Genomic DNA, 53,975 nt, shown 5'->3' on the forward strand with positions numbered 1-53,975 from the left:
GAAAGGTGAAACGTGAAACGTGAAATGTGAAATGTGAAATGTGAAATGTGAAAGGTGAAAGGTGAAAGGTGAAAGGTGGAACCCCATCCCCCTCCCGGCCTCCCCCTTGAAGGGGGAGGAGCGGGTCAGCGCCGAGAATGAAGATCTGTGATCGTCATTGCTGCGCCGCTCGACCCCTCCCCTTCAAGGGGAGGGCTGGGGTGGGGATGGGGTTCCACGTTTCACATTTCACGTTTCACATTTCACGTTTTACGCTTCACGTTTTACGCTTCACGTTTCACTGCCTTCCACCACCGCCTCATCGCTCAGGCTCTCCGGCCCCGCTACCCGGTTGCGCCCGCCGTGCTTGGCCTCGTACAGCGCGCGGTCGGCCTGGTGCAGCACTTCGCTGATCTGAGTACCGTTCTCGGGAAACGCCGCGATGCCGATCGATACCGTGAGCCGCAGCATCTTGCCGCGATGGCTGACCCGCAGTTGCTCCACCGTCTGGCGGAACTGCTCGGCGCGCAGCCGCGTGGCCGGCAGCGAGGCGCCGCCGAGCAGCACGGTGAACTCCTCGCCGCCGTAGCGGCAGGCGATGTCGCCCGAACGCAGGCTCGACTTGAGCTTGGCGGCGACCTCGCGCAGCACCTCGTCGCCGACCTCGTGGCCGTAGTTGTCGTTGATCGCCTTGAAATGATCGAGGTCCAGCATCATCAGCCCGACCGGCCGGTGCGAGCGGCGCGAGCGGCGCGCCGCCTCCTCGAGCGCCGCTTCCAGGTAGCGGCGGTTGTACAGCGTGGTCAGCGGATCGTGGGTCGCCTCGTTGAACAGCGCTTCGCGCGCCTTCAGGCTCACCAGCGCCAGCGCCGCGCGCTTGGCCACGCCGTCGAGGAAGGCCGGGTCGTGCAGGCCGCGGGTATTGCGCAGGTGCAACAGGCCCAGCGTCTCGCCGTTGCCGATCAGCGGCACGCAGACGTGGTCGCGATCGTCGCTGACGTGCTGGCAGCGCAGGTTGTGCTGCAGCGCGTCGGCCGGGTGCAGTTGGCCGCGCCGCAGCGCCCAGCACTGCATCGGCGAGAACACCCGCTCGACCTCGGGCATCTCGCCCCAGCCGTGCTCGATCGCGGCCATGCCGCCGTCCGCTTCGATCAGGTAGACCGCGCCGCTGCCGGCCTCGAGATAGCCGGCGGCGAAGTTGGACAGCACCTGCGACAGCTCCTGCACCGACACGCAGCTCTGCATCAGGTCGCCCATCTTGTTGAGCTGCTCCATCTCGTTGGAGCGTACCGCCTGCTGGCGCAGCGCTTCCTCGAGCTTGCGGTTGACGATCTGCAGCTCGTTCTGCATGCGCTGGCGGTCGCTGATCTCGCTCTGCAGCCGGGCATTGGTCTCGGCCAGCTCGGTGGTGCGCTCGGCCACCTTGGCCTCCAGCGTGCCCGACAACTCGCGCAGCTGCTCCTCGCTGGCCTTGAGCTCGGCCTCCTTCTCGCGCCGCGCGGCGATCTCCTCGGACAGCTTGAGATTGGCCTCGGCCAGTTGGCGCGGGCTCGGGATCGCCAGGATGGTCGGGATCAGCCGCCACAGCGCGATCGCGGTGATCAGCGAGATCGCCGCGGTGAAGGCGCGGGCCCAGGCATCGGGCCAATAGATCGGCTGCCAGATGCTGACGATGTCGAGGAAATGGGTGCTGCCGCAGGCGAAGATGAAGGCCGCGAACATCAGCATGATGCGGTTGAAGCGCAGGTCGCGGCGCTTGCGGGTGACGGTGTAGAGCGCCAGCGGGATGCTGAAGTAGGCCACCCCGATCACGGCGTTGCCGACCACGTTGAGCCACAGCAGCGGCGGCGACCAGGCCAGGCAGTAGCCGTGCGGGATCAGGCTCTGGCTGATCATGTGCTGGGTGAGCCAATCGAGCATGCCGATCTCCTCGCCGCCCGCCGACCCGCCCGGCTGCGACGCTGCGCTGTTGTTTACGACCGGCCCGTCGCCATCGGCGGCACGCGGCCCGGCTCCCTTGCTGCACGACTTATCGGCTCGCGCGGCGCAAGATTGACGGCGGCGTCGAATCGACCCCGTGCGCCCGCTGTCGTCCGGCCGCATGGGAATAGCGTGATTTACTGAATCTTATGGATGGCCGGGGCCATGACAAGTTCATGAACCGGCGCGCAGCATAGGTCCGAGCCGACGCTCGGCGCATCCTTCAAACGGAGGAAGGCCGCCCGTTACCGCCTCGGACCAGGCCGATCGACTGCGGGTCGGCCTGCCAGTCGGCGCGGGTCAGCGCATTGAGCACATGGTCGCGCCAGACCCCGTCGATCAGCAGGTAGTCGCGCGCCAGGCCTTCGCGCTCGAAGCCGAGCCGCGCCAGGAGGCGCGCGCTGCGCTGGTTGTCGGGCAGGTGGTTGGCGGCGACGCGGTGCAGGTTCCAGGCCTCGAAGGCCCAGCCGAGCCCGAGCGTCAGCGCGCGGCGCATGCGGCCGCGGCCCCATTGCGATTGCGCCAGCGCGTAGCCCAGCGTGGCGGCGTAGTGCGGGTAGCCGACCACGTTGGTGAAGTTGCAGGTGCCGATCACGCTGCGCTCGTCGGGCTCGAACACGAAGAAGCAGGCGCTGCGGCGCTCGGCGAACTGGCTGCGGTTCATCGCCACGCGCAGCTGCCAGAACGCCTCGGTATGGAAATCCTCGGGCCGGCGCGGCTCGAACGGCGCGAGCGCCGCGCGGTTGGCGCCGTAGAAGGCCAGGATGGCGGGGATGTCGGCCGGGGTGGCGAGCCGCAGCACCAGGCTGCCGTCGGTGAGGTGGGGCGTGGCGGGGGCGAGGGGCATGGAAGCGGGTCCGGAAAAACAACAGGACCGGCATGCCGGTCCTGCGGGATGGGGCGTGGCGACGGGCGCCGCGACCGTCAGCGATGCATGTTCAGCGGGCCGGGCTGCGAGGCGAACCAGGCGGCCAGGTTGGCGATGTCGGCGTTCGACAGCGGCTTGGCCATCGGGGCCATGATCGCGTTGTTGCGCGCGCCGGTCTTGTAGTCCTTCAGCGCCTGGGCCAGGTAGTCGGGATGCTGGCCGGCCAGGATCGGGTACTGCGGATTGGTGCTGTTGCCGCTGGCGGTGTGGCAGGCGGCGCAGATTTGCTCGGCCTTGGCGCGGCCGGCGGCGAGATCGGCTGCCTGGCCCGCGGCGGCGAGGCCCAGGATCAGCAGCGCGAGACGGAATGCTTGCATCGGGTTCCCCTTACTTCTTGGCAGCGTAGTAGGCGGCCAGGTCGGCGATGTCCTGGTCGGACAGCTGAGCGGCGATGCCGGTCATGGTCGGGTGCTTGCGCGTGCCGGTCTTGTAGCCTTTCAGCGCGCTCTCGATGTATTCGGCGTGCTGGCCGCCGATCTTGGGCACCTGGTAGACCGTGGGGAAGGCGGTGTGATAGCCCGGGATGCCATGGCAGCCCACGCACATCGAATTCTTGTTGGCGCCGGCCTGGGCATTGCCGGCGGCCATGACGCTTGCGGGTAGCGCCAGGATGGTTGCGAGGGCCAGCCCTCTGAGCTTGTTTTGCATTGTCACCTCCCATATTGGTATCGTGCACCGGCGCGGGGGATCGCCGGAATCGGGGGCATTGTAGCCATCGCCCCGTCACCGTGCCACCGTTGCACCCCGCCAGTCCTCGTCAATTGCCCCGGATCATGCGAGCAGACCTTCCCTTCGGCCTCAATATCAGCGCAGTCGAACGCGAGACCGGCCTGTCGAAGGAGCTGTTGCGCATCTGGGAGCGCCGTTACGGCTTCCCGCAGCCCGCGCGCGACGCGCAGGGCGACCGCGTCTATCCGCCCGAACAGGTCGACAAGCTCCGGCTGGTGCGCCGGCTGCTCGAGCGCGGCATGCGGCCGAGCAAGGTGGTGCGCGCCGAGACCGCCGAGCTGGCGCGCCTGCTCGAACACATGCACGAGGAAGTCAGACGCGGCGCGGCCTCGATCGGTTCGGACCAACTGCTCGAAAGCCTGGGCCAGGGCGACCTCGGCGCGCTGCAGCGCCATCTGCAGGGCGAGCTGGTGGTGCGCGGCCTGCGCGACTTCGTCGCCGAGTTCCTGCCGCAGGCCAATGTCGCGGTCGGCGAGGCCTGGTTCACCGGCGAGATCGGCGCCTGGCAGGAGCACGCCTACGTCGAGCAGGTCTCGCAGGTGCTGCGAGCCGCCATGCATGCGCTCAACCAGCCGCTGTCGCCGCCGCGCGTGCTGCTCACCACGCCGTCCGGCGAACAGCACGGCCTGGGCCTCTTGATGGTCGAGGCGATGCTGCGCATGGCGGCCTGCCAGACCTGGTCGCTCGGCGTCTCGCTGCCGATCGACGACATCGTCGAGGCCAGCGTCGAGCTCGGCTGCGACATCCTGGCGCTGTCGCTGTCCTCGTCCTTCCCGCTGCGCGAGGCCGGCGACATGGTCGCGCTGCTGCGCGGGCGGCTGCCGCGCGCCACCCAGCTGTGGCTCGGCGGCGCCGGTTCGACGGTGCTCAAGCGCTTGCCCGAAGGCGTGCTGCGAATGGATGCGCTGGCCGAGCTGGCGCCCGCGGTGGACGCATGGCGCGCCAGCCACAAGGCCTGAGAAGCGTCGGGGACAGTGCGGACTTCAGGGTTTCTTCAGGGCTCGACCGGCAACTCGCGCCGCTCGGCGTGTTCGCCGCGGCGGTCGGGCAGCGCGACCGCCACCGGCCGGCCGACCCGGCGGCGGGTCTTCCAGGCCGGCGCGATCAGCCGCATGCCGCGCACGCGCTTGACCGCCTCGAGGCAGTAGACGCCGCCGCCGACCGGCCACCAGCGGTCGCCGGCCCGTTCCATGAAGGCGCAGCGCTCGAGCCAGCCGGTGCTGGCGAACGGCGGCGCATAGCAGTGGACCCGGCCGCCGGCTGGCTCGAAGCCGAGCAGCGCCAGCCAGTCGCGCACCCGCGGCAGGCCGAGGAACTGGCCGGACCACGGCAGGCCGCGGCGGCGCTTGACCAGCCGGGCGGCGCCCCACAGGCTCCACGGATTGAAGCCGGCCAACATCAGCCGGCCCTCGGGCACCAGCACGCGCTCGGCCTCGCGCAGCACTTCGCGCGGGTCGGCATGGAAATCGAGCGTATGCGGCAGGACCAGCAGGTCGATGCTGGCGGCAGGGAAGGGCAGCTGGGCCGGGTCGCAGTTCAGCCGGCAGCCGTCGCCGAGGCCGGCGCTGAGCCGCGTCGGCATGCGGTTGGCGCGCAGCAGGTCCAGGCCCGGCAATTCGAGCTGCACGGCGTAATAACCGAACACATCGGCCACCGCCCGGTCGAAAAAGGCCTGCTCGCGCCGGGCCACGTACTGGCCGAGCGGGCTGGCGAACCAGTCGGCCAGGCAGGCCGGCGGCGCGGGGCAATCATCGGAGACAAGCATGCTGACCATCCTGCCCGTTCCCATCCTCGAGGACAACTACGTCTGGCTCGGCCACGTCGACGGCCGCGCCTTCGTGGTCGATCCCGGCGAAGCGGCGCCGGTGGCGGCCCGGCTGGCCGAGCTCGGACTGTCGCTCGACGCCGTCCTGCTGACCCATCACCACCGCGATCACACCGGCGGCGTGGCCGAGCTGGCTGCGCGCTGGCATTGCCCGGTGTTCGGTCCGGCCGGCCTCGCCGGCGTCACCCGGCCGCTGGCCGACGGCGACTGGCTGCAGCTCGGCGCGCTCGGCCTCGCCTTCGACGTGCTGGCGGTGCCCGGCCACACGCTCGACCATCTCGCCTACTACGGCCACGGCACGCTGTTCTGCGGCGATACGCTGTTCGCCTGCGGCTGCGGCCGGCTGTTCGAGGGCACGCCGGCCCAGATGCAGGCCTCGCTGGCGCGGCTGGCCGCGCTGCCGGGCGATACGCGGGTGTGCTGCACCCACGAATATACGCTGGCCAACGAGCGCTTCGCCCATGCGGTCGAGCCCGGCAACGCCGAGCTGGCGCAGCGGATGGCCGACGACCAGGCGCGCCGCGCGCGCGGCGAGCCGACCTTGCCGAGTTCGGTCGGACTGGAACGCGCGACCAATCCTTTCCTGCGCTGGGACGCGCCCGCGGTGCTCGCCGCGGCACGGGCGCACGGCGCCGAGACCGGCGAGCCGGTGGCGGTGTTCGCCGCGCTGCGGCGCTGGAAAGACGGCTTCCGCGGCTGAACGCCGGTCGCCGCACGGTACGGAACTTCAGCCCGAACGCACTGTCGGGGACGATCATTGCTAATTGATTCGTAAGGCAATTTTGGCAATTTCCGGTTGACCGGCCTGCCCTGCGCCGCTACCATCCGCCAAGTTTTCTGCCCACCAAGGCATGTCCACGTCTCGGGCATCCCGCGCGGCTTCCCTCCCGCGCCCGGATCCGGCCCACCCGCTGCGACATGCCTTTTTGCATTTTCAGAGCGCCCATGACCCACTTCGATTTCCGCTTCGCCCCGTTGTTCGCGCTGGTGGCCGCGCTGTTCGCGCCGCTCGCCCAGGCCGACGACGTGGCGATGCCGGCTGCGCTGACCGATCCGTCGATCAGCGTGCCGGCCCTCGAGCAGCCGCAGCCCGCGGCTGCCGATCCGCTGGCCTTCCCCTCCGCCACGCCCGCGCCGTCCGCCGATCTGTGGGCGCGGGTGCGGCAGGGCTTCAAGATGGAAGACCTCGACACCCCGGCGGTGCGCGCGCAGGAACGCTTCTACGCCAGCAAGCCCGAATACATGCAGCGCGTGGTCGAGCGCAGCCGGCGCTACCTGTACTTCATCGTCGGCGAGGTCGAGCGCCGCGGCATGCCGACCGAGATCGCGCTGCTGCCCATCGTCGAGAGCGCCTTCGTGCCCAAGGCCCAGTCGCACGCGATGGCGTCCGGCCTGTGGCAGTTCATCCCTTCGACCGGCAAGCGCTACGGCCTCGAGCGCACCTGGTGGTACGACGGCCGCCAGGACGTGATGGCGGCCACCTACGCCGCGCTCGACTACCTGCAGGACCTGTACAACCTGTTCGGCGACTGGCAGCTGGCGCTGGCCGCCTACAACTGGGGCGAGGGCGGCGTCGGCCGCGCGCTGGCCAAGACCCGCGCACGCGGGCTCGAGGACGACTTCGACAACATCCGCAAGCCGCGCGAGACCGAGAACTACGTGCCCAAACTGCTGGCGATCCGCAACATCATTGCCAACCCGGACGCGTTCGGCGTCAAGATCCCCGCGGTGCCCAACCAGCCTTACTTCCAGCCGATCTCGACCGGCCGGCACATGGACCTGCAGCTGATCGCCAAGCTGGCCGAGACCTCGGTCGACGAGCTCACGCTGCTCAACCCGGGCCTGATCCGGCCGGTGTTCGCCCACAAGGACGACCGTCGCCTGCTGCTGCCGGCCGACAAGGTCGACACCTTCGAGAGGAACCTGCAGGGCTACGACAAGCCGCTGCTGTCCTGGCAGCCCTATGTCACCAAGCGCGGCGAATCGCTGAGCGCGATCGCCGACCGCTTCGGCATCCAGCTGGCCGAATTGCGCGACGTCAACAAGCTCGGCGGCGCCGGCAGCGCTTCGGGCCAGACCATCCTGGTGCCGATCCGGCCCGACGTCGACGTGAGCGAGCGGCAGAACCTGGCCGCGCTGATCGCCGGCGCGGTGGCGCAGACCGTCGATCGCGCCCCGGTCGATCGCGTCGCGTCCGAGTCGCGCGAGGACACGGCACCCGGTGCCCGTTCGAGCCGCGCGGTCATGCGCTACAAGGTCAAGCGCGGCGACACGCTGTTCTCGATCGCCCGCCGCAACGGCATGACGCCGGCCGAGCTCAAGTACCTGAACGGCCTGCGCACCGACCATGTGGTGCTGGGCCAGACGCTGAAGCTCGGCGACGACCCGGCCGAGGCCCGTTCCGGCGGCAAGGCCGGCCGCCAGGCCGCGGCCAAGCCGGCCCGGCTCAAGCAGTACGTGGTGCGGCACGGCGATACGCTGGACGAGATCGCGCGCCGCTACGACGTCAGCGTGTCCGACATCAAGAAGTGGAACCGGCCGCTGTCCAAGGGCGTGCTCAAGGTCGGCTACAAGGTGGAGATCCGCCGCGACAGCTGATCGCGCCGTGCGTCCCGCCCAACGAAAAGCCCCGCTGCAGAGCGGGGCTTTTCGTTGGCGGCGGCTCAGCAGTCGGTCGCGGCGACGAAGCAGGCCAGCAGCCGCTCCAGCCCGATCTGGTCGGCCTCGCCGAAGCGGTTGGCGCTCGGGCTGTCGATGTCGAACACGCCGACCAGCCGGCCGTCCTTGAGCACCGGCAGCACGATCTCGGCGTTCGAGGCCGCGTCGCAGGCGATATGGCCGGGGAAGGCATGCACGTCGGCCACCACGATGGTCTCGCGCCGCGCCGCCGCGTTGCCGCAGACGCCGCGGCCGAACGGGATGCGCACGCAGGCCACCTTGCCCTGGAAGGGGCCGAGCACCAGTTCCTCGCCGCGGGCCAGGTAGAAGCCGGCCCAGTTGAGGTCGGCCAGCGTCTGGTAGACGAAGGCCGAGAATTGCGCCGCGTTGGCGATGAAGTCGCGCTCGCCTTCGAACAGGCTGGCCAGCTGGCGCTCGAGCGCCGGGTAGTCGGGCGTCAGGCTGCGGTCGTCGGTGTGGAACATGCATCTCTCCGGCTCGGTTGCGGTCCGGCCCAGATGGGGGCTGCACGGCGTATTTCAAGCCGTGCCGCGGAACGCGGCGGCGCCGGGCCGGTCCATGGCGCTGCTGAGAGGGAGCGGAGATGGCATACGAGGAAGGCAACAGGCGGCCGGCATGGGCCGCGGTGGCGATTTCGCTGGCGGCGCACGGCGTGCTGCTGCTGTGCTGGCGGCAGACCGTGCCGCCGGCCGTCCGCGCGCGGGCGCCGCAGCCGCTGCAGGTCTGGCTGCAGGCGGCCCGCATCGAGGCGCCTCCGCCGGCCGGCGCCGAACCGGCGCGGCGGACCGTGCCGCCACGCGAGGCGACGCGTGCGCCGTCCGCCGCACGCAACGCGGCACCCGCTGCCGCACGCAGCACGGCAGGCATCTCGGCGACCGAGCCGTCGCCGACCGATGTCGCCGATATCGCGCCGCCGCCAGCCGCCGCGGCCGAGGCTGGCCCCAGCTTGACCGAGCGCGCGCTGGCCGGCGCGATCGGCGCCGACCGCGGCCTGCGCGCCGAAGCCGAGGCGGCCCGCTTCCTGGTGCGCCGGCCGGCCCCGCATCCGAGCCTGGCCAAGCTGCCGGCGCCGCTGCGCACCGCGCTGGCCCAGCGTTTCGAGGACGAGCTGGGAGAACTGGTGGTGCTCGAGGTGAAGGAAAGTCAGGAGGGCGGAGACCGGGTGACCCGCATCGTCACCAACAAGGGCGTGTACTGCAAGAAGGTGCCGCTGGTGCGCTCGCCGGCCTTCCGCGGCATGCCGATCGTGCAGACCTCGGGCGACTGCGGGCCCTGATCGCGCCGAACCGCGGCGCCGCGGTACGGTCCATCCTGCATCGACGAGGTAAACGCATGCCCGCCATTCGCCGTCGTGCCGCGCAGGGGCTGCTGCTGTCCCTGGCGCTGCATGGCTTGCTGTTCTACTTCTTGCCGCCGCCGGCTGAAGCACCGCGTGGCCGGGCGCCGACCGAGCTGCAGGTGAGCCTGCGGCCGCCGGCGGCGATCGCGCCGGCCGTGTCGCCACCGTCACCGCCATCGCCGCCACCGCGGGCCGAATCGGCCCGCCGGCCGCAGCATGCCGCGCGGCCGGCGCTCGCTGCCACGCTGCGCTCGCCCGCCGCGACGGCGGCGGTGCCGGCGGCCGAGCCGGCTGCGCCTGCCGTCGCCACGCCCTCGCTCGACGTCGAGGCGCTGCGCGCCGAAGTCCGCCGGCAGGCACGGGCCGATGGCCGCGCCCGGGCCGAATCGCTGCCGTCCGCCTTGCGTGCCGATCGCCCCGAACGCGAGACCGCGCTCGGCCGTTCCATGGCCGAGGCGGCGCGGCCCGACTGCCGGACCGCCTACGCCGGCGCCGGCCTGCTGGCCGCGCTGCCGCTGCTCAAGGACGCGGCCACCGGCAGCGGCTGCAAGTGGTAGCCGCGGCCGGCACTTTCCTTGTCCGTCGAACCTGTCCCGCCCGGTGGTGCTGCCTTCCGTCGCGGCCGGCTACGGTGCGTACGGCGTGGTTTATATCGAATGAACAAGTCGATAGGCCATGCCGGGCAGGCGGCGTTCTCCCCCAAGCCGGCGCAGGCCGGGGCCGAGGAGGTGCGGCGGGCCGATCCAACCATCCGACGAGGCTTGCAGCATGCAACGACTCCCCATCGTCCTGTCGCTCTTCCTCGTCCTGCCCGGCCCGGCCGAGGCGGGCAACATCCTGATCTTCGAGAGCTACCACGAGGACATGGAGTGGGTGAAGACCAATATGGAAGGCACCCGGCGCGCGATCGGCGACAAGCACAAGATCGAGGTGATCTACCTCGACACCAAGCGCAGGCCCAAGGAGGCGTATCCGGCGATCTTCAAGGCGGCCTGGGACGAATACCTGAAGCGCAAGCCTGACCTGGTCATCACCGGCGACGACAATGCGATCAGGTTCCTCGGCCCCAAGCTGGCCGGCACGGCGACGCCGGTGGTGTTCCGCGGCGTCAACGCCAACGTGCGCGACTACTTTCCCGGCGGCCTGCCGAAGAACATCACCGGCGTGCTCGAACGCCACCTGCTGATCCCGCTGGGCCGCACCATCCGCACGCTGGTGCCGATGAAGAAGAACCGGATCCTGGTGCTGTTCGACGACAGCGAATCGTCCAAGGCGGTGATCGACACCGCGCTGCACGGCGACGAGCAGACCGACCTGGGCGGGGTGACGCTGGAGGCGCGCAGCATCGCCGACTACCAGGATTGGCAGGCGGCGGTGAACGGCGCCGCGGCCAACTACGACGCGATCATCCTCGACACCTGGCACACGGTGAAGGACAAGGCCAGCGGCAAGGTGATCGATACCACCGAGGTGCTCGAGTGGACCGGCCAGAACGCGCCGGTGCCGCTGTTCTCGATCAACGATTTCGCCGTCGGCCCCAAGCGGGCCATCGCCTCCTTCGTACTGGCCGGCGCCAGCCACGGCGCCGCCGCTGCGCGGATGGCGCTGCTGATCCTCGACCAGGGCCGGTCGCCGGCCAAGCTGCGCATCGAGGCCGACCAGAGCGGCGCGTGGTACTTCAACGAGGCCGGGCTGCAGAAATGGGGGATCAGGCTGCCGGACAATATGCGCAAGGAAGGGAAGTTTCAGTAGCCCTGCCTGCGGGAAGGGTGAAGAGGGAAGGGTGAAGGGTGCGGCAGTTCAGATTCGAACGCTGCGGTGCTTGGTGATGGACGCTGTTCGATGCTCCGCCCGGCCCGTCCAATCTGCACGATCCGCTCTTCATTTTGCCATTCGCGGCTAAAGCCGCTCCTGCGGTGATCCCGGGTACGGTCAGGTAAACGCAAGGAAGCTATTTAAGTCACGCAAACAGCTTGCGCCCCCATTCGGTTTGCCCCGGCAGTTCTCGATTTCACTGACGAGCGTCAGCGAGGCCCCCTCGCGGCGGCGAGGGCGGGGGGAGTCGGGGTGAATCAGGGAAGAGCCGCAGGTTCAGCCGGCACGGACCGTAAACGCACGGCTTTGCCGGGCGAAGCACTGCAGCTTGTTCACTCACAAGCCGCGGCGCGGATTCAAAGGCTCTTGAAGTAATCGACCAGCTCGAGAATCTGCGCGACCTGGTCGGTCATCATCGCCGCGGTCGCGGCCAGTTCCTCGGCGGCCGCCGCGTTGGCCTGCATCGCATCGTTGATCTGGTGGATGCCGCCATGGACCTGCTCGATGCCGTGCGCCTGGTCGGTCGAGGCCAGGTGGATCGCGCCGACCCGCTCGGCGGTCTCGCGGATGCGCGGCAGCATGTCCTCGAACATCGCGCCGGTCTCCTTGGCGTGCACCACGCTCTGCTGCGCCAGCTCGCTGATCTCGCGCGCGGCCGCCTGGCTGCGCTCGGCCAGCCGGCGCACTTCCTGCGCCACCACCGCGAAGCCCTTGCCGTGCTGGCCGGCGCGGGCCGCCTCGATGGCGGCGTTGAGCGCCAGCATATTGGTCTGGTAGGCGATGTCGTCGACCACGCCGATCTTCTCGGCGATCGCGATCATCGCCTGCACCGTGGTGTCGACCGAGGCGCCGCCGCGCTCGGCCTGGGTCACGTTGAAGCCGGCGATCTCCTTGGCGCTGCGCGCGTCCTGCAGGTTCTGGCCGACCGCGGCGTTGACGGTCGCCATCGAGGCCAGCGCCTCCTCGACGCTGGCGGCCTGGCTGGCCGAGGCCATCGCCAGCCCGGTCGAGGCGCCCTTGATCTGCGCCGCGGCCGAGCTCAGCGCCTCGGTCGAGCGCACCACCTTGCCCAGCAGCGTCGACAGGTGGGCGACCATGCCGTGCAGCGCCTGCGCCAGCTGGCCCAGCTCGTCCTCGCCGCGCCGCAGCCGCGGCACCGTCAGGTCGCCGTGGGCGATCCGCTGCAGCACCTGGCGCACCTCGTCGAGCGGCCGTGTCACCAGCCGGCGCAGCGCCAGCACCTGGGCCAGCACGATCAGGCCGTCGACGACCACGATCTGGGCCAAGAGGCGCAGCAGGTTGGCGCGTAGCTTGGCCTCGATCGAATCGGTGCTGACCGCCAGCGTCACCTTGCCGACCTGCTGGTCCTGGCCCTGGTCGCGCAGGGTCAGCGCGATCTCGCGGCGCTGGTCGGAGGCCGGCAGCTGCATGCCGTCGACCGGCTTGCCCTGGCGGTCGCGCACCAGGCCCACCACCGGGCGCTGGCCGCTGGTGACGGTGAGTCCCAGCAGCCAGGGATGGCCCATCTCGGCCAGCACGGTCTGCTGCGCCTGCTGCACGTCGAGGTTCCATACCGCGCTGGGCAGCGAGACGGCCAGCCGGCGCAGCGTCTGGTCAACTTCGCGTTCCTGGGTGCCGATCAGCTCGGCCCGCATGAGGGTGTAGTTGAAGGCGCCGAAGCCGCCCAGGCTGGCCGAGACGATGGCCAGGAACAGCAGGTTCAGCTTGAAGTCGATGCGGTGGAAATTGAGCACACGGAGCCCCATGCCCCCGCGGCCGGGCGGCGGCCGATGCTCCGTGCCGGTCGCCGTTCCCGCCACGGGCGGACGTTCTGTTGCTGGGAATGTCTGGCCGTTTCGTCTCGTTCGCCATCCGCTTGCTTTGACTTCCGCGCGGTTTGGTCCTGCCCGGCCCTGACTATAGGCAAGCGCGGGTGTCCGCGCGCGGGCCGCGTGCGCCGATCGGCGCGGGAATAGTGGCGTCCGCTCAGGCTGCCAGCGCTTTGCGCTCGAGCCGGAAATAGCCGATCAGCGCCAGCAGCTGCTCGGCCTGCTGGCTCAGCTCCTCGGCGGTGGCGGCCAGTTCCTCGGCGGTCGCGGCGTTGCGCTGGGTCACCTGGTTCAGCTCGTTCACCACGATGTTCACCTGCGCCACGCCCTCGGCCTGCTCGCTCGAGTGCGAGGTGATGCGGCGCACCAGCGCCGAGGTCTGCTCGATGTGGGGAATGGTCGACTGCACCAGCTCGCCGGCGCGGCGCGCCTGCTGCACGCTGCCGGCCGCCACTTCCATGATCTCGTGGGCGGCGTTCTGGCAGCGTTCGGCCAGGGTGCGGATCTCGCTCGCCACCACCGCGAAGCCCTTGCCCTGGTGGCCGGCGCGGGCCGCCTCGATGGCGGCGTTGAGCGCCAGCATATTGGTGCGGTGGGCGATGTCGTCGATCACGCCGATGCGCTCGGCGATGCCCTGCATGGCGCTCACCGTGTGCGCCATCGCGGCGCCGCCCTGGCGCGCCTCCTGCGCCGCGGTGGCGGCGACTTCGTCGGTGTGGTGCGCATCCTGGTTGTTGTGGTGGATCGAGGCGCTGAACGATTCGATCGAGGCGGCCGTCTCCTCGAGGTTGGCCGCCTGCTCGGTGGCGGTCTGGCGCAGGCTCTGGGCGGTGCCGCTGACCTGCTGCGAGGCGTCGGTGAGCACGCTGGCCGCCATGCCGATCTCGCCGATCACCCGGTTGAGCCGCTCGACCATCTGGCGCAGCGCATACAGCAGGCTGTCGCGGTCCCCGGCGTCGGTGCGGATGTGCAATTGCAATTCGCCGGCCGCCACCCGCCGCGCCACGTCGGCGGCGTAGTCGGGCTCGCCGCCGAGCTGGCGCAACAGGCGTCGGCTGAACAGCCAGGCGGTGGCGATGCCGACCGCGACGGCGAGCACGGCGAGCACCAGCATCTGGCGGCGGGTGGTCTGCCAGGCTGCCTCGGCCTTGCGGTAGGCCGCCTGGCTGTTGGCGTATTCGAGATCGGCCAGTGCCTGCAACTGGGCCAGCCAGCGGCTCTGCACCGGCCGCACGCGCTGCAGCAGTGCGCGGCCGACGGTGCTGCTGTCGGGGCTGCTGGCGATCTCGATCACCCGGCGCAGCTCGGCCTCGGTGGCGTCTTCCAGCGCCGGCAGCGAATCGACGATGGCCTTCTCGTGCCCGTTGGCCGGGTTGCGCGCGATCAGCGCCCGCAGCGCCTCGGCATGGCGGGCATAGGCCTGGCGGTTGGTGCCGATGCGCTGCACCTCGCGGGCGACCTCGGCCGGCTCGCTGAACAGCGCGATATTGCGCACCGCCACCGAGGTGTCGCGCACCGCCACGAACATCGCCTGCGCATGCTGGCTGGTGGCCATGTCGCCCTGCACGATGGCGCGCAGCTGCTGCTGGCCGGCGTCGATCCGCTCGAGCGCGACCATCGCCAACGCCAGCATCAGCGCCAGCACTGCCCCGAACGCCAGCGCCAGCCGGCCGCGCACGCTGAGATTCAGGTTCATCCGCCGGTCCCGTGAAAGTGCATCCGTATAAAAACAGACCCGTTCAGGCCATGTACTGCATCGGCGTCGCCGCCGAGATCAACTACCAGAGTGCGCCCGATTCGATTGCTTGGGCGACTTTCGAAGTTTGTGCCGCTCGGAGCGGGGCGCGGCGGTGGAAAGGACCGGATTCGAGCGGAGCGAGGCGAGGGCGGGGGAGTGGGAACGAATCAGGGTAGGGCCGCCCGTCCAGTCCGCACTCCCCGCGAACGCTCGGCTCTGCCGGGCGCGGCTTCGCAGTTCTCGCCAACGCGCAGGCCCCGGCAAGTCCTCAGGCCCTGCGCCCTACGCGCGGAATCGCGCGATCTCCAGCCGCATCGCAGCGGCGATGCTGTCCAGCTCGCCCGCCAGCCGCGAGGTCAGCGTGGCGGCCACGCTGTTGCGCTCGACCATGTTGGCGATCTGCTCGACGTGCTGGGCGATCTGGTGGCCGGCCTGGTCCTGCTCCTTGAGCGCGGTCGAGATGGTCTGCACCTCGTGCTCGACCAGCTTGGCGTCCTGGGTGATGGTGCGCACCGTGTCGCCGATCTGGCCGGCCAGCGCCATCCCGCCGGCGACACGGTCCTGCGCCTGCGCCATGGCGCCGCTGGCCTGGCTCGACGAGCCCTGGATCGCGCCGATCTTGTTGCCGATGTCCTGGGTCGCCGCGGTGGTGCGCTCGGCCAGCTTGCGCACCTCGTCCGCCACCACCGCGAAGCCGCGGCCCTGTTCGCCGGCGCGCGCGGCCTCGATGGCGGCGTTCAGCGCCAGCAGGTTGGTCTGGTCGGCCACCTCGCGGATCACCTGGACGATGCCGCCGATCTCCTGCGAGCGCTCGCCGAGCTGGCGGATGCTGGTCGCCACCTGGTCGATCGCCTCGGCGATCGCATGCATCTCGTCGACCGTCTTGGCGATCACCTTGCCGCCGTTCTCGGCGTTGCGGTCGGCGTTGAGCGAATGCGCCATCGCCTCGCGCGCGCTGTCCGACAGCTGGCTGATGCTGGTCGACAGCTGCTCGATCGCGGCCGCCATGCCGTTCGAGGCGTCGCTCTGGCGGCGCGAGCCGTCCGATACCTCGTTGGCCGAGCTGCCGAGCTGGGCCACCATCTCGATCAGCTTGCCGCTGGCGTCCGAGGCGCTCTTGAGCACGCCCTGGACGTTCTGCGCCAGCGAGTTGAAGGCGCGCGCGGTATCGGTCACCTCGTCGTGGCCCTGCACCGGCACGCGGCGGGTGAAGTCCAGGTCGCGCTCGATTTCGCGGATGGTGCCGGCCAACTGGCCGAGCCGGCCGCTGATGGCGCGCACGATCACCACCGACAGCCCGATCGCCAGCGCGGTGACCAGCGCCGCGATCGCGATCAGGTGGTTGCGGCCGCGCGCATAGTCCTCGTGCGCCTCGGTCGACAGCGCGTCGGCGGCCTTGACGTTGTACTCGACCATCTTGTCGATCGCCGGCAGGAAACTGCGGAAGGCCTTGCGGCCGTCGCCGCGGAAATAGGCCAGCGCGGCATCGGCGTCGCCGGCTTCGACCAGCTTGCGGAACTGGGCGTGGGTGGCCATGTAGGCCGCCTGCTGCTGCTGGTAGTCGGCGAACAGCGCCTTTTCCTCGTCGTTCTGCAGATGCTTGGCGTACTGCGCCTCGAATTCCTTCAGCGCCTCGGCGTTCTTGGCCTGGCGGCCCAGCGTCTCCTTGATCTCATCGGCGTTCTTGGCGATCAGGAGCTGGGTTTCGCGGTTGCGGAAGTCGATCGCCTCGGCGCGGATCGCGCCGGTGTAGCGCACGCCGGGCAGCGCATCGTCGGTGACGCCGAGCAGGGCCTGGTCCACCGAGGCCAGCGAGGCGATGCCGACCACGCCCATCAGCGCGACGAACACGATCAGGGCGCCGAAGGCGAGGGCGAGTTTTTGCGAGATGCGCATGACGGCAGGCTCCGGGAGAGGGCGACTCCCTTGTGTTTAGCCGCAGGCGCGGGGCCATTCAAGGCGGGAATCCGCCGCCAAGGTGGCGACCGCCGGCGCCGGAGCGGCCATACCGCTTTGGATCGGCGGCCGGCCTCAGCCGAAGGCGTACAGGTCCATCGCCAAGCCGCCCTCGGTGATGTTGGCGTAATGCCGCACCGCGCGCGCACCGTCGCCGGCGGCGCCGAGCGCGACGTAGAGCGGCAGCAAGTGCTCGTCGGTCGGATGGGCGCGCTGTGCGCCGGGCGCCTGGCGGCGGTAGTCGAGCAGCGCGGCCTGGTCGTCGGCCAGCAGCCGCTGGTGCAGCCATTCCTGGAACTCGGGCACGTAGGCGTGGGTCGCCCGGCCTTCCTCGGCCTCCCAGTCCAGTTCGCGCAGATTGTGGGTGATCGAACCCGAACCGATCAGCAGCACGCCCTCGTCGCGCAAGGCGGCCAGCGCGCGGCCGACGCGGAAGTGGTGTTCCGGCGTTTCGCGCGGCTGGATGGCGAGCTGGAACACCGGCACCTCGGCGGCCGGGTACATATTGGCCAGCGGTACCCAGGCGCCATGGTCCAGCCCGCGCGCCGGGTCGATGCCAACCTGGAAGCCGGCCTGGTGCAGCAGGGCCGCGGTGCGCTCGGCCACCGCCGGCGCGCCGGGCGGCTCGTAGCGCAGCGCGAACAGCGGCTCGGGGAAGCCGCGGAAATCGTGGATGGTGGCCGGATGGGCGGTGGTGCTCACGGCCGGCACGGCGGTCAGCCAGTGGGCCGAGGCCACCGCGATGGCGCGCGGCCGCGGCAACTCGGCGGCCAGCGCGGCCCAGGCCCGGCCGGTGCGGCCGGCATCGAGCGCCAGCATCGGCGAGCCGTGGGAGACGAAGAGCGTGGGCAGGCGTTCCATGATCGAAATCCTTCAATGAGTTTCCGTCAGTTTCTGCCACGGCTATGCCCGGCGATAGCGGAAATTAATCAACATCAGGATCGATTTCTTTGAATGCCGCCATCGCAAGCGCTGTGGCTACACTGGAATGCACATCCGATTCCATCGACGATCCAGTGCGGGGGCGTAATCGGATCGAACGATGGCTGGAGTTGATCCCATGGTCGAGATATCCACCATCGAGCCAAGCGAGGCACCCTCTGGACCACCCGCAAAGTCTGCGACTTTGCGGGGGACCTCCAGCGGGGACCCCGGAGTGGCGAGGGCGGGGGGAGTTGGAGTCGATCAGCGGGAGAGCCAATGGTGGATGCGCACGAACCGCAGGCTCCCGGCTTTGCCGGGAGCTCTACTACAGATTGAGCAAACGACCGAGGTCGCCAAGACAGGCTCGACAATGACAGATTCCGAAGACCGTTTCGCGCAGTTCCAGGCATTGTCCGAACGCATGCAGTCGTTCTGGCAGCGGCAGTTGCAGCGCCAGGCCAGGCCCGAGCCGCAGGTGCAGATCCCCGATCCGGGCGATGTGCAGCAGGCCTTCGGCAGCCTGTGGCAGCGCATGCTGGAGAAGCCGCAGCCGGTGATGCACGCGCAGTGGCAGTTCTGGCAGGACTACCTGGCGCTGTCGCAGCAGGCCATGCGGCAATACTGGCTCGGCGAGCCGCCGGCGCAGGACACGCCCGACAAGCGCTTCAAGGACGAGCAGTGGGCGAGCAACCAGGTGTTCGCCTTCCTCAAGCAGGCCTACCTGCTGGCCTCGCGCCACATCCAGGACTGCGTGGCCGGCGTCGACGGGCTCGATGCCCAGACCGCCCGCCAGGTTTCCTTCTATACGCGCCAGTTCGTCGATGCGATGGCACCGACCAATTTCCTCGCCACCAACCCGACCGCGCTCAAGGCCACGCTGGACAGCGGCGGCGAGAACCTGGTGCGCGGCTTCCAGCACCTGATCAAGGACCTGGAGCGCAACGGCGGCCGGCTGATGCCGCGCATGACCGATCTCGAGGCCTTCGAGCCCGGCAAGAACCTCGCGGTGACGCCGGGCAAGGTGGTGTACGAGAACGCGCTGATGCAACTGATCCAGTACGCGCCGGCCGGCGCCGAGGTGCACGCCACGCCGCTGCTGATCGTGCCGCCGTGGATCAACAAGTTCTACATCCTCGACCTCAAACCGAAGAATTCGCTGATCCGCTGGCTGGTCGAGCAGGGCCACACGGTGTTCGTCATCTCTTGGGTCAACCCGGACGAAAGCCATCGCGACAAGGGCTTCGCCGACTACATGCGCGAAGGTCCGCTGGCGGCGCTCGACGCGATCGAGGCCGCCACCGGCGAGCGCCAGGTCAACGTGGCCGCCTACTGCATCGGCGGCACGCTGCTGGCCGCCACGCTGGGCTGGATGGCGGCCGCGCGCGACAAGCGCTACCCGGCCAGCCGCATCCGCTCGGCCACCTTCTTCACCACCATGATCGACTTCGCCGAGCCGGGCGAGCTCGGCGTGTTCATCGACGAGCGCCAGCTGGCCGGTCTCGACGCCTATATGGACGCCAAGGGCTATCTCGAGGGCCACCAGATGGCCGGGGTGTTCAACCTGCTGCGCGAGAACGACCTGATCTGGAGCTTCGTGGTCAACAACTACCTGCTCGGCCGCGAGCCGATGCCGTTCGACCTCCTGTACTGGAACTGCGATTCCACCCGCATGCCGGCGGCGATGCACCGCTTCTACCTGCGCAGCATGTACCAGCACAACCTGCTGAAGGAGCCGGGCGGGGTGGAGCTCGACGGCGTGCCGATCGACCTGACCAAGGTCAGGACGCCGGCCTATTTCGTCTCGGCGCGCGAGGACCATATCGCGCCGTGGCAGTCGACCTATGCCGGCGCGCGGCTGTTCAAGGGGCCGGTTCGTTTCGTGCTCGGCGGTTCGGGCCATATCGCCGGCATCGTCAATCCGCCGGCGGCCAACAAGTACGGCTACGTCACCAATCCCGAGCTCGCCGCCACGCCGGCCGACTGGCTGGCCGGCGCCGAGGCGCACGAGGGCTCGTGGTGGCTCGACTGGGCGCAGTGGCTCGGCGACTACCAGGGCAAGCGGGTCGCGGCGCGCGAGCCGGGCACGGGCAAGCTGGCGGCGATCGAGGATGCGCCGGGGCGTTACGTGAAGGCGAAGCTCGGCTGACCTGGCGCGGCGGCGCGCCGCCGTGGGCCGGGCTTCACGCCCGACGGCGCCGTCCTCGAGGTCGCTGCCCGGCGAACCTGGGCCGGGCTTCCACCCGGCTGCGGCTACGATCCGGCGGCGCTGTCGGGCGTAAGGCCCGACCACCGGGCGTGCCGGCGCATTGTCCTATTCGATCGCATGCGCGCGCTGCAATGCGTGCAGCGCCTCCATCGCCGCTTCCGCCTGCTCCACCGGCACGAACAGGTGGTCGTGATAGGCCGCCGCGATCACATTGCAGGAGATGCCGCGTTCGCCCAGCGCCTGGGCGAAGGCCGCGGTCAGGCCCACCGCGGCGAGGTCGGAATGCACCGTCAGGGTGATCCAGGCGGCCTCGAACAGCACCGGCAGTCCATGCGCCGCCGCGACCTCGGCCGCCACCACCAGCGTCCAGCCCTCGCGCTCGCGGAAGCTCGCCAGCGCCTCGATGCCGTCGGGCCTGCACCCGAGCGGCAGCGCCACGTAGGCGTAGCGGCCCGGATCGAGTGCCGGCTCGAGGCTGGCCAGCAGGGTGGAGAGGTCGTTGATCGCAGCCATGGCGTGCTTCCTGTGAGGTGAGAGGGGGATCAGCCGGCCGCCACCATGCCGGCCATGACCAGCATGGTGGTGCCGGTCAGCGCGTCGATGCCGCGCCAGGCGATCGGCTTGGCGAACCAGGGCGACAGCAGCCGCGCGCCGTAGCCGAGCGCGCAGAACCACAGCACCGAGGCGGTCATGGCGCCGGCGACGAAGTCGAGCCGCTCGGTCTCCGGCTGCTGGCCGCCGATGGCGCCGAGCAGCACCACGGTATCGAGGTAGACGTGCGGATTGAGCAGCGACAGCGCCAGCACCATCAGCAGCGCCTGGCGCGCGCCGAGCCGCGGCTGCTCGCCGCCGACCTCGAGCGCGCCGGCGGCGAAGGCCGCGCGCCAGCTGCGCAGGCCGTAGACCAGCAGGAAGGCCGCGCCGCCCCAGCGCGCCGTCGCCAGCAAGAGCGGCGAGGACTGCACCAGCGCGCCCATGCCGGCCACGCCGAGGCCGATCAGCGTCGCGTCGATCAGGATGCAGACGATCACCGTCAGCGTGACGTGCTGGCGCTTGAGGCCCATGCGCAGCACGTGGGCGTTCTGCGCGCCGATGGCCATGATCAGGCTGGCGCAGACGCCGAGCCCCTTGAGATAGACGGTGGATGCCAGCATGGCGGTTCTCCCTTGGACTGGCTGCCATTGTCGGGAGGGCGGGCTGGGAATGAAACGTTATTCAGTATTTCGCGGGATGGATGAAAATCTCTTCATTAGAGGTGAAATGTGAAAGGTGAAACGTGAAATGCGGACCCCATCCCCCACCCAGCCTCCCCTTGAAGGGGAGGAGCCGTGCAGAGGCCGCCCTATCACCGGTGATCGTTCAGCCGGTCACCGACTCGCTCCCTCCCTTCAAGGGGAGGGTTGGGGTGGGGATGGGGTCCACGTTTCACTTTTCACGTTTCACCTTTCACGGGATCCAACATGCAACTCGACATCCGCAAAGGCGAAGCCCTGCTCGCCGTGATCGAAACCGGCAGTTTCGAGCAGGCCGCCGCCCGGTTGCACCTGACGCCGTCGGCGATCTCGCAGCGCGTGCGCGCGATGGAAGCCGAGCTCGGCACGCCGCTGTTGATCCGCGCCCGGCCTTGCCGCGCCACCCGCGCCGGCCAGCGGCTGGTGCAGTACCTGCGCCGCAGCAGCCTGCTCGAGGACGAGTTCGTCGCCGAGCTGGCCGAGGAGCAGGCGCGGCCGCTGTCCATCCCGGTGGCGGTGAACAACGATACGCTGGCGACCTGGCTGCTGCCGGCGCTGGCCGACTTCCTGCTCGACGAGCAACTGCTGCTCGACATCACGGTGGACGACCAGGACCACACCTACACGCTGCTCGAGGCGGGCCTGGCGCTGGCCGGGGTGTCGAGCGAGCCGCGGCCGATGCGCGGCTGCGTGGCCGAGCCGCTCGGGGTGATGCGCTACCGCCTCTTGGCCGCGCCGCGCTTCGTCGCCCGCTGGCTGCCCGACGGCCTGACGCGCGAGGCGGCGCGGCGGGCGCCGCTGCTGGTATTCAACCGCAAGGACATGCTGCAGGCGCAGTTCCTGCAACGCCAGCTGGGGCTGGCCGCCGGCAGCTATCCCTGCCACTACGTGCCGGCCAGCGAATCCTTCCTCGCCGCGATCCGGCTCGGCCTCGGCTACGGCATGGCGCCCGAGCTGCAATACGGCGAAGCGGTCGTGCGCGGCGAACTGATCGACCTCGCGCCGGCCCATCCGACCGACGTGGCGCTGTACTGGCATCGCTGGAAGGTGCAGTCGCCCAAGCTGGAGCGGCTGAGCGCGGAGGTGTTGCGGGCGGCGCGGGAGGTGTTGCTGCAGGAGCGTGAGGGGGAGGAGAGAAGGGGGAAGGGGAAGGGTAACCCCATCCCCACCCCGGCCCTCCCCTTGAAGGGGAGGGAGTGGTCGCGGTTGACTGAACGATCGCAGGCGATAGAGCTATCGCTGCACAGCCCCTCCCCTTCAAGGGGGAGGCTGGGAGGGGATGGGGTTACCCTTCCCCCTTCTCTCTTCCCCCTTCCCAATCCTTACCCCATCCGCCGCAGCCTCCGCTGCCGCAAAGCATGCAGCACATGCAGCCGCCACCCCAGCCGCGCCAGCGCATAGCCGGCCAGCGCCAGCAGCGCCGCCAGCGCGACCAGGCCGATCGCCAGCGGGGTGCCGAGCGTCGTCATCCAGCCGATCCAGGCCGCGATGCTGGCGCCGGGCTGGCTCCAGTCGACCACCGGCGCGGCCGGCCAGGACACCGGGCCGTGGCCGGCGCCGGTCAGCAGGTTGCCGATGGCGAAGGCCGCCAGGTAGAGCGGCACGATGGTGAACGGGTTGCTGAACAGCGTGCCGAACACCGCCACCGGCAGGTTGACGCGGAACAGGATGGCCAGCGGAATCGCCGCGGCGATCTGGAACGGGCCGGGGATCATGCCGCAAGCGAGGCCCACCGCCAGGCCGCCGGCGACCGAGTGGCGGTTCAGGTGCCACAGGTTGGGATGGCTCAGGAAGGGCGCGCAGCGGCGCAGCAGCGCATTGCGCTCGAGCGTTTCGCGCTGCGGCAGCCAGCGGCGGAGATGCTTGCGGGGCATGGGATGAGCGAGGGCACCGAAGTGGATGGCGGTTAGCTTGGAGGCCTGGCGGCGCGAAGCGTTCAGCCCGATGCCGGCTTGGGGCGGCCCGGCCCGGCCCGCGCTCGCCGGCTCGGTGCGCGCCGGGCGCCGAGCCGGCGATCCCGGCTGTCGATGTAGGTCGGACTTCAAGTCCGACGGCGGCCTGCGATCGATGGCACCGTCGGACTGGAGTTCGACCTGCGTCGGCATGCCGATCAGCCCGGTAGGAGCGGCTTCAGCCGCGAATCGGCATCCGTGATGCGATCGCCGATTCGCGGCTGAAGCCGCTCCTACAGGGACATCTCGTATCCGCGGCGGCCCGATCAGGCCGCAAGGCGTCGACGATCGGCAGCCGCGCCGCCCGCAGGGCCGGCAGGAAGCCGCCGACCAGCCCCATCCCCAGCGCGAACAGCAGCGACTGCAGCGCGATCGCCGGCGTCAGCGTGAAGCGGAAGGCCAGCTCGGAAAAGGTCTGCCAGTTCATCGTCGAGATCGCGAAGAACTGCATGCACGAGGCCAGCGCCAGGCCGGCCAGCCCGCCCAGCAGCGACAGCAGCAGCGCCTCGGCCAGGAAGGCCGCCATGATGCTGGCGCGGCGGAAGCCCAGCGCGCGCAGCGCGCCGATCTCGCCGATCCGGTTGGCCACCGCGGCGTACATGGTGATCATCGCGCCGATCACCGCGCCGACCGAGAAGATCGCCGACAGCACGCTGCCGAGGATCGAGATGAAGGTCGCCATCACCTGGCTCTGGTCGGCGTAGAAGCGGGTCTCGCGCTTGTACTCGGCGGTCAGCCGCGGATCGGCCTCGAGCCGCGCGCGCAGCGCCTCGAACGCGTCCGGCTCGGCCAGCCGGAACACCAGCGCCGAGAAATTGATGCGGCGGAAGGCCTGGATCATCTGCTCGGCGTCGCCCCAGACCTCCGAATCGAAACCGCTGCGGCCGGCGTCGAAGATGCCGACCACGGTCCAGTCGCGCCGCGCGAAACGCAGGGTCGAGCCGAGCGCCACGCCGTCGAAGCCGTCGGCGATCGCGCGGCCGACCACGATCTCCGAGCTGCCGGGCCGGAACGGCCGGCCCTCGACCAGCCGCACCTGCGGCCGCAGCGCCAGGCCCTGCTCGCCCGCGCCGCGCACCACCACGTTGGACGGCCTGCCGCTGGCCTTCTTGGCCAGCGAGATCAGCACCACGCATTCCTTGCTGACCAGGCGGCGGCCGTGGCGGTCGAGCGCCACCGCCGGGTCGCTCTCGACGATGGCCGCCTCGGCGCGCGACAGCCCGCTCTGCACCTCGGTCTGCGAACCCTTGCGGATCGCCACCACGTTGGCGTCGAGCCCGGTGGCGGTCAGCGTCTGCGTCAGGCCGGCCTCGAGCATCAGCACGGTGGCGAACACGAACACCACCAGCGCCATGCCGCCGGCGGTCAGCGCGGTGGTCAGCCGCCGCGTCAGCAGGTTGCGCCAGGCGTAGTTGAGCGGGATGCGGGCGAAGGCCATCGGCCGGTCCTATTGGTCGTCCCACTTGTCGAGCAGCCGGGCCAGCTCTCCGCTGGCGGCCAGCTGGGCGACGGCCTTGCGCACGCGCTCGACCACGTCCTTCGGGACATGCTTGCCGAGCAGCAGGTGGAACGGCGTGCTCTCGATGGCGCGCGACGGGATGCGCAACTGGTCGGCCACGCCGGCGCGCTTGAGCTCGCCGCGCAGGCCGAGCGAGCGCACGTAGTAGAAGCGGCCGCGGCCCGAGGCCAGCTTCTGCAGGTTCTGCTGGGGCAGCTTGGCGCTGGCGTCGATGGTCAGCCCGCCCATGTCCTCCAGCCGCTTGACCTGGCCGGTGCCGGCATTGACCAGCACCTGGCCCTTGGCGCCGAGCTTGCGCACCTCGTCCCAGCTGGCGACCTCGATCGGGTCGTCGCGCCGGGTCAGCAGCAGGTAGTCGACCGGAAACAGCGGCGGGTCGATGAAGACGTAGGCCTGGTCGCGCTCCTTGTTGTGCACCAGGCCGCAGTTGGCGTCGATGTTGCCGGCCGCCATCTCCGATTCGGCGCGCGCCAGCGGCATCGCGGCCTGGTCGCCGGTGAAGCGCAGGCCGGGGTCGGCTTTCTCGATGGCGCGGTAGATGTCGATGCACAGGCCGGTGACCTTGCCGCCGGCGATGACGAACTTCGGCTCGGTGGCGTCCTGCGCCACGGTGCGCAGGTCGGCGGCCAGGGCCAGGGTGGAAAGGAGCAGGGCGAGGAGGGGCGCGGCATGGCGCAGCGGAGACATGGCGAATCCTTTCGTCGGCCGGATCGCGGGGCGTCCGGCATGGGTCGGCATGGACCTGGCCCGGCTGGGCCAGGTGGGCGGATCTTCGCTGCTCCGGGGGCGGTCTTGGCTGGGCTCGGGGCGCCGGGTGCCGCTCGCCTGCGGTATAGCACAGCGGCTTCGCCGACACCGGCCGGCTCAGGCCCGCGCGCGCAGACCGTCGACCACCTTGACCCGCATCGCCCGCCAGGCCGGCGCCAGCGCCGCCACCAGCCCCACCGCCAGCGCGGCCAGCGCCTGGGCGGCCACCGTCGCCGGGGCCACGTTGAACACCGGGAACACGTTGTCGAGCGCCTGGCCGATCGCCCGCACCGCCGGCCAGGTCAGCAGCATGCCGAGCGCGCCGCCGAGCGCCGCCAGCAGCAGCGATTCGAACGCGATCAGCAGGCCGACCGTGGCCGGCGCGAAGCCGAGCGCCTTCAGCGTGGCGTACTCGGCGGTGCGCTCGCGTGCCGCCATCGCCATGGTGTTGGCCATCACCGCCATGATGATCAGGATCACCACGTAGCTGACCAGCCGGATCGCGATGACGATGGCCTCGGTCATCGCCACGAAGCCGAGCTGGAAGGCCTTTTCGGTCTCGGTCAGCGTCTCGGCCAGCGAGTTGCGGAACAGCGCGTCGATGCGCTCGCTGACCAGCGCCGCCTCGCCGCCGTCCTCGATGCCGACCACGAACACCCCGGCGCTGTCGCCGCGGCGCGGGTAGATCTGCTTCACCCGCTCGTTCAGGTAGTGCCAGTGGAAGAAGAACTGGTTCTCGTCGGTGCTGGCCTGGCGGCCGCGGTAGATGCCGCGCAGCACGAAGGTCCAGGTGCCGGGGAAGATGGTGCCCTTGAGCGCGATGGTGTCGCCGACCTTCCAGCCGTAGCGCTCGGCCAGCTTCCTGCCGACCAGGCAGCCCTGGCGGTCGCGCACGAAGGCGGCCTGCTGGGCCGGATCGACCACGAATTCGGGTAGAGCGGCAGGTAGCTGGCCGGGTCGATGGCGAACTGCGGGAAGAAGTTCTTCTCCTCGATGTAGATGCCGCCGAACCAGTTGGCCCAGGACAGGCCGCGCACGCCGTCGACCGTGCGGATGCGCTCGCCGTAGGCGATCGGCAGCGCGAACACCAGCGAGATCGCGTTGCGGGTGATCAGGCGCTTGTCGGACGCCGCGTCGGCGCCGGCGTACCAGGCCGACACCACGGTCGACAGCAGGCCGAAGGCGAGCACCGCGATGGTCAGGCCGGCCAGCGTGAGCAGCGCGCGCAGGCGGTGGCGCAGCGCGTTCTTCAGGGCCATGCGGGCGAGGAAGCCGAGCATCGCTCAGTCCTGCCTCGGCGCGGCGGCCGCCTGGTCCGGCTCGTCCCGGCGGGGGCCGGTCGAGCTCGGCCCGACCGAGCGCGGCCCGACCGGCTCACGCACCTCGAGCGCCGACAGCTCGCCCTTCTCCAGGTGGCGGATCGCATGGGCGCGCTCGGCCGCGCGCGCGTCGTGGGTCACCATCACGATGGTCTTGCCGAGCTCCAGGTTGAGCCGGCCGAGCAGGTCGAGCACTTCGCCGGCCGACTTGCGGTCGAGGTCGCCGGTCGGCTCGTCGGCCACGATCAGGTCCGGGTCGCCGACCAGCGCGCGGGCGACCGCCACGCGCTGCTGCTGGCCGCCCGACAGCTCGTTCGGGTAATGCTCGACCCGGTCGGCCAGGCCGACCATCTCGAGCGCCAGCAGGGCGTGCTCGCGCCGCTCGCGCCGGCTCAGGTCGGTCAGCATCAGCGGCAGCTCGACGTTCTCCAGCGCGGTCAGCACCGGCATCAGGTTGTAGAACTGGAAGATGAAGCCGACGTGGCGGGCGCGCCAGTCGGCCAGATCGGCCTCGCCGAGCCCGGCGATGTCGATGCCGTCGACCACGATGCGGCCGCCGCTCGGGCGGTCGATGCCGGCGATCAGGTTGAGCAGCGTCGACTTGCCCGAGCCCGACGGCCCCATCAGCGCGAGGAAGTCGCCGCGGGCGATGTCGAAGTCGATGTCGGTCAGCACCGGCAGCGTCTGGCCGCCGCGCAGGTAGTGCTTGCTCACGTGCTGCAGCGCGACGGCGGGCGTGGCCGGTACTTCGCTCACGGCTTCTTCTCCGTCACCGCGGCGCCGTCCTCGAGCGCGCCCGGTTCGAGCACCACGCTGTCGTCGAGCGCCAGGCCGGCCTTCACCTCGACCAGGTCGCCGAGCTTGCCGCCGAGCGTGACCGGCCGCCGCCGCGCGTGGCCGTCGCGCACCACGAACACCGCGCCGTCGGCCACCGCCTTGGGGTTCAGCGCCAGCCGCGGCTGGCGCTCGTCCGCCGTCAGCGGGCGGGACAGGAAGCCGACCTTGGCGCTCATCTCGGGCAGTACGCGCGCATCGCGCTCGACGAAACCGATCTTGAAGGTGACGGTGGCCTTGGCGCGATCGACCGAGGGCACGATGCTGCGCACCTCGCCCAACAGCCGCAGATCGGGCAGCGCATCGAGCTGGATCTCGCACGGCTGGCCCTGCCGCGCCTTGAACAGGCTGGCCTCGGACACGTCGGCCTCGACTTCGAGCGTGGCCATGTCGGCCATGCTGACCACCGCGCCCTTGGAGTCGGCGCCGGCGTTGAACGGCGAGATCACGTCGCCGACGTTGGCGGTCTTGGTCAGCACCACGCCGTCGAACGGCGCGCGGATGAAGGCGTTGTCGAGGTTGACGCGGGCGAGGACCAGCGCGGCCTGGGCCTGCCGCACCGCCGCCGCCTGGGCACCGACCGCGGCCTGGGCCTGCTGGGCGCGCGAGACCGCGTTGTCGTCCGAGGCGCCGGAGATGAAGCCCTGGGCCCGCAGTTCGCGGCTGCGCCGCATCGCGCGGCCGGCCTCGAGCGATTCGGCTTCGGCCTGCTTGAGCCGGGCGCGGGCCGATTCGACGTTGGCGACCGCCTGCGCCACCTGGGCTTCGAGGTCGGCGCTCTCGAGCCGGGCGATCACTTCACCGGCCTTGACCGGGCTGCCCTCGCGCACGCCGAGCCATTCGAGCCGGCCGGTGGCCTTGGAGGCGATCGCGGCCTTCTTCTGCGGCACCACGTAGCCGGTGGCGTTCAGCGTCGACAGCGCCGCCGACGGCCAGGCGCGGGTGACCTTGACGGTCGTCACCTCCACCGCGCGGCGGGTCCGGCCGATGCCGACGGCCAGCGCAATCGCGGCGACGATCGCCGCGAGCCACAGCCAGCGCGGCACGCGCCGGCGCGGCCGGCCGCCGGAGGGCTGGCGATCGATCGACAACTGCTTGAGCTTATCGGCCATGAGTGGAAGACCTGGGCGAAAGGTGTGGGTTGCAGTGTAGGACCCTGGCGGAGCCGCGGAAATGCCGGCGCGATCTCGCCTGCCTCTGCCGACCGCCCCGCTCCCTCGTGCGGCGAATGGCCGGCCGCCTCGATATCTACCGGCAACCGCCCTGGCCGGCCTTGATTTCCATCAACGGCGGCCCTTCCTCCGCCTTGCGTGGCGGCCGTGCGCATCCGGCATGACCCGTGTACCGCTTTTCGCAGCCGTATTGGCATTGATGCAACAGCCAATCAAACGATTGTTTGAAATCTGCCGAGCTGTGTTACATTGCGCCCCGTAGTCGTTGCGCAGCTCACTACGAATTGCGCGGCGAGGCCGCCGGGTCCGCCCGGCCGGTTTGCCTACGCTTGGGTACTTAGGGCGCGTCGGTTTCCTCCGGCGCGCTTTTTTTATGTCCGCAGGCGGCGCGCACCCGCGCGCGGCGGCCGCGGCCCGGCCGGGAAAGCCGCGCCAAGGGCGGCGGGGCAGGGTAAAATCGCGCGATTCGCAACAGACCGACAGAACACAGCCCGATGGCGAAAACCACCAAGCCGGCCAGCTTCGAGGCGGCCATGACCGAACTGGAAACCTTGATCGCCGAGATGGAACGCGGCGACGCCGCGCTCGAAGCCTCGCTGGCGGCCTATCGCCGCGGCGGCGAGCTGATCCGCTACTGCCAGGAGCAACTGGCCGCCGCCGAACAGCAGATCAAGGTGCTCGACGGCGACACGCTCAAACCCTTCGAAGCGGAGCCCGCCGCATGAGCCACGATTTCCAGACCTGGTCCTTCGCCATCCAGCAGCAGATGGAGCTGGCGCTCGGCGGCGTGCTGCCGCCGTCCGACCACCTGCCGCAGCGCCTGCACGCGGCGATGCGCTACGCGGTGCTCGGCGGCGGCAAGCGGGTGCGGCCCTTGCTGGTGTTCGCCGCCGGCGAGCTGGTCGGCGCGCCGGCCGAGCGGCTGCAATACGCCGCCGCCGCGGTCGAGCTGATCCACGCCTATTCGCTGGTGCACGACGACCTGCCGTGCATGGACGACGACGTGCTGCGGCGCGGCAAGCCGACCGTGCACGTCGAATTCGACGAGGCCACCGCGCTGCTGGCCGGCGACGCATTGCAGACCGCCGCCTTCGAGGTGCTGGCCGGCCATGCGCTGTGCGACGACGCGGCCGACCAGGTGCGCATGCTCAAGCTCTTGGCCACCGCCAGCGGCGCGGCCGGCATGGCCGGCGGCCAGGCGATCGACCTCGCCTCGGTCGGCCTGCCCCTGTCGCTGCCCCAACTCGAACACATGCACATCCTCAAGACCGGCGCGCTGATCCGCGCCTCGGTGCTGCTCGGCTCCTACTGCGGCACGCCGCTGGCGGCCGGCCAGCGCGAGCGGCTCGACCGCTTCGCCAAGCTGGTCGGCCTCGCCTTCCAGGTGGTCGACGACATCCTCGACGTCGAGGCCGACAGCGCCACGCTGGGCAAGACCGCCGGCAAGGATGCCGCCCACGACAAGCCGACCTACGTCTCGCTGCTGGGCCTCAAGGAGGCCAAGCAGCGCGCGGCCGAGCTCGAGGCCGAGGCGCTCGCCTGCCTCGACGGCTTCGGCGAGGCGGCCCGCCGCCTGCGCGAGCTGGCCCACTTCATCGTCCACCGCGCCTTCTGAGGCCCTTATAGCGATAGGGCGGCGGCCACGTCCCGCCGCCCGGATAGCGAACCACTCATGCCTTACCCGCTTCTCGATCAAGTCAACCTGCCGGCCGACCTGCGCGGTTTCGACGCCGACCAGCTCAAGCAGCTGGCCGACGAACTGCGCGAATTCCTGCTGCAGTCGATCAGCCAGACCGGCGGCCACTTCGCCTCCAATCTCGGCACCATCGAGCTGACCATCGCGCTGCACCACGTGTTCGAGACGCCGCACGACCGGCTGGTGTGGGACGTCGGCCACCAGACCTATCCGCACAAGGTGCTGACCGGCCGCAAGGCGCGGATGGACAGCATGCGCAAGTACGGCGGCCTGGCCGGCTTCCCCAAGCGCGAGGAGAGCGAGTACGACACCTTCGGCGTCGGCCACAGCTCGACCAGCATCGGCGCTGCCGCCGGCATGGCCGAGGGCAGCAAGATCCTCGGCCAGCGCCGCAAGGTGGTGGCGGTGATCGGCGACGGCGCGATGACCGCCGGCCAGGCCTTCGAGGCGCTGTTCAACGCCGGCGACAAGGACACCGACCTCTTGGTGATCCTCAACGACAACGAGATGTCGATCTCGCCCAACGTCGGCGCCTTCAACGCCTACCTCGCCAAGCTGCTGTCGGGCCGCTTCTACCAGGGCTTCCGCTCGACCGGCTCGCGCGTGCTGGAGAACGTGCCGCCGCTGCACGAGCTGGTGCGGCGCGGCGAAGAGCACATGAAGGGCTTCTTCTCGCCGTCGACGCTGTTCGAGGAATTCGGCTTCCACTATGTCGGCCCGATCGACGGCCACGACCTCGACGCGCTGGTGCCGACGCTGCAGAACCTCAAGAGCCTGCACGGCCCGCAGTTCCTGCACGTGGTGACCAAGAAGGGCGCCGGCTACAAGCTGGCCGAGGGCGACCCGGTCAAGTACCACGCGGTGACGCCGTTCACGCCGGCCGACGGCATGGCGGCCAAGGCGGCCAGCAAGCCGACCTATACCCAGATCTTCGGCGACTGGCTGTGCGACATGGCGGCGCAGGACAGCCGCCTGGTCGGCATCACGCCGGCGATGCGCGAGGGCTCGGGGCTGGTCCGTTTCGAGCGCGAATTCCCCGACCGCTACTACGACGTCGGCATCGCCGAGCAGCATGCGGTGACCTTCGCCGGCGGCCTGGCCTGCGAGGGCCTCAAGCCGGTGGTGGCGATCTACTCGACCTTCCTGCAGCGCGCCTACGACCAGCTGATCCATGACGTGGCGCTGCAGAACCTGCCGGTGGTGTTCGCCATCGACCGCGCCGGCCTGGTCGGCGCCGACGGCCCGACCCATGCCGGCAGCTTCGACATCAGCTTCCTGCGCTGCATCCCGAACATGGCGGTGCTGTGCCCGAGCGACGAGAACGAATGCCGCCAGATGCTGTACACGGCCTTCCAGCTCGACCAGCCGAGCGCGGTGCGCTATCCGCGCGGCACCGGCCCCGGCGTCGCGATCGAGCAGGCGTTCAGCGCCGTGCCCTACGGCAAGGGAGAAATCCGCCGCCAGGGCGAGGGCATCGCGATCCTGGCTTTCGGCACCATGCTGGCGCCGGCGCTGAAGGCGGCCGAGGCGCTCGGCGCCACGGTGGCCAACATGCGCTGGGTCAAGCCGCTCGACGTCGAGCTGGTGCTGCAACTGGCCGCGAGCCATGCGCAGCTGGTCACGGTCGAGGAAAACGCCGTGATGGGCGGCGCCGGCTCGGCGGTGACCGAGGCGCTCAACGCCGCCGGCCTCGGCCGCCGCGTGCTGCAGCTCGGCCTGCCCGACCGCTACGTCGACCATGGCGACCCGGCCAAGCTGCTGGCCGAATGCGGGCTCGACGCGGCCGGCATCGAGGCGAGCATCCGCAGCGCGTTCGGGCTTTGATCGGCGAAGGCGCCAACCGGTCTTCACTCAGGCTGCGGGCAGCCCGGTAGGCGCGGCTTCAGCCGCGAATCTTCGGGCGTCCTCCCATGCTGTTCGCGGCCGAAGCCGCGCTTACCGGGTTGCGGGCGCGGCCTGCGGACGGGCCGTTCCGCCCGCCTATGGCGCCGATTGCCAGAATCAATCGTCGGTCGCTCTTGAATTGGCTAGACTCGCCCCGAATTTCCGAGTGGTTTACTCGGGTATTCCTCGCCCGGTAGAATTCCGCTTAAAACAGCATCAGGATCATCGTCATGAACGCACCCCACGCCCCGGCACCCATCGAGGATGTCCAAGGCTCGCAGGACACCCGCCAGATCGCCATCAACAAGGTCGGCATCAAGTCGATCCGCCATCCGGTCAAGGTGGCCGACCGCGCCGACGGCGTGCAGCACACCATTGCGACCTTCGACATGTACGTGTTCCTGCCCCAGCATTTCAAGGGCACCCACATGTCGCGCTTCGTGCAGATCCTGAACAGCCACGAGAAGGAAATCTCGGTCGAGTCGTTCGAGACCATGCTGCGCGAGATGGTGCACAAGCTCGAGGCCGAGTCCGGCTACATCGAGATGCGCTTCCCCTTCTTCGTCAACAAGATCGCGCCGGTGTCGGGCGTGCAGAGCCTGCTCGACTACGAGGTGAGCCTGATCGGCGAGATCAAGCACGGCCGGCTGATCCAGAAGCTCAAGGTGCTGGTGCCGGTGACCAGCCTGTGCCCGTGCTCGAAGAAGATCTCGGCCTACGGCGCGCACAACCAGCGCTCGCACGTCACCATCACCGCCGAGTTCAACAGCCATGTCTGGATCGAGGACCTGATCCGGGTGGTCGAGGAAGAGGCGTCGAGCGAGCTCTACAGCCTGCTCAAGCGCACCGACGAGAAGTACGTCACCGAGCGCGCCTACGACAATCCGAAATTCGTCGAGGACATGGTGCGCGACGTGGCGGCCCGCCTGAACGCCGACGCGCGCATCGACGCCTACGTGGTCGAGTCGGAGAACTTCGAGTCGATCCACAACCACTCGGCCTATGCGCTGATCGAGCGCGACAAGCGCGAAGCTTGATCGCCCGCACCGCGCAGGAACAGGAACGGCCCGTCATGCGACGGGCCGTTTGTCTTTGCGGGCGACCGGCGCGGACGACCGGCGCGGACCGACCTATTCGTGCACCGGGTAGGGCAGGGTCAGCACCTCGACCGCCGGACCGTCCGGCCCTTCGAGATGCAGGCCGTGCGCGATGCTGCCGATCTGCACCACCGCCAGCGCTTCCCACTGCGCCTCGCCGGCCTGCGCCGCCAGCGCGATCAGGCCGGACGGCTGGCCGTTCATCTCCGGGCTGTAGACCGGCTGGCCCGGCTGCACCGCCGCCGTGGTGCGGATGCGGTAGGTACGGCGCTTGAGCTTGCCGAGGTACTGGGTGCGCGCCACGATTTCCTGGCCCGGATAGCAGCCTTTCTTGAAGTTCACCGCGCCGATCAGCTCCATATTGGCCATCTGCGGCACGAATTCCTCCTGCGTGCCGGCCACCACCCAGGGGATGCCGGCACGGATGTCGGCCAGCGTCCAGGCGGCCGAGCCGGCCGCCACTGCCCCGGCGGCGACCAGCCCGGGCCAGGCGGCTTCGGCGGCGGCCGGCTCGAGCACGGCGAGCAGGCGCTCGCCGGGCAGGCGGACCAGCAGGCCGCCGTCGATCGCCGTGCCGGCCAGGTCGGCTGCGGGCGCGCGGCCGAACACCTCGGCGCCGAGCGCCAGTGCGCGCGGGCCGGCCAGGCCGAGCAGCACGCGGTCCGCGCCGGCGTCGCTCGCGCGGGTCTTGCTGCGCAGCACGTACATCGACAGGCGCTTCTGGATCGCCGCCTGCAGTGTGCGCGGCAGCATCAGCAGCACGTCGTCGCCTTCGCGCAGCAGCAAGAGGCTGGCCAGCATGCGGCCCTTGGGCGTCGAGTAGCTCGAGTATTGCGCGCCGGCGTCGGCCAGCTTCTTCACGTCGCTCGACAGCTGGCCGTGCAGGAAGGCCACGGTCTCCTCGCCGGCGAAGCGGATCAGGCCGAAGTCGAGCAGCGGCACCAGCGCGCAGGCCGGCTCGGCCGTCGTGGCGGGGTCGAAGCGGACCACGCCGGTTTCGTCGTCGATCGCGGCGCCTTGGGCGCGCAGGAAGTCTTGCCAGCTCATGGGGTTCGGTCTCCTGAAACGACATCGCCGACCAGCCGGCCGGCGATGCTTGCTAGTTTACCGCGGCAGGGCTCAGAAGATTCGCGTCGTATCCGAGTTGCCGCCCGGCTTGTAGGCGCCGGCCGAGCGGATCTCCGGCGCGTCGAGCGTGCCGCCGATGCTCAGCGGGGCGTTGATCACGATCACGCCGCTGGCCAGCTTGGCGTTCACCCGGCCGGACAGCTTGCGGGCCGCATCGATGGCCAGGTTGCCGCCGGCGGTGAACTTGCCCGAATTGAGCACCAGGTTCTGCAGGGCGACCTGGCCGTTGTCGTAGACATAGTCGCCGCTCAGCGTGTCGAACCGCGTCTGGCCGCCGCGCTGCAGCACCGACGGGTTCTGCGACTTGAGCGGGGTGACGATGTCGAAGTTGTGCAGGTTGCCGTCGTTGACGGTGAACTTGAGCTCGAAGTGCGGCTGCTTGAACAGCGTCTCGTAGCTGTCGCCGGCGAAGGCGAAGGTGGCGCTGGCCGCCATCCGGCCGGTGGCGCGGGTGGTCGGGCTGGCCAGCATGATCAGCGGCTCGACCTGCATGCTGCGGGTCTGCAGCGAACCGGTGAGCTTCCAGCCTTCGTTCCAGTTGAGCTGGGCCTGGCCGATCGCGGCCGAGCCGTACAGGATGCCGTTGATGCTGTCGATCAGGATGCCGTCGCGGTCGGCGATGCCGCTCATGTTGAGCTGCTCGAAGCGGGCCGCGTAGGCGCCGGGCAGCACCCAGTTGCGCGCCTCGAACTCGAGCTCGAACTTGTCGTCGAGCGGCTTGGCCTTGAGCTGGGCGCGCTCGTCGCTGTCGGTGACGGTGATTTCCTTGAAGGTGCCGTCCGGGTTCAGCTTGACCACGCCCGACAGCGGGCCGATGGCGCCGTGCTGCAGCTGGACGTTCAGGTCGACCAGCTTGAGCGAGGCGAAATGGATGTCGCGGCCCGGATTGGGCTTGAGCCGGCCCGGCAGCGACAGCGCGAAGGCCTGCTTGAAGCTGGCGTTCTGCAGCGAGACGTCGGTCAGCTGGCTGCGGAAGTTCAACAGGTTCTTCAGCGTGATCGGCACCAGCACCGTGCCGATGTTGCCGTCGTCGCCGAAGCGCACGTCGTTCAGCGCCAGCTGCGGCTTGGGCTCGTAGCTGAAATGGATGTTGCCGACGGTGACCTTGGATTCGAGCCGCGCGCTCATCGCGCGTTCGAGGTCGGACTTGTAGTTGTCGTAGGGAATCAGCAGCGGAATCGCTGCAATCAGGGCGGCCAGGGCGGCCAGGGTGATCAACACTTTCTTCAGGGCGGACATGATGCCTCTTGTTTGGGTGAATCAGAAACGGGTGTTGACACGTAACGAGCAGCCTTCTAGTATAGCGGTCTCTTCAGTTCCCCGATAGCTCAGTCGGTAGAGCGCCGGACTGTTAATCCGTAGGTCCCTGGTTCGAGCCCAGGTCGGGGAGCCAAACTGAATACCGAAAACCGCGCCGTCGCAAGACTGCGCGGTTTTTCATTTTCCTCGCGCTATTTGACGGTTCTTCGCGTCGTTTGACGGAGTGCGCGGCAGCCGCTACAACGGGCCATGCCGCTCCCTGCGTGCAACACAGAGAGGATCGCATGACAACGTCAAATGAACAAGCCGTCAAACTGCCGCTGATGAAGCGCGTCGTGCTGGCCCTGCGCGGCGGGGTGGGCGGCGGCGTGTCGGCGGTGCTGATCCTGTTGTCGGTGCTGCTGGTGATCGCCATCGGCGTCGGCGGCTTCATCGCCGGCATGGCGCTGGCGACCAAGCAGAACCAGCTGGCGGTGCACAACGCGATGAGCCAGGCGCACGCGGCCAAGAAGGCCGAGGCCGGCCTCAAGACCGAAAAGACCTCGCTCGAAGGCCAGATCGCCGAACTCAAGGACCAGCTCGCCCTGCGCAGCAAGGACAACGAGATGCTCAAGGAGCAGCTGGCGCAGGCCAAGATGGAAGTGCAGACGATGGACAAGGTGCTCGGCGAGATCCGCGAGAGCCTGATCAAGGGCGCGGCCAAGCCGGCCGAGGCCAAGCCCGAGCCGCCCAAGGGCGCCAAGCTGCGCTTCGGTTCGCGCGATTGCGAGCTGGGCGACGGCGTGAAGAGCAAGGCCGACGTCAAGTGCCTGAACCTGCGCGAGGCGATCGACGCGATGAATTCCAAGCCCGGCGGCTACGCCGGCACGCCCAAGCCCGGCGACAAGCCGGTGGCAGCGCCGACGCCCGCGCCGGCCAAGGCCGCCCACTGAGGCCGCTCGCCTGCGGACGCTACGCCGCCGCGGCAGCCGACAAAAAACCGCGCCTGGGCGCGGTTTTTTGTCGGCCAGCCGGACCGCTCACTTCACGCGGTTGGCGTACATGAAGCTTTCCAGCCCCGACTCGGCCAGGCTGAACCAGCCCTGCTCGATGCCGCGGAATTTCTTCCACTCGGCGTAGACCTTCTTGAAGGCCGGGTTCTTCTCGGATTCCTCTTCGTAGATCTCGAATGCCGCTTTCTGCGCCGCCTTGAGGATGTCGGCCGGGTACTTGTGCAGCTTCACGCCGCTCTGCAGCAGGCGCACCAGCGACTGCGGGTTCTTGGCGTCGTACTCGGCCTGCATGGCGATCGCGGCCTCGGCCGCGGCGACCTCGAAGGCGGCCTGGTAGGACTTGGGCAGCTTGGCCCACTCGGCCAGGTTCACGTAGAACGAGATCTGCGGGCCCGGCTCCCACCAGCCCGGGTAGAAGTAGTGCTTGGCGACCTTGTAGAAGCCGAGCTTCTCGTCGTCGTAGGGGCCGACCCACTCGGCCGCGTCGATGGTGCCCTTCTCCAGCGCCGGGTAGATGTCGCCGCCGGCCAGCGTCTGCGGCACGGCGCCCAGGCGCGACCAGACCTCGCCACCGATGCCGGGGATGCGGATCTTCAGGCCCTTCACGTCGGCCAGCGACTTCACTTCGTTGCGGAACCAGCCGCCCATCTGGGTGCCGGTGTTGCCGCCGTAGAAGCTCATGACGTTGTAGTCCTTGAGGAAGTCGCGCATCAGCTGCAGGCCGCCGCCGTAGTACATCCAGGCGGCTTGCTGGCGCGACGACAGGCCGAACGGCACCGAGGTGTCGAAGGCGAAGGTCTTGTTCTTGCCGACGTAGTAGTAGCCGCAGGTGTGGCAGGCCTGCACCGTGCCGTTCTGCACCGCGTCGAGCGCCTGCAGGCCCGGCACGATCTCGCCGGCGGCCGAGACCTTGATCTGGAACTTGCCCTCGGTCAGCTCGCCGACGCGCTTGGCCAGCTGCTCGGCGCCGCCGTAGATGGTGTCCAGGCTCTTGGGGAAGCTCGAGGTGATGCGCCACTGCACGCTCGGTTCGGCGGCGATGGCGGGCGCTGCGACGCCGGTCGCGGCGACGGCGCCGAGGCTGGCCTTCTTCAGGAAACTGCGTCTTTCCACGGTCTGCTCCTTCTTCCTCTGGTTGCGGCGCGGCGAGCCGCGCCGATGTTGAGTCGTACGCTCGGAACGGGTCTATTGCTGCTTGCCGGCTTCTTCCAGCAGCGCGGCGGCGGGGTCCGGCTCGCCCTGCGCGGCCGGTTCGGCAGGAGCGGCCGGCGCGGACGACGGCTGGCCGCCCTGTTCGAGCAGCGCGCCGCCTTCGTCGCCGCTGGCCGGCTCGGCCGGGGCGTCCTGCGGCAGGCCCTGCAGCACATCCTCGACGCTCTGGGTGCTCTCGGCCGCCGGGTGGTGCAGCGCATGGGTGACCAGCTTGGGGAAGCCGATCACCAGGGACACCATCAGCACCTGGATCAGCACGAAGGGCACCGCGCCCCAGTAGATGTCGGTGGTCTTGATCGACCTGGGCGCCACGCTGCGCAGGTAGAACAGCGCGAAGCCGAACGGCGGGTGCATGAACGAGGTCTGCATGTTCACGCCCAGCATCACGCCGAACCAGACCAGGTCGATGCCGAGCTTGGCGGCGATCGGCGCCAGCAGCGGCACCAGGATGAAGGCGATCTCGAAGAAGTCGAGGAAGAAGGCCAGCACGAAGATCAGGATGTTGACCACCACCAGGAAGCCGACCACGCCGCCGGGCAGGCTGACGAACAGGTCCTCGACCCACTTGTCGCCGTCGACGCCGAGGAAGGCGATGCGGAACACCCGCGCGCCGATCAGGATGAACACCACGAAGGTGGTCAGCTTGAGCGTCGAGTTCATCGCCTGGCGGGTCAGGTCCCAGCTGAGCCGGCGGTTGATCAGCGCCAGCACGATGGCGCCGGTCGCACCCATGGCGCCGCCCTCGGTCGGCGTGGCGACGCCGAGGAAGATGGTGCCGAGCACCAGGAAGATCAGCACCAGCGGCGGCACCATCACGAACACCACGCGCTCGGCCATGCGGCTCAGCAGGCCGCGCTTGGTCACGCGATTGAGGACGGCGGCCACGAAGGCGACGCCGATGCCGACCAGGCCGGAGACGATGAAGCGCTCGTCCAGCGGCCGGTCGCCGCCGGCGTAGTGGTACTGGTCGTAGGCGACGCCGGCCACCACCGACAGCGCCAGCAGCGCGAGCAGCGACAGTGCGCCGCTGCTGCCGTCGGGTTCGCGCAGCGTGCGCGCCTCGGGCGGCAGCGCCGGCGCCGCGTTGGGCCGGACGATGGTGACGCCGAACACGTAGAGCGCGTACAGGCCGGTCAGCAGCAGGCCCGGCACCAGGGCGCCGGCGTACATGTCGCCGACCGAGGTGCCGAGCTGGTCGGCCAGCACGATCAGCACCAGCGAGGGCGGGATGATCTGCGCCAGCGTGCCCGAGGCCGCGATCACGCCCGAGGCGAGCCGGGTGTCGTAGCCGTAGCGCATCATGATCGGCAGCGAGATCAGGCCCATCGAGATCACCGAGGCGGCGACCACGCCGGTGGTGGCGGCCAGCAGCGCGCCGACGAAGATCACCGCGTAGGCCAGCCCGCCGCGCACCCGGCCGAACAGCTGGCCGATGGTGTCGAGCATGTCCTCGGCCATGCCGGAGCGCTCGAGTATCAGCCCCATGAAGGTGAAGAAGGGGATGGCCAGCAGCGTGTCGTTCTTCATGATGTCGAACACCTGCTGCGGCAGGGCCTGCAGCAGGGCGGCCGGCATGAAGCCGAATTCGATGCCGATGAAGGCGAACAGGAGGCCGACGGCGGCCAGGGCGAAGGCGACGGGGTAGCCGATCAGCAGGAACACGATCAGCGAACAGAACATCACCGGGGCGAGCATTTCATGGCTCATGCACGATCTCCCGCCGCGTGCTGTTCGATGCTGCCCTCGGCCTGGCCGCCATGCTTCTCGGCCGGGTTGGGGATCAGCCCCTGCAGGAAGGCGATGCGCTTGATGACCTCGGCCACGGCCTGCAGGATCAAGAGGCCGAAACCGACCGGGATCAGCGCCCACACCGGCCAGCGGATCAGCCCGCCGGCATCGCTCGAGCGTTCGCCCGACTGGATCATCTGCATCACGATGGGCCAGGCGAACCACAGGATGATGGCCGCCATCGGCAGCAGGAACAGCAGGCCGCCGACGATGTCGACCAGCGCCTGCCGGCGCGGCGACAGCCGGCCGATCAGGAGGTCGATGCGGATGTGCTCGTTGTGCTTGAGGGTGTAGGCGGCGCCGAGCAGGAAGATGGCCGAGAACAGGTACCACTGGATCTCGAGGAAGGCATTCGAGCTCATGTCGAAGGCCTTGCGCACGATGGCGTTGCCGGCGCTGATCAGCACGCAGATCAGCACCAGCCATTTGGCGAGCTGGCCGACGCGCTCGTTCAGCGCATCGATCCAGCCCGCCAGGCGGAGCAGTGCTTGCATTTCGGATTGTCCCCTCTGGTGTCGTTGTGGACAGGCCGCACGGGGATCATCCCGTTCGGCTGGTCTAGAGCAATCGCACCATAGCATAGGCGTGGCGCAGCCTAATGTGCAGCGATGCGGCGCCTGTGGGAAACCCTAATGCCTTCGTCATGGCAAGCGCCGGCGACGGCAATGAAAAAGCGCCGCAGGGGCGGCGCTTCCGGTTGGAACGGGCGAGACGGCGGCGATCAGGCCAGCGCCTGTCCGATCCGCGCCAGGGCCTTTTCGAGATTGGCCATGCTGGTGGCGAAGCTGATGCGGAAGTAGCCTTCGGCGCCGAAGGCCGAGCCCGGCACCACCGCCACGTCCTGCGCCTCGAGCAGGTAGCCGCCGAGCGCCAGGTCGGTCGGCGCCGCCAGCTTGCCCTCGCGGAACAGGTTCTGGATCGCCTCGCGCGCATCGACGAAGGCATAGAAGGCGCCGCCGGCCGGCAGGCACTTGAGGCCGCGGATGGCGTTGAACTTCTCCACCACGAAGGCGTGGCGCGCGTTGAAGGCGGCGAGCATCGGCGCGAAGCATTCGGCCTGCGGGCCGTTCAGCGCCGCCTCGGCCGCCACCTGCGAGATCGAGGTCGGGTTCGAGGTCGACTGCGACTGGATGTTCTCCATCGCCTTGATCAGCCACTCGGGGCCGGCCGCGTAGCCGATGCGCCAGCCGGTCATCGAGTAGGCCTTCGATACGCCGTTGAGCAGGATGGTCTGCGGGTAGAGATCGGGGCAGGCGTTGAGGATGTTGGCGAACACCGTGTCGCCGAGCATCACGTGCTCGTACATGTCGTCCGAGGCGATCAGCACCCTCGGATGCTTCTTCAGCACCTCGCCGAGCGCGCGCAGCTCGTCCAGCGTGTAGACCGCGCCGGTCGGGTTGGACGGCGAATTGAGCACCACCAGCTTGGTGCGCGGCGTGATGGCGGCCTCGAGCTGGCCCGGGCTCAGCTTGTAGCCCTGCTCGATACCGCACTCGACGATCACCGGCTTGCCCTGCGCCAGGATCACCATGTCGGGGTAGGACACCCAGTAGGGCGCAGGGATGACCACCTCGTCGCCCTCGTTGAGGTAGGCCTGGCACAGGTTGTAGAAGCTCTGCTTGCCGCCGCAGCTGACCAGCACCTGCCTGGCGGTGTAGTCGACGCCCTGGTCGCGCTTGAACTTGGCGATGATCGCGTTCTTCAGGCCGGGGGTGCCGGACACCGGCGTGTACTTGGTGAAGCCGCCCTGGATCGCCGCGATGGCGGCGGCCTTGATATGCTCGGGCGTATCGAAGTCCGGCTCGCCGGCCGCCAGCGCGACGACGTCGCGGCCTTCGGCCTTGAGTTTCTGCGCCTTGGCGGTGATGGCGAGGGTGGGCGATTCCTTGATGGCTTGGACGCGGTGCGAGAGTTCCACGGGTGATCCTTCCGGCGGCGACGGGGAGTGAAAACGGGATCGGCATTATAGCCGCAGGGTGCGCGATGCCAGGCGCCCGATTGCCGCGGATATGCGGCAATCGATTGATTTACAAAGATAAATATTCCAGCTGGGCGGGGCCGCCGGCCGGAAGCGACTTTCGAAAGGGAAATCCATGCCGTTGAAACAATGCTGCATCGCGCTGCTGCTGGCCGGCACCGCCTGGGGCGGCAACTGCCAGGACGCGCTGCGCCAGACCGATGAGACCTTGCGCGCCGGCCTGCTGATCGCGCCGCAGAATCTCAAGCAGATCAGCAAGCTGCGGGCCGAGGCCGAGCAGGCATGCAAGGAAGGGCGGCCGGCGGATTCGATCGCCTCGCTGGAAAAACTGCGCAAGCTGATCGTCCCGCCCAAGGCGGAATGACGCCGCATGCCCAACCCAGCGAGGAAGAGAACCATGCGACATGCCCGACGGATCCTGCTCGCCGGCCTGGCCGGCCTGCTGGCGCTGCCCGCGCAGGCGATCACCAAGTGCACCGGTCCCGACGGCCGGGTGACCTTCACCGACGGCGCCTGCCCGCGCAACGAGCGGCAGAGCGAGATGGCGGTCAAGGTGGCGCCGGGCGTGCAGGTCGACGAAGCGGAACGCAACCGGCGCATCGACGAGATGCTCGAGGCGCGTGCCCAGGAGCGGTCCCGGGATCAGGCGCAGCGCGACGGGGCGCGGCTGTCCGCGTCCGACATCAAGGCCGCCCTGCAGCAGTCGCGTCACGAGGCTGCGCTGGTGAACCAGTGGCGCAAGCGGGAGAAGGCCAACGGCCTCGGCCCCGCTGTCGCGATGTCGCCGCAGGAATACCAGCAGAAGCGGGACAACCGGCTGCGCAACGAGCAGGCCAGGCTCGCCCAGGAGCGCCGCAAGCAGCGCGAGGCCGACGAGCGCTGAAGCGCCGGCGTCCTAGACCGAGCGGCGCGAGAAATCGCGCGGGCGGAAGCCCATCGCCCACAGCGCGCCGAAGTACGCCGTGGCGCCGGCGCAGACCAGCAGCGCCAGCTTGCCGGCCTTCGCCAGGCTGTCGATGCCGTGCCAGGCGCCCAGGCCCTGCAGCAGGCCCCACAGCACGGCGGCCATCAGCCCCACCGCCGCCGTCAGCTTGGCGAGGAAGAGGCCCCAGCCGGCGCGCGGCCGGTAGATGTCGCGGCGCCGCAGGCCGCGCAGCAAGAGGCCGGCGTTGAGGATCGCGCCGAGGCTGATCGCCAGCGCCAGGCCGGCGTGCGCCATCGATTTCCACAGCAGCAGGTTGAGCAGTTGCACGCAGACCAGCGTGAAGATGCCGATCTTGACCGGCGTCTTCACGTCCTGCTGGGCGTAGAAGGCCGGCGCCAGTACCTTGATCGAGATCAGCGCGATCAGGCCGACCGCGTAGGCGGCCAGCGCCTGGGTGGTCATCCGGGTATCGAAGGCGTGGAACTTGCCGTGCTCGAACAGCGTGGCGATCAGCGGCTCGCCGATCACCGCCAGCGCTACCGTGGCCGGCAGCGTCAGCAGCCAGCACAGCCGCAGGCCCCAGTCGAGCATGGCCGAATAATCGTCCGGCCGGTCGCTCGAGCGCAGCTTGGCGAGGCTGGGTAGCAGGATGGTGCCCAGCGCCACGCCGAGCACGCCGGTGGGCAATTCCATCAGCCGGTCGGCGTTGTAGAGCCAGGACATGCTGCCGTCGGGCAGCCAGGAGGCGAAGTTGCGGTTCATCAAGAGGCTGATCTGGGCCACCGAGACGCCGAACATCGCCGGCCCCATCTGCTTGAGCACGCGCCAGACGCCGGCGTCGCGCAGGTTCAGCTTCGGCCGTACCAGCATGCCGATGCGGGCCAGGAAGGGCAGCTGGAACAGCAGCTGGGCCAGGCCGCCGACCGCCACCGCGATGGCCAGGGCGAAGATCGGTTCGTCCAGATAGGGCGTCAACAGGAGGCCGAAGCCGATCATCGACAGGTTGAGCAGGGTCGGCGTGAAGGCCGGCACGGTGAAGCGGTTCCAGGTGTTGAGCACACTGCCGACCAGCGAGGACAGCGAGATCAGCAGGATGTAGGGGAAGGTGATGCGGGTCAGCGCCGTGGTCAGCGCGAACTTGTCGGGCTGGTCGGCGAAGCCCGAGGCCGACAGGTAGACGATGGCCGGCGCGGCGATCACGCCCAGCACGGTGAACACCAGCAGCACCAGCGACAGCAGGCCGGCCACGTCGGCCAGGAAGGCGCGCGCGGCGTCCTCGCCGCGGCGTTCCTTGTACTCGGCCAGGATCGGCACGAAGGCCTGCGAGAATGCGCCCTCGGCGAAGATCCGGCGGAACATGTTGGGCAGCATGAAGGCCACCACGAAGGCGTCGAAGGCCTTGCTGGCGCCGAACTGGTGGGTGTTCATCGAATCGCGCACCAGGCCGAGGATGCGGGACAGCATGGTCATGCTGCTGGTACGGGCGAGCGCTTTGAGGAGGTTCATGCGGGAGGTGTTGCGGCGGGCGGTTGACAAAACCGCGCCAGTGTACGCGAGGATTGCCATCCTTCGCTCGCATGGGCATAATGCGCGGTTTCGCGATAGTCCTTTTACCGGTTTAAGGAGTTGATTTAAATGGCAAACAGCGCACAAGCCCGCAAGCGTGCCCGTCAGGCCGCCAAGGCGCGCCTTCACAACCAGAGCCAGCGCTCGGAATTCCGCACCGCCGTCAAGAAGGTGCTGAAGGCCATCGAAGCCGGCGACAAGGCCGCAGCGGCCGAAACCTTCAAGACCTCGGTCAGCACCATCGACCGCATGGCCGACAAGGGCGCGTACCACAAGAACAAGGCCGCTCGCCACAAGAGCCGCCTGGCTGCCGCCATCAAGGCGATGGCCTAAGCAGCACGCAGTACACGCGACGCGCGGTTTCGCTGGCCAGCACCGCGCGCAGCAGCGAAAGCCCACTCGGACGAGTGGGCTTTTTGTTTTGGCGCGCGCGATCGCTCAGTGCGCCTCGTTCGATGCGCCGCGCAGGTCGGGCGCCCGGCGCAGCGCCGCGAAGGCGGCCGGCTCCCACGAGCGCAGCGCGATCAGGAGGCTGGTGCCGTGGCGCGATTCGGCCGGCGCGGCCAGGCCGTCGGCGTGCAGCTCGGCGAATTCCTGCAGGACGCGCAGCAGCCGCTGCTGCAGCCGCGCGGTGGCGGCCGGGTCCAGCATCGCGTGCTGGAAGCGCAGCAGCTCGCCGCCGCCGGCGAACGGCGCGTCGAGGAAATCGGTCTGCACCCGTTCGCGGAAGAAGCGGTGGATCGGGCCGTCGGGCCGCCATGAAAAATCGCGTGCCACCCGCAGCCGCACGCGGTTCTCCGGCAACAGCCGGATCAGCCCGAGCCGGTCGAGTTGCAGTAACCCCTGTACGCATTCGGCCTCGCCGAGCCGGTAGGTGGCGACGATCTGCGCCAGCGTCCAGTGGTTGAGCACGCAGACCGCGATCAGCAGCCGCTTCGGCTCGCGCACCAGCTCGCGTTCCTGAGCCTCGCTGAGTTGGCTCAGCCGCGCCGCGTCCTCGCCCGCTTCGCGTACCAGCTCGGCCAGGTCGGTGTCGATCAACGCGCAGATCGCGTCCAGCGTGCGCAGGGTGAAGCGCTGCTGCGAGAACTGGCGCTTCACGCTGGCCTCGCTGAGGCCGAGGTGGGTCGCGACCTGGGCGTAGGTGACGCCGCGCGATTTGAGCAGGCGCTTGAGCGCGCTGACCAGCTGGGAAGTCTGGGACATGGTGGCTGGGTATCGTTTTTCGATACCTTGCAGGCTATGGCGTAAGACGGTGCACGGCAAGCTTCCGGCGGCAGCCGGCGGCCGCTACGGTGCGGCATCTCGTCGACCCGGAGTGTCCGATGTCCGCCCTGCGCCTGTCTTTCCGTCCGCTCGTCTTTGCCACTGCCGTCATGGCGGCGATCGCCCTGCTCATGCTGCTGCACGGGCCGATCGTCCAGCTGGCCGACTATCACCATTTCGCCGACCGGCGCAGCGGGCTGGGCCTGCCGAACGCGGCCGACGTGCTGTCCAACCTGGCTTTCCTGCTGGTCGGCGCTGCCGGCCTGGCCTTCGTCCGGCGCTGGCGCCGCCATCCCGGCCTGCGCGCCGGCCGCGCGGGCTGGCTGCTGTTCTTCGGGGGATTGGTGCTGACCGCTTTCGGCTCGAGCTACTACCATCTGGCGCCCGACGATGCCCGGCTGGTATGGGATCGTCTGCCGATCGCGCTGACCTGCGCCGGCCTGCTGGCGGCAGTCGGCTGCGAGACCCTCGGCTGCGGCCGCCGCACGGTGGCGGCACTGGCGCTGCTTGCGGCGGCCAGCGTCGGCTGGTGGTACTGGAGCGCGCCGCTGGGCGGCGGCGACCTGCGGCCCTACCTGCTGCTGCAGATCGCGACGCTGGTGTGGGTACCCGCCTTGCAGCAGGCCGCGGCCGCGCCGCGCTACGAGCGGCGTGCGGTCTGGCTGGCGGTGGGGCTTACGTCTTGGCCAAGCTGTGCGAACTGACGGACCACGCGCTGTTCGACCTGCTCGGCCTGTGCAGCGGCCATACGCTCAAGCATCTGCTGGCCGGCATGGCGGCCGCGGCGGTGCTGGCGCTGCTGTGCCATCGCGTGGCGCCGGACTGGCAGGCACGGCGGGCGGTACGGCGCGCGCTGCATGGCGCCTGACTGCTTCGGCGAGGATTGCTCAGGAGGAGGGAAAGGCGGCGCGCCCCGGCCGGGCTAGACGGCCCGCATCAGCTTCAGATAGTCGGTGCGGCCCAGCTCGCGGCGGCGCGAATCGTCGGTGTCCTCGCGGCTGGCATCGACCACCACCTTCACGTAGCGGCCGATCCGCTGCCAGATCGCCACCGACAGGCTCTCGGCGAAGGCCGCCAGGTCGTCGCCTTCGGGCAGCGGCGCTTCCATCACCGCCTCGAACAGCCAGGCGCCGCGCAGTTCGCGCCGGTTCACCCAGGCCGGCGCCACCCAGGCCTCGCGCACGGCGGCCTGCACCCGCAGGGGCTCGCTCGAGCCGAGCGGATAGACCGACAGATGGACGTGGTAACAGTGCGACATGGCCGCTCCCGCGCAAGGTAGTGGAGGTCTGTGCCGGTCGGCGCCCGATCCCCTGATGCGCCCTTGCTTCACCCTAGCCAAGTTTTAACAAAACCGATGCTGCGTCGCAACGGAGCGCATTGGCATAACGCTATGCTAGATTGTCGCGTCTTCCCGAGGCCGTACCGTTATGAATCAGACCGAACTCGCCACCGAACGTCCCCGCATCCTGGTCGTCGACGACTCCCGCATCGTGCGGGCGACCGTGAAGAAGCATCTCGCCGCCGGTTTCGACGTGGTCGAGGAGGTCGATGGCGAAGCGGGCTGGGCCAAGTTGAGCGAGGACGACAGCATCCAGGTGCTGATGAGCGATCTGAGCATGCCGCGGCTCGACGGCTTCGGCCTGTTGTCGCGGGTGCGCAAGTCGGCCGATCCGCGCATCCGCCAGACGCCGGTCATCATCATCTCGGGCGAGGAAGACCCCGACACCAAGCAGCAGGCGGTCGAGCGCGGCGCCAACGATTTCGTCACCAAGTCGACCGACCGCGCCGAGATGGTGGCGCGCGTGTCGGCCGCGGTGAAGCTGGCCAAGACCGCGCGCGAACTGCGCAGCGCCGAGGCGCACCAGGCCAAGACCACGACGACCGACGTGCAGACCGGCGCGGCCACCGAGCACATGCTGCACATCGAGGGCCACAAGGCGCTGGCGCACGCGGCGCGCTACCACGGCGAGGCCACGCTGCTGCTGTTCGAGATCGACGATTTCGACAGCCTGCGCGCCGACATCGGCGAGGCGGTGGCCAACCGGTTGATCGGCCTGGTGGTGCAGATGGTCAGCGGCCGGCTGCGCAAGGAGGAGACACTGGCGCGCCTGGGCGAGCAGCGCTTCGGCGTGGTGCTGTACGCCGACGCCGGCGGCAGTCGCGTCTATGCCGAGCGGCTGCGCGAAACCATCGCCGCCGCCAAGGTCAACTACGGCGGCAAGACGCTGCGCATCACCGCCAGCGTGGCGATCGCCAGCGCGGTGCTGGATCAGACCACCGGCTTCGACGCGCTGCTGGCGCTGGCCCAGTCGCGGCTGGAGACCGCCCGCGCGCAGGGCGGCGACCGGGTCGAAAGCCCGCCGGCGCCGGAACGCGCCGCTCCGGCCGCCATCGATGTCGAGACCGCGCTGGCCTGGCTGGCCGAAGGCCGCACGGCCGAGCTCAAGCCGCACCTGCCGGCCCTGCTCGAACGCCTGAAGCCGCTGCTGGCGCTGGCGCAGCAGGCCTGATCCGCGGCATTTGAAATCAGCCGGGCGGCGTCCTATCGTGGTTTTGTGCGTGCAGGTGCGCGCACGAAACCTACTCAATACATCCCAGGAGGTCACCATGAAGTCCCTGTTCGCATTGCTGTTCGCGCTCGCGCCATTTTTTTGCCTGGCTGCTGTTAACGTTAACACTGCAACCCAGGCCGAACTCGAGGCGCTCAAGGGCATCGGCCCGGCCAAGGCGAAGGCGATCGTCGATTACCGCAGCAAGAACGGCGCGTTCAAGTCGATCGACGAGCTCGAGAAGGTCGGCGGCATCGGCAAGAACATGCTCGACAAGCTGCGCGGCGAACTGAGCGTATCGGGCGCCAGCAAGCCGGCCGCGCCTGCAGCGCCGGCGCAGGCCAAGCCCGCTGCCAAGCCGGCGAAGTAGCCGCAGCCGGCCGACGTGGAAACGCCCCGCGTGCGGGGCGTTTTCGTCGGGGTGCGCCGTCGAGCGCATCGGTAGGTCGAACTTCAGTCCGGCTGGGCCAGCAATCGAAGTCGCGGTCGGACTGAAGCCCGGCCTGCGACCGACGGCGATGGCCGGGTCGGCCCGGCGCGGCTCAGGCCGCAGGCAACCCGGCCAGGTCCCAGCGAGGCCGGACCGCGAACGGCCCGGCCTCGCGCGCATGGCGCAGCCGCTGCGCGCCGGCGTAGGCGATCATCGCGCCGTTGTCGGTGCACAGCTCCAGCGGCGGGTAGAACACCTGGAAGCGGCGCTTGGCCGCCATCGCGTCGAGCGCAGCGCGCAACTGGCGGTTGGCGCCGACGCCGCCGGCCACCACCAGCTGCTTGAGGCCGGTCTGTTTGATCGCGCCCCAGCACTTGGCGCCGAGCACCTCGACCATGGCGGCCTGGAAGGCGGCGCAGATGTCGGCGCGGGTGGCGTCGTCGAGCTCGGCCTGCTTCTTCACCAGCGTCAGCACCGCGGTCTTGAGGCCGGCGAAGCTGAAGTCGAGGTCGCCCGAATGCAGCATCGGCCGCGGCAGGCTGAAGCGCGCGGCGTCGCCCTGGTCGGCCAGCCTGGACAGCGCCGGCCCGCCCGGGTAGCCGAGGCCGAGCAGCTTGGCGGTCTTGTCGAAGGCCTCGCCGGCGGCGTCGTCGAGCGTCTCGCCGAGCAGCTGGTAGTCGCCCACGCCGCGCACCGCCATCAGTTGGGTGTGGCCGCCCGACACCAGCAGGGCGACGAAGGGAAAGGCAGGGGCCGGCTTGGCCAGCAGCGGCGACAGCAGGTGGCCCTCGAGGTGGTGCACGCCGATCACCGGCTTGCCGAGCGCCACGCCGAGGCCGTTGGCCACCGCAGCGGCGGTCAGCAGCGCGCCGGCCAGGCCCGGGCCCTCGGTGAAGGCGATCGCGTCGAGATCCTGCAGCGTGCGGCCGGCGTCGGCCAGGCAGGCCGAGGTCAGCGGCAGCACCCGGCGGATATGGTCGCGCGAGGCCAGCTCGGGCACCACGCCGCCGTACTCGGCATGCATCGCCATCTGGGTGTGGATGCGATGGGCGAGCAGGCCGGCGTCGGTGTCGTACAGCGCGACGCCGGTTTCGTCGCAGGAGGATTCGAGGCCGAGGACGAGCATGGCGATCAGGCCACCTTGCGCAGCAGCAGGCCCTTGAGGTAGTCGCCTTCGGGGAAGTTGAGCGAGACCGGGTGGTCGACGTCGGCGCTGAAGCGCTCGACGATCTGCGCCTCGGCATGGGCGTCCCAGGCGCTGCCGGCCAGGATCTTCTGGAACAGGTCGGCGCTCATGCCGCCCGAGCAGGTGAAGGTGGCCAGCAGGCCGCCCGGCTTGAGCAGGCGCAGCGCCCACAGGTTGATGTCCTTGTAGGCGCGCGCGGCGCGCTCGACGTGCTGGGCGGTCGGCGCGAACTTGGGCGGATCGAGCACGATCAGGTCGAACTGGCGGCCCATGTCGCGCAGCTTGCGCAGGTACTGGAACACGTCGGCCTCGACCCATTCGGCGCGTTCGCCGTCGACTTCGTTCAGCGCGGCGTTGACGCGCGCGGCGGCCAGCGCCTCGGCCGAGCTGTCGACCGACACCACCGAGCGGGCGCCGCCGCGCAGCGCGGCCAGCGAGAAGCCGCCGGTGTAGCAGAAGCAGTTGAGCACGTCAGCGCCGGTGGCCAGCTCGCCGATGCGGCGGCGGTTGGCGCGCTGGTCGAGGTAGAAGCCGGTCTTCTGGCCGGCCTCGATGTCGACCCGGTAGCGGATGCCGTATTCCTCGATGTCGACTTCCTCGGGCAGCTTGCCGGCGATCAGGCCGGCGCGCGGCGCCAGGCCTTCGAGCTCGCGCACGTCGGCGTCGGAGCGCTCGAACACCGCGGCGGCGCCGGTCAGGTCCATCAGTTCGTCGACGATCACCTCGCGCCAGGCCTCGGGGCCGGCCGACAGGAACTGCGCCACGACCACGTCGCCGTAGCGGTCGACCACCAGGCCGGGCAGGCCGTCGGACTCGGCGTGCACGATGCGCGCCGCATTGCCGGCGAGGGCCAGCTGGCTGCGCGAGGCCAGCGCGCGCTGCAGGCGGCGGCGGAAGAAGGCGCGGTCGATCGCCTCGCCCTCGTCGAAGCCCCAGAAGCGGATGCGGATCTGCGAGGCCGGGCTGTAGGCGGCCCAGCCCAGGAAGCGGCCGTCGTGCGCGACCACCCGCACGGTCGCGCCGGCCTCGGGCTCGCCGTCGACCTGGGCGATGCCGCCCGAGAACAGCCACGGATGGCGATGCAGCGCCGATTTCTCGCGGCCGGGTTTGAGCTGGACGGTATGCATCAGGGACTCCTCGGCGTTTCAGCGCCGTGCTCCGGCGCTTTCAAATTGTTCATCGTTCGTAAGTTTCCTTCGCAACGCTCAGGTAGCGGGTACCGAAATGACCGGATGGGTGAAAAACCCTGTACGAGCGCAGCGAGGCTCCCTCTGGACCACCCCACGAAGTCTTCGACTTCGCGGGGCCCCGGTGGCGGCGAGGGCGGGGGCGTAGGGAGTGGATCAGGGGAGCCGATGGTTGGGTGCTCACGGTCGATCAGCGCCCGGCTTTGCCGGGTGCCTGCTCTGCGGGTCGAGCCAAGACCTGAACCACGGCAGTTCATTTAGGCTCCGCCCTACCCGAAGCTGACATTCACATCGCTACGCTCGCTCGACACGCTGTTGAGCACGTCGGCGATGCGGACGAACCATTCGCCGAGCGCCACGCGCGAGAAGCCGGCGTCGTGCCAGACCAGTTCGAGCGGGCCGGCCACCTCGGTCGACAGCACGTCGTAGACCGCGTCGAGATTGTGGCCGAGCGCGTAATCGAGCTCGAGCTGGCCTTCGAGCTGCTGGTAGAAGTCCTCGACGCTGGCGACGTTGACGAATTCGATGCGGGTCATCGGCATGCGGGGGCCTCCTTGAAGCTTTCGTAGTGATCGACGGTGACGAAGCGGCGGCCGTCGCGGCGCGGTTCGAACACCAGCCGGTCGGCGCCGCGGCGGCCGCCGCGGTAGTCCAGATCGGCCTCGCGCCAGTCGCCGCGCGGCAGCCGGCCTTCGCGATTGCCGAAGCGGTCGCCGCCGATGCTGCGGCCGTGCAGGCCGGGCACCTGCCACAGCGGCCGGCCGGGCTGCCAGCCGGCCTCGCGCGCTTCGCGCTTGGTCAGGTAGCGCGGCGGCAGGCGGCCGTCGCGGTTCAGCGCCGACAGCGCCTCGGCCAGCTCGGCGGCGTCGATGTCGCGGCCGAATCCGGCTGCGACGGTGCGGCAGTCGGGCAGCGCGGCGGCCAGGGCCGGCAGGCCGGCCGACAGCGCAAGGACCGCGATCAGGCGGGAAAGGGCGCGCATGGAACGCTCCGGGCGAGGCGAAACACGCGATTATCCGTCCCCGCTCCGGCCCGGTCAAAGTCGGTGCCGCGACGGCCGATGCCGCGGTGGCGCCGCGGCGCAAGTCATGTCGAAACGCGGAAGCCGGCGCGTCGCGTGCCGCGCATCGCGCCGGGATGGAACCGATGCTGCCGGCTCCCTATCATAGCCGGCATGAAATTGCGCCTTTTCCGTCTCCTGCCCCTCTGTGCCGCGCTGGTCTGCGCGGAATCCGCCAGCGACCTGCCCGACCTCGGCGATTCCGCGCTGGCCAACCTGCCGGCGCACGAGGAAAGACAGATCGCCGACACCGTCGCGCGCGAGCTGCGCCGTTCGGGCGAGGTGCTCGACGACGTCGAGGTGACCGACTACCTCGAGCGACTCGGCTACCGGCTGGTCGAAGCGAGCAACGACAACCGCGTGTCCTTCCGCTTCTTCCCGATCCAGGCCAAGGAGATCAACGCCTTCGCCGTGCCCGGCGGGGTGGTCGCCATCAATACCGGCCTGGTGGTGCTGACCCAGCACGAATCCGAGCTGGCCGCGGTGATGGCGCACGAGATCGCCCACGTCACCCAGCATCACTACGCGCGCATGGTCGAATCGAACAAGGGCTCGGGCCTGATGACGCTCGGCACGCTGGCGCTGGCCATCCTGGCCGCCTCGCAGACCCGCAACAGCGATGCGCCGATGGCCGCGATGGCGGCCGGCCAGGGCTACAGCATGCAGCGCCAGCTCGATTTCTCGCGCGATTTCGAGCGCGAGGCGGACCGCGTCGGCATGACCACGCTGCAGGCGGCCGGCTACGATCCGCGCGCCATGCCGAGCTTCTTCGAGCGCATGCAGAAGCACTACCGCAACGTCGACAACGGCGCCTTCGCCTTCCTGCGCACCCACCCGGTCAACGTCGAGCGCATCAGCGACAGCCAGTCGCGCGCCGCCCAGCTGCCCTACAAGCAGTGGACCGACAGCATCGACTACCTCCTGGTGCGCGAGAAGGTGCGCGGCCAGCAGCTGGGCAGCCGCGGCGCGCTCGAGTACTACGCCGGCACCACCGGCCAGGGCAAGTTCGCCAGCGCGGCGGCGCAGCAGTACGGCTATGCCTGCGCGCTGTGGCGGGCCGGCCGGCTCGACGAGGCCTGGAGCAAGCTGGAGGCGGCGCGCAAGGCCTGGCCGCAGGGCCATGCGATGTTCGACGCGCTGGCCGGCGGCATCCGGCTCGACCAGGGCCGCTACGCCGAGGCGCGCACGCTGTTCGCCGAGGGCCGCAACCGTGCGCCGAGCGCACGCGCGCTGATCTACGGCGAGATCGACGTCGCGCTGCGCGAGAACAAGGCGGCCGAAGCGGTGGCGCTGACCGAGCTGGCGCTGGCCGAGCGCGGCGGCGATCCCGGCCTGCACAAGCGGCTGGCCCAGGGCTACGAGCGGCAGGGCAAGAGCTTGTCTTCGCACCGAGCGATGGCCGAGTACTACGCGCTGATCGACGAACCGACCGCGGCGATCCAGCAGCTGCAGATCGCCCGGCGCAGCGGCGGCGACTTCTATCAGATGTCGGCGATCGAGGCGCGGCTCAAGGAATTGCGCAACCAGTTGCCGGTGGATGCCAAGGGGCGGCCGATCCGCAATCCGGACGAGGACAATCCATAGATCCGGAATCGGGCCGATCGGATCGGGTCCGGATTCGGTTTGGGTTTTGTAGGAGCGGCTTCAGCCGCGAATGGCGGCTGGTGAAACTCCGACCGATTCGCGGCTGAAGCCGCTTCTACAACGATGCGCAGACAGCGGCAGAAGGCCGGTCAACCCTCGGGCAGGCCGGCCTTCTTCTTCATGCAGGCCAGGTAGAGATCGCCGTCCGGCCCGCGGCCGCTGCGCTGCGCCTGCCAGATCATCTCGGCCAGGCAATCCATCATCTCGTGCTGGGCGGCGTGCTCGTCGCCGGTATGCGCGCACAGCGCCTGGTACAGCGCGCGCACGCCGTGCGGCTGGTCGATCGACAGCTGCTCCTCGATGGCGAGGTGCATGTTCATGTGCAGGAAGGGATTGGTCTCGCCGAATTCGGGCAGGTAGTCGCGCTCGAGGTAGCGCTCGGGCGCGTCGACGATCGGGTGGTATTCGGGATGGCGCGCCAGCAC

Annotated in this window: 55 protein-coding genes and 1 tRNA gene (2 of these 56 only partly in view); 23 read left to right on the top strand and 33 right to left on the bottom strand. The window is 69.5% G+C overall.

What is annotated here, in order from left to right; all coding sequences use genetic code 11:
* Positions 1–9, top strand: partial view of an ABC transporter ATP-binding protein gene (locus tag H9L41_RS03825; RefSeq protein ID WP_308419587.1) — the 3' portion only. Its footprint begins 1,767 nt before the window's first position; 9 of the gene's 1,776 nt are visible here — the last part of the coding sequence; its start codon lies beyond the left edge, outside the window; its stop codon occupies positions 7–9.
* Positions 10–270: 261 nt separating this feature from the next.
* Here H9L41_RS03825 and H9L41_RS03830 read toward each other — a convergent pair whose 3' ends face one another.
* The 4 genes from H9L41_RS03830 to H9L41_RS03845 all read right to left on the bottom strand — a co-directional run bounded on the left by H9L41_RS03830 (position 271) and on the right by H9L41_RS03845 (position 3,535).
* A complete protein-coding gene (locus H9L41_RS03830) occupies positions 271–1,899 on the bottom strand; it encodes a GGDEF domain-containing protein (protein WP_051318839.1) in 1,629 nt (542 codons plus the stop codon).
* A 283-nt stretch (positions 1,900–2,182) separates the two neighbouring features.
* Entirely contained in the window at positions 2,183–2,806 is a 624-nt protein-coding gene (locus H9L41_RS03835) for a GNAT family N-acetyltransferase (protein ID WP_051318840.1), read from the bottom strand.
* Positions 2,807–2,883: 77 nt separating this feature from the next.
* Positions 2,884–3,204, bottom strand: a complete 321-nt coding sequence (locus H9L41_RS03840) for a c-type cytochrome (protein ID WP_028445386.1) — start codon at positions 3,202–3,204, stop codon at positions 2,884–2,886.
* Positions 3,205–3,214: 10 nt separating this feature from the next.
* Positions 3,215–3,535, bottom strand: a complete 321-nt coding sequence (locus tag H9L41_RS03845) for a c-type cytochrome (protein WP_028445387.1) — start codon at positions 3,533–3,535, stop codon at positions 3,215–3,217.
* 125 nt (positions 3,536–3,660) lie between these two features.
* On the opposite strand from H9L41_RS03845, the gene H9L41_RS03850 reads away from it, so the two are divergent.
* Positions 3,661–4,575: a MerR family transcriptional regulator gene (locus H9L41_RS03850; protein WP_028445388.1), complete on the top strand. Its 915-nt coding sequence runs from the start codon at positions 3,661–3,663 to the stop codon at positions 4,573–4,575.
* A gap of 35 nt (positions 4,576–4,610) precedes the next feature.
* On the opposite strand, the gene H9L41_RS03855 is transcribed toward H9L41_RS03850, so the two are convergent.
* The gene (locus tag H9L41_RS03855; RefSeq protein ID WP_051318841.1) at positions 4,611–5,381 is read right to left on the bottom strand and encodes a class I SAM-dependent methyltransferase; all 771 of its coding nucleotides are present in this window, start codon (positions 5,379–5,381) and stop codon (positions 4,611–4,613) included.
* Between H9L41_RS03855 and gloB the strand changes: the two genes are divergently transcribed.
* Together gloB and H9L41_RS03865 are read left to right on the top strand one after the other, a co-directional pair.
* Positions 5,380–6,141: a hydroxyacylglutathione hydrolase gene (gene gloB / locus H9L41_RS03860; protein ID WP_028445390.1), complete on the top strand. Its 762-nt coding sequence runs from the start codon at positions 5,380–5,382 to the stop codon at positions 6,139–6,141. The two genes, H9L41_RS03855 and gloB, sit on opposite strands and share 2 nt — an antisense overlap.
* A 245-nt stretch (positions 6,142–6,386) precedes the next feature.
* On the top strand, positions 6,387–8,039 hold the full coding sequence (locus tag H9L41_RS03865) for a LysM peptidoglycan-binding domain-containing protein (RefSeq protein ID WP_051318842.1): 1,653 nt from the start codon (positions 6,387–6,389) through the stop codon (positions 8,037–8,039).
* A 65-nt stretch (positions 8,040–8,104) separates the two neighbouring features.
* Here the strand turns inward: H9L41_RS03865 and msrC are convergent, their stop codons facing one another.
* The gene (msrC, locus tag H9L41_RS03870; protein WP_051318843.1) at positions 8,105–8,584 is read right to left on the bottom strand and encodes a free L-methionine (R)-S-oxide reductase MsrC; all 480 of its coding nucleotides are present in this window, start codon (positions 8,582–8,584) and stop codon (positions 8,105–8,107) included.
* A 119-nt stretch (positions 8,585–8,703) separates the two neighbouring features.
* Here msrC and H9L41_RS03875 point away from each other — a divergent pair, with 119 nt between their 5' ends.
* From H9L41_RS03875 to H9L41_RS03885, 3 genes are all read left to right on the top strand, one after another.
* Positions 8,704–9,396 carry a hypothetical protein gene (locus tag H9L41_RS03875; RefSeq protein WP_028445393.1) on the top strand — a complete coding sequence of 231 codons (693 nt, stop codon included), beginning with the start codon at positions 8,704–8,706 and terminating at the stop codon, positions 9,394–9,396.
* A 56-nt stretch (positions 9,397–9,452) separates the two neighbouring features.
* Positions 9,453–10,016, top strand: a complete 564-nt coding sequence (locus H9L41_RS03880; RefSeq protein WP_051318844.1) for a hypothetical protein — start codon at positions 9,453–9,455, stop codon at positions 10,014–10,016.
* Between the two features lie 211 nt (positions 10,017–10,227).
* The gene (locus H9L41_RS03885) at positions 10,228–11,211 is read left to right on the top strand and encodes an ABC transporter substrate-binding protein (RefSeq protein WP_051318845.1); all 984 of its coding nucleotides are present in this window, start codon (positions 10,228–10,230) and stop codon (positions 11,209–11,211) included.
* A 419-nt stretch (positions 11,212–11,630) separates the two neighbouring features.
* Here the strand turns inward: H9L41_RS03885 and H9L41_RS03890 are convergent, their stop codons facing one another.
* From H9L41_RS03890 to H9L41_RS03905, 4 genes are all read right to left on the bottom strand, one after another.
* Positions 11,631–13,040, bottom strand: a complete 1,410-nt coding sequence (locus H9L41_RS03890; RefSeq protein WP_051318846.1) for a methyl-accepting chemotaxis protein — start codon at positions 13,038–13,040, stop codon at positions 11,631–11,633.
* Between the two features lie 220 nt (positions 13,041–13,260).
* Entirely contained in the window at positions 13,261–14,799 is a 1,539-nt protein-coding gene (locus H9L41_RS03895; RefSeq protein WP_051318847.1) for a methyl-accepting chemotaxis protein, read from the bottom strand.
* 324 nt (positions 14,800–15,123) lie between these two features.
* Entirely contained in the window at positions 15,124–16,737 is a 1,614-nt protein-coding gene (locus H9L41_RS03900) for a methyl-accepting chemotaxis protein (protein ID WP_051318848.1), read from the bottom strand.
* 135 nt (positions 16,738–16,872) lie between these two features.
* Positions 16,873–17,658, bottom strand: a complete 786-nt coding sequence (locus tag H9L41_RS03905) for a dioxygenase family protein (protein ID WP_028445394.1) — start codon at positions 17,656–17,658, stop codon at positions 16,873–16,875.
* 433 nt (positions 17,659–18,091) lie between these two features.
* Here H9L41_RS03905 and H9L41_RS03910 point away from each other — a divergent pair, with 433 nt between their 5' ends.
* Positions 18,092–19,867 carry a PHA/PHB synthase family protein gene (locus tag H9L41_RS03910; RefSeq protein ID WP_051318849.1) on the top strand — a complete coding sequence of 592 codons (1,776 nt, stop codon included), beginning with the start codon at positions 18,092–18,094 and terminating at the stop codon, positions 19,865–19,867.
* 165 nt (positions 19,868–20,032) lie between these two features.
* On the opposite strand, the gene H9L41_RS03915 is transcribed toward H9L41_RS03910, so the two are convergent.
* Together H9L41_RS03915 and H9L41_RS03920 are read right to left on the bottom strand one after the other, a co-directional pair.
* Positions 20,033–20,440, bottom strand: a complete 408-nt coding sequence (locus H9L41_RS03915) for an ACT domain-containing protein (protein WP_028445396.1) — start codon at positions 20,438–20,440, stop codon at positions 20,033–20,035.
* Positions 20,441–20,469: 29 nt separating this feature from the next.
* The gene (locus H9L41_RS03920; RefSeq protein WP_028445397.1) at positions 20,470–21,081 is read right to left on the bottom strand and encodes a LysE/ArgO family amino acid transporter; all 612 of its coding nucleotides are present in this window, start codon (positions 21,079–21,081) and stop codon (positions 20,470–20,472) included.
* A gap of 306 nt (positions 21,082–21,387) precedes the next feature.
* On the opposite strand from H9L41_RS03920, the gene H9L41_RS03925 reads away from it, so the two are divergent.
* A complete protein-coding gene (locus tag H9L41_RS03925; RefSeq protein ID WP_187523682.1) occupies positions 21,388–22,560 on the top strand; it encodes a LysR family transcriptional regulator ArgP in 1,173 nt (390 codons plus the stop codon).
* Here the strand turns inward: H9L41_RS03925 and H9L41_RS03930 are convergent.
* From H9L41_RS03930 to H9L41_RS03955, 7 genes are all read right to left on the bottom strand, one after another.
* Complete coding sequence (locus H9L41_RS03930; protein WP_028445398.1) at positions 22,482–23,033, bottom strand: DUF2062 domain-containing protein; 552 nt, start codon at positions 23,031–23,033, stop codon at positions 22,482–22,484. The genes H9L41_RS03925 and H9L41_RS03930 overlap by 79 nt on opposite strands.
* Before the next feature lie 256 nt (positions 23,034–23,289).
* The gene (locus tag H9L41_RS03935) at positions 23,290–24,549 is read right to left on the bottom strand and encodes an ABC transporter permease (RefSeq protein ID WP_187523683.1); all 1,260 of its coding nucleotides are present in this window, start codon (positions 24,547–24,549) and stop codon (positions 23,290–23,292) included.
* Positions 24,550–24,558: 9 nt separating this feature from the next.
* Positions 24,559–25,317, bottom strand: a complete 759-nt coding sequence (locus tag H9L41_RS03940; protein WP_028445400.1) for a substrate-binding periplasmic protein — start codon at positions 25,315–25,317, stop codon at positions 24,559–24,561.
* 177 nt (positions 25,318–25,494) lie between these two features.
* Positions 25,495–25,902, bottom strand: a complete 408-nt coding sequence (locus tag H9L41_RS25490; RefSeq protein WP_308419652.1) for an FtsX-like permease family protein — start codon at positions 25,900–25,902, stop codon at positions 25,495–25,497.
* Positions 25,903–26,081: 179 nt separating this feature from the next.
* Positions 26,082–26,657 carry a hypothetical protein gene (locus H9L41_RS25495; protein WP_308419588.1) on the bottom strand — a complete coding sequence of 192 codons (576 nt, stop codon included), beginning with the start codon at positions 26,655–26,657 and terminating at the stop codon, positions 26,082–26,084.
* Between the two features lie 3 nt (positions 26,658–26,660).
* The gene (locus H9L41_RS03950) at positions 26,661–27,452 is read right to left on the bottom strand and encodes an ABC transporter ATP-binding protein (RefSeq protein ID WP_084300016.1); all 792 of its coding nucleotides are present in this window, start codon (positions 27,450–27,452) and stop codon (positions 26,661–26,663) included.
* Positions 27,449–28,642, bottom strand: a complete 1,194-nt coding sequence (locus H9L41_RS03955; protein WP_028445402.1) for an efflux RND transporter periplasmic adaptor subunit — start codon at positions 28,640–28,642, stop codon at positions 27,449–27,451. Before H9L41_RS03955 ends, H9L41_RS03950 begins: the two co-directional genes overlap by 4 nt.
* A 554-nt stretch (positions 28,643–29,196) precedes the next feature.
* Between H9L41_RS03955 and H9L41_RS03960 the strand changes: the two genes are divergently transcribed.
* The 4 genes from H9L41_RS03960 to folE2 all read left to right on the top strand — a co-directional run bounded on the left by H9L41_RS03960 (position 29,197) and on the right by folE2 (position 33,319).
* Entirely contained in the window at positions 29,197–29,427 is a 231-nt protein-coding gene (locus tag H9L41_RS03960; protein WP_051318851.1) for an exodeoxyribonuclease VII small subunit, read from the top strand.
* Positions 29,424–30,317, top strand: coding sequence for a polyprenyl synthetase family protein (locus tag H9L41_RS03965; RefSeq protein ID WP_028445403.1), 894 nt, complete (start codon positions 29,424–29,426; stop codon positions 30,315–30,317). Before H9L41_RS03960 ends, H9L41_RS03965 begins: the two co-directional genes overlap by 4 nt.
* Before the next feature lie 57 nt (positions 30,318–30,374).
* Complete coding sequence (dxs, locus tag H9L41_RS03970) at positions 30,375–32,222, top strand: 1-deoxy-D-xylulose-5-phosphate synthase (protein ID WP_028445404.1); 1,848 nt, start codon at positions 30,375–30,377, stop codon at positions 32,220–32,222.
* Positions 32,223–32,512: 290 nt separating this feature from the next.
* The gene (folE2, locus tag H9L41_RS03975) at positions 32,513–33,319 is read left to right on the top strand and encodes a GTP cyclohydrolase FolE2 (RefSeq protein ID WP_028445405.1); all 807 of its coding nucleotides are present in this window, start codon (positions 32,513–32,515) and stop codon (positions 33,317–33,319) included.
* A gap of 93 nt (positions 33,320–33,412) precedes the next feature.
* Here folE2 and ygfZ read toward each other — a convergent pair whose 3' ends face one another.
* Together ygfZ and H9L41_RS03985 are read right to left on the bottom strand one after the other, a co-directional pair.
* Positions 33,413–34,426, bottom strand: a complete 1,014-nt coding sequence (ygfZ, locus tag H9L41_RS03980; RefSeq protein ID WP_028445406.1) for a CAF17-like 4Fe-4S cluster assembly/insertion protein YgfZ — start codon at positions 34,424–34,426, stop codon at positions 33,413–33,415.
* A gap of 72 nt (positions 34,427–34,498) precedes the next feature.
* Complete coding sequence (locus tag H9L41_RS03985; RefSeq protein ID WP_028445407.1) at positions 34,499–35,746, bottom strand: AsmA family protein; 1,248 nt, start codon at positions 35,744–35,746, stop codon at positions 34,499–34,501.
* A 78-nt stretch (positions 35,747–35,824) separates the two neighbouring features.
* Here H9L41_RS03985 and H9L41_RS03990 point away from each other — a divergent pair.
* Positions 35,825–35,900: transfer RNA gene (locus H9L41_RS03990), tRNA-Asn, on the top strand.
* Positions 35,901–36,051: 151 nt separating this feature from the next.
* Positions 36,052–36,699 carry a hypothetical protein gene (locus H9L41_RS03995; RefSeq protein ID WP_157461904.1) on the top strand — a complete coding sequence of 216 codons (648 nt, stop codon included), beginning with the start codon at positions 36,052–36,054 and terminating at the stop codon, positions 36,697–36,699.
* Positions 36,700–36,786: 87 nt separating this feature from the next.
* Here H9L41_RS03995 and H9L41_RS04000 read toward each other — a convergent pair whose 3' ends face one another.
* From H9L41_RS04000 to H9L41_RS04015, 4 genes are all read right to left on the bottom strand, one after another.
* The gene (locus tag H9L41_RS04000) at positions 36,787–37,872 is read right to left on the bottom strand and encodes a TRAP transporter substrate-binding protein (RefSeq protein WP_028445409.1); all 1,086 of its coding nucleotides are present in this window, start codon (positions 37,870–37,872) and stop codon (positions 36,787–36,789) included.
* Between the two features lie 72 nt (positions 37,873–37,944).
* The gene (locus H9L41_RS04005) at positions 37,945–39,678 is read right to left on the bottom strand and encodes a TRAP transporter large permease (protein ID WP_028445410.1); all 1,734 of its coding nucleotides are present in this window, start codon (positions 39,676–39,678) and stop codon (positions 37,945–37,947) included.
* The gene (locus tag H9L41_RS04010; RefSeq protein ID WP_028445411.1) at positions 39,675–40,253 is read right to left on the bottom strand and encodes a TRAP transporter small permease subunit; all 579 of its coding nucleotides are present in this window, start codon (positions 40,251–40,253) and stop codon (positions 39,675–39,677) included. The genes H9L41_RS04005 and H9L41_RS04010 overlap by 4 nt, the downstream gene beginning before the upstream one ends.
* Positions 40,254–40,480: 227 nt before the next feature.
* On the bottom strand, positions 40,481–41,677 hold the full coding sequence (locus H9L41_RS04015; protein ID WP_028445412.1) for a pyridoxal phosphate-dependent aminotransferase: 1,197 nt from the start codon (positions 41,675–41,677) through the stop codon (positions 40,481–40,483).
* 175 nt (positions 41,678–41,852) lie between these two features.
* Here H9L41_RS04015 and H9L41_RS04020 point away from each other — a divergent pair, with 175 nt between their 5' ends.
* Positions 41,853–42,101: a hypothetical protein gene (locus H9L41_RS04020; RefSeq protein ID WP_028445413.1), complete on the top strand. Its 249-nt coding sequence runs from the start codon at positions 41,853–41,855 to the stop codon at positions 42,099–42,101.
* A 33-nt stretch (positions 42,102–42,134) separates the two neighbouring features.
* Positions 42,135–42,620, top strand: a complete 486-nt coding sequence (locus H9L41_RS04025; RefSeq protein WP_028445414.1) for a DUF4124 domain-containing protein — start codon at positions 42,135–42,137, stop codon at positions 42,618–42,620.
* 12 nt (positions 42,621–42,632) lie between these two features.
* Here H9L41_RS04025 and murJ read toward each other — a convergent pair whose 3' ends face one another.
* On the bottom strand, positions 42,633–44,168 hold the full coding sequence (gene murJ, locus H9L41_RS04030) for a murein biosynthesis integral membrane protein MurJ (protein ID WP_028445415.1): 1,536 nt from the start codon (positions 44,166–44,168) through the stop codon (positions 42,633–42,635).
* 129 nt (positions 44,169–44,297) lie between these two features.
* Here murJ and rpsT point away from each other — a divergent pair, with 129 nt between their 5' ends.
* Positions 44,298–44,561, top strand: a complete 264-nt coding sequence (gene rpsT / locus H9L41_RS04035) for a 30S ribosomal protein S20 (protein WP_028445416.1) — start codon at positions 44,298–44,300, stop codon at positions 44,559–44,561.
* Positions 44,562–44,666: 105 nt separating this feature from the next.
* Here the strand turns inward: rpsT and H9L41_RS04040 are convergent, their stop codons facing one another.
* A complete protein-coding gene (locus H9L41_RS04040) occupies positions 44,667–45,434 on the bottom strand; it encodes a helix-turn-helix domain-containing protein (RefSeq protein ID WP_028445417.1) in 768 nt (255 codons plus the stop codon).
* A 119-nt stretch (positions 45,435–45,553) separates the two neighbouring features.
* Between H9L41_RS04040 and H9L41_RS04045 the strand changes: the two genes are divergently transcribed.
* Both H9L41_RS04045 and H9L41_RS04050 read left to right on the top strand, forming a co-directional pair.
* Positions 45,554–46,198: an alkaline phytoceramidase gene (locus tag H9L41_RS04045; protein WP_187523684.1), complete on the top strand. Its 645-nt coding sequence runs from the start codon at positions 45,554–45,556 to the stop codon at positions 46,196–46,198.
* Positions 46,177–46,362, top strand: a complete 186-nt coding sequence (locus tag H9L41_RS04050; RefSeq protein WP_187523685.1) for a hypothetical protein — start codon at positions 46,177–46,179, stop codon at positions 46,360–46,362. Before H9L41_RS04045 ends, H9L41_RS04050 begins: the two co-directional genes overlap by 22 nt.
* Positions 46,363–46,416: 54 nt before the next feature.
* Here H9L41_RS04050 and H9L41_RS04055 read toward each other — a convergent pair whose 3' ends face one another.
* On the bottom strand, positions 46,417–46,752 hold the full coding sequence (locus H9L41_RS04055) for a hypothetical protein (RefSeq protein WP_028445418.1): 336 nt from the start codon (positions 46,750–46,752) through the stop codon (positions 46,417–46,419).
* Between the two features lie 169 nt (positions 46,753–46,921).
* Here H9L41_RS04055 and H9L41_RS04060 point away from each other — a divergent pair, with 169 nt between their 5' ends.
* Together H9L41_RS04060 and H9L41_RS04065 are read left to right on the top strand one after the other, a co-directional pair.
* On the top strand, positions 46,922–48,004 hold the full coding sequence (locus H9L41_RS04060) for a GGDEF domain-containing response regulator (protein WP_028445419.1): 1,083 nt from the start codon (positions 46,922–46,924) through the stop codon (positions 48,002–48,004).
* Positions 48,005–48,101: 97 nt separating this feature from the next.
* Entirely contained in the window at positions 48,102–48,413 is a 312-nt protein-coding gene (locus H9L41_RS04065; protein WP_028445420.1) for a ComEA family DNA-binding protein, read from the top strand.
* A 172-nt stretch (positions 48,414–48,585) separates the two neighbouring features.
* On the opposite strand, the gene tsaD is transcribed toward H9L41_RS04065, so the two are convergent.
* The 4 genes from tsaD to H9L41_RS04085 form a co-directional block, all read right to left on the bottom strand.
* A complete protein-coding gene (tsaD, locus tag H9L41_RS04070) occupies positions 48,586–49,599 on the bottom strand; it encodes a tRNA (adenosine(37)-N6)-threonylcarbamoyltransferase complex transferase subunit TsaD (protein ID WP_028445421.1) in 1,014 nt (337 codons plus the stop codon).
* Between the two features lie 5 nt (positions 49,600–49,604).
* Positions 49,605–50,786 carry a class I SAM-dependent rRNA methyltransferase gene (locus tag H9L41_RS04075; protein WP_028445422.1) on the bottom strand — a complete coding sequence of 394 codons (1,182 nt, stop codon included), beginning with the start codon at positions 50,784–50,786 and terminating at the stop codon, positions 49,605–49,607.
* 329 nt (positions 50,787–51,115) lie between these two features.
* On the bottom strand, positions 51,116–51,388 hold the full coding sequence (locus tag H9L41_RS04080) for a barstar family protein (RefSeq protein ID WP_028445423.1): 273 nt from the start codon (positions 51,386–51,388) through the stop codon (positions 51,116–51,118).
* Complete coding sequence (locus H9L41_RS04085) at positions 51,379–51,828, bottom strand: ribonuclease domain-containing protein (protein ID WP_028445424.1); 450 nt, start codon at positions 51,826–51,828, stop codon at positions 51,379–51,381. Before H9L41_RS04085 ends, H9L41_RS04080 begins: the two co-directional genes overlap by 10 nt.
* A 192-nt stretch (positions 51,829–52,020) precedes the next feature.
* Between H9L41_RS04085 and H9L41_RS04090 the strand changes: the two genes are divergently transcribed.
* Positions 52,021–53,490 (top strand): M48 family metalloprotease, encoded by a 1,470-nt coding sequence (locus tag H9L41_RS04090; protein WP_034606444.1) that lies wholly within the window; start codon positions 52,021–52,023, stop codon positions 53,488–53,490.
* Positions 53,491–53,639: 149 nt separating this feature from the next.
* On the opposite strand, the gene H9L41_RS04095 is transcribed toward H9L41_RS04090, so the two are convergent.
* Positions 53,640–53,975, bottom strand: the 3' portion of a protein-coding gene (locus tag H9L41_RS04095; protein ID WP_028445425.1) for a DUF1841 family protein. Its footprint extends 105 nt past the window's final position; the window shows 336 of its 441 coding nt (coding positions 106–441); its start codon lies off the right edge, out of view — the gene reads right to left on this strand; it ends in the stop codon at positions 53,640–53,642.

The sequence above is a fragment of the Chitinimonas koreensis genome, from assembly GCF_014353015.1.
GTDB lineage: Bacteria > Pseudomonadota > Gammaproteobacteria > Burkholderiales > Chitinimonadaceae > Chitinimonas > Chitinimonas koreensis.

Coding starts and splice junctions, on each gene's coding strand:
- H9L41_RS03830 (WP_051318839.1), bottom strand. CDS start 1,899: ATGCTCGATTGGCTCACCCAGCACATGATCAGCCAGAGCCTGATCCCG.
- H9L41_RS03835 (WP_051318840.1), bottom strand. CDS start 2,806: ATGCCCCTCGCCCCCGCCACGCCCCACCTCACCGACGGCAGCCTGGTG.
- H9L41_RS03840 (WP_028445386.1), bottom strand. CDS start 3,204: ATGCAAGCATTCCGTCTCGCGCTGCTGATCCTGGGCCTCGCCGCCGCG.
- H9L41_RS03845 (WP_028445387.1), bottom strand. CDS start 3,535: ATGCAAAACAAGCTCAGAGGGCTGGCCCTCGCAACCATCCTGGCGCTA.
- H9L41_RS03850 (WP_028445388.1), top strand. CDS start 3,661: ATGCGAGCAGACCTTCCCTTCGGCCTCAATATCAGCGCAGTCGAACGC.
- gloB (WP_028445390.1), top strand. CDS start 5,380: ATGCTGACCATCCTGCCCGTTCCCATCCTCGAGGACAACTACGTCTGG.
- H9L41_RS03855 (WP_051318841.1), bottom strand. CDS start 5,381: ATGCTTGTCTCCGATGATTGCCCCGCGCCGCCGGCCTGCCTGGCCGAC.
- H9L41_RS03865 (WP_051318842.1), top strand. CDS start 6,387: ATGACCCACTTCGATTTCCGCTTCGCCCCGTTGTTCGCGCTGGTGGCC.
- msrC (WP_051318843.1), bottom strand. CDS start 8,584: ATGTTCCACACCGACGACCGCAGCCTGACGCCCGACTACCCGGCGCTC.
- H9L41_RS03875 (WP_028445393.1), top strand. CDS start 8,704: ATGGCATACGAGGAAGGCAACAGGCGGCCGGCATGGGCCGCGGTGGCG.
- H9L41_RS03880 (WP_051318844.1), top strand. CDS start 9,453: ATGCCCGCCATTCGCCGTCGTGCCGCGCAGGGGCTGCTGCTGTCCCTG.
- H9L41_RS03885 (WP_051318845.1), top strand. CDS start 10,228: ATGCAACGACTCCCCATCGTCCTGTCGCTCTTCCTCGTCCTGCCCGGC.
- H9L41_RS03890 (WP_051318846.1), bottom strand. CDS start 13,040: ATGGGGCTCCGTGTGCTCAATTTCCACCGCATCGACTTCAAGCTGAAC.
- H9L41_RS03895 (WP_051318847.1), bottom strand. CDS start 14,799: ATGAACCTGAATCTCAGCGTGCGCGGCCGGCTGGCGCTGGCGTTCGGG.
- H9L41_RS03900 (WP_051318848.1), bottom strand. CDS start 16,737: ATGCGCATCTCGCAAAAACTCGCCCTCGCCTTCGGCGCCCTGATCGTG.
- H9L41_RS03905 (WP_028445394.1), bottom strand. CDS start 17,658: ATGGAACGCCTGCCCACGCTCTTCGTCTCCCACGGCTCGCCGATGCTG.
- H9L41_RS03910 (WP_051318849.1), top strand. CDS start 18,092: ATGACAGATTCCGAAGACCGTTTCGCGCAGTTCCAGGCATTGTCCGAA.
- H9L41_RS03915 (WP_028445396.1), bottom strand. CDS start 20,440: ATGGCTGCGATCAACGACCTCTCCACCCTGCTGGCCAGCCTCGAGCCG.
- H9L41_RS03920 (WP_028445397.1), bottom strand. CDS start 21,081: ATGCTGGCATCCACCGTCTATCTCAAGGGGCTCGGCGTCTGCGCCAGC.
- H9L41_RS03925 (WP_187523682.1), top strand. CDS start 21,388: ATGCAACTCGACATCCGCAAAGGCGAAGCCCTGCTCGCCGTGATCGAA.
- H9L41_RS03930 (WP_028445398.1), bottom strand. CDS start 23,033: ATGCCCCGCAAGCATCTCCGCCGCTGGCTGCCGCAGCGCGAAACGCTC.
- H9L41_RS03935 (WP_187523683.1), bottom strand. CDS start 24,549: ATGGCCTTCGCCCGCATCCCGCTCAACTACGCCTGGCGCAACCTGCTG.
- H9L41_RS03940 (WP_028445400.1), bottom strand. CDS start 25,317: ATGTCTCCGCTGCGCCATGCCGCGCCCCTCCTCGCCCTGCTCCTTTCC.
- H9L41_RS25490 (WP_308419652.1), bottom strand. CDS start 25,902: ATGACCGAGGCCATCGTCATCGCGATCCGGCTGGTCAGCTACGTGGTG.
- H9L41_RS25495 (WP_308419588.1), bottom strand. CDS start 26,657: ATGCTCGGCTTCCTCGCCCGCATGGCCCTGAAGAACGCGCTGCGCCAC.
- H9L41_RS03955 (WP_028445402.1), bottom strand. CDS start 28,642: ATGGCCGATAAGCTCAAGCAGTTGTCGATCGATCGCCAGCCCTCCGGC.
- H9L41_RS03960 (WP_051318851.1), top strand. CDS start 29,197: ATGGCGAAAACCACCAAGCCGGCCAGCTTCGAGGCGGCCATGACCGAA.
- H9L41_RS03965 (WP_028445403.1), top strand. CDS start 29,424: ATGAGCCACGATTTCCAGACCTGGTCCTTCGCCATCCAGCAGCAGATG.
- dxs (WP_028445404.1), top strand. CDS start 30,375: ATGCCTTACCCGCTTCTCGATCAAGTCAACCTGCCGGCCGACCTGCGC.
- folE2 (WP_028445405.1), top strand. CDS start 32,513: ATGAACGCACCCCACGCCCCGGCACCCATCGAGGATGTCCAAGGCTCG.
- ygfZ (WP_028445406.1), bottom strand. CDS start 34,426: ATGAGCTGGCAAGACTTCCTGCGCGCCCAAGGCGCCGCGATCGACGAC.
- H9L41_RS03985 (WP_028445407.1), bottom strand. CDS start 35,746: ATGTCCGCCCTGAAGAAAGTGTTGATCACCCTGGCCGCCCTGGCCGCC.
- H9L41_RS03995 (WP_157461904.1), top strand. CDS start 36,052: ATGACAACGTCAAATGAACAAGCCGTCAAACTGCCGCTGATGAAGCGC.
- H9L41_RS04005 (WP_028445410.1), bottom strand. CDS start 39,678: ATGAGCCATGAAATGCTCGCCCCGGTGATGTTCTGTTCGCTGATCGTG.
- H9L41_RS04010 (WP_028445411.1), bottom strand. CDS start 40,253: ATGCAAGCACTGCTCCGCCTGGCGGGCTGGATCGATGCGCTGAACGAG.
- H9L41_RS04020 (WP_028445413.1), top strand. CDS start 41,853: ATGCCGTTGAAACAATGCTGCATCGCGCTGCTGCTGGCCGGCACCGCC.
- H9L41_RS04025 (WP_028445414.1), top strand. CDS start 42,135: ATGCGACATGCCCGACGGATCCTGCTCGCCGGCCTGGCCGGCCTGCTG.
- murJ (WP_028445415.1), bottom strand. CDS start 44,168: ATGAACCTCCTCAAAGCGCTCGCCCGTACCAGCAGCATGACCATGCTG.
- rpsT (WP_028445416.1), top strand. CDS start 44,298: ATGGCAAACAGCGCACAAGCCCGCAAGCGTGCCCGTCAGGCCGCCAAG.
- H9L41_RS04040 (WP_028445417.1), bottom strand. CDS start 45,434: ATGTCCCAGACTTCCCAGCTGGTCAGCGCGCTCAAGCGCCTGCTCAAA.
- H9L41_RS04045 (WP_187523684.1), top strand. CDS start 45,554: ATGTCCGCCCTGCGCCTGTCTTTCCGTCCGCTCGTCTTTGCCACTGCC.
- H9L41_RS04055 (WP_028445418.1), bottom strand. CDS start 46,752: ATGTCGCACTGTTACCACGTCCATCTGTCGGTCTATCCGCTCGGCTCG.
- H9L41_RS04060 (WP_028445419.1), top strand. CDS start 46,922: ATGAATCAGACCGAACTCGCCACCGAACGTCCCCGCATCCTGGTCGTC.
- H9L41_RS04065 (WP_028445420.1), top strand. CDS start 48,102: ATGAAGTCCCTGTTCGCATTGCTGTTCGCGCTCGCGCCATTTTTTTGC.
- tsaD (WP_028445421.1), bottom strand. CDS start 49,599: ATGCTCGTCCTCGGCCTCGAATCCTCCTGCGACGAAACCGGCGTCGCG.
- H9L41_RS04075 (WP_028445422.1), bottom strand. CDS start 50,786: ATGCATACCGTCCAGCTCAAACCCGGCCGCGAGAAATCGGCGCTGCAT.
- H9L41_RS04080 (WP_028445423.1), bottom strand. CDS start 51,388: ATGCCGATGACCCGCATCGAATTCGTCAACGTCGCCAGCGTCGAGGAC.
- H9L41_RS04085 (WP_028445424.1), bottom strand. CDS start 51,828: ATGCGCGCCCTTTCCCGCCTGATCGCGGTCCTTGCGCTGTCGGCCGGC.
- H9L41_RS04090 (WP_034606444.1), top strand. CDS start 52,021: ATGAAATTGCGCCTTTTCCGTCTCCTGCCCCTCTGTGCCGCGCTGGTC.